The sequence below is a fragment of the Stutzerimonas stutzeri genome (genome assembly GCF_024448895.1).
In the GTDB taxonomy this organism is placed as follows: domain Bacteria; phylum Pseudomonadota; class Gammaproteobacteria; order Pseudomonadales; family Pseudomonadaceae; genus Stutzerimonas; species Stutzerimonas stutzeri_Q.
Genome location: NZ_JAMOIC010000003.1, coordinates 229,484 through 287,154, shown reverse-complemented (window position 1 = coordinate 287,154; position 57,671 = coordinate 229,484). Strand labels below are relative to the sequence as shown.

Genomic DNA, 57,671 nt, shown 5'->3' with positions numbered 1-57,671 from the left:
GCGGATCGCTGATGGTTGGCGACCGCGCAGAGCTATTCCTCGACACCGGTGAAGCGCAGGTCGAGAACGCCGAATATGTGGTTCACGAGGGCAAGGTCCGTGGCAGCGCGACTTATGCCAAGCGCACCGACGACGCCATTATCCGCCTCAAGGACGGGACCTACACGCGCTGCGAGCCGGGCAACAATGACTGGTATCTGCAGGGCAACAACGTCACCCTCGACCCCGCGACCGGTTTCGGCTCAGCGACCAATGTGACGCTACGGGTCAAGGGCGTACCCGTTTTCTACACGCCGTACATCTACTTCCCGATCGATGATCGTCGTCAGTCCGGATTCCTCGCTCCGAGCATCAGTTCTTCCAGCGATACCGGACTGTCGCTGGTGACGCCTTATTATTTCAATCTGGCGCCGAACTTCGATGCCACGCTCTATCCGAACTACATGACCGATCGCGGCTTGCTGATGGAAGGCGAATTTCGCTACCTGACGCGCAGCAGCGAAGGGCAGTTCGGTGCCGCCTACCTGAACGACAGCAACGACGACCGCAAGCTGCAGTCGGAGTCCGAAGACCAGCGCTGGATGTACAGCTGGCAACATCGGACCGGACTGGACAGCCGCTGGCTGGCCGAAGCGGACTACACCGATATCAGCGATCCTTACTACTTCCAGGACCTCGACACCAACCTGAGCATCGATCAGCCAGATCACCTGGATCAGCGCGGGACTCTCACCTATCGCGCGCCGTCCTACACCGCTCGCATCAACGTACATGCCTACGAGCGGGCCACCATTGCCGACGTCACTCCCTACGAGCGCCTGCCTCAGCTGACGCTGAATGGCGCCCTACCGTTTCAGCCGGGTGGGCTTCGCTTTGCCTATAACACCGAGTTCGTCAGTTTCCAGCGCAGTTTGCGCAGCGGTAACTTTCTTAATGATGACGGTAATCCGGAACGCTGGTACGACGACCGACTGAGCGGCCTGAGACGAGCAGAAGGCGAGCGGCTGCACCTCGAGCCTGGGGTCAGCCTGCCGATGAACTGGAGCTGGGGCTTCATTACACCGTCGGTGAAGTATGCGTACACCAAGTACGACCTGACGCTGGACAATACCGGCAGTAGCCAGGTGACCGACTTCAATGATTCCCCTGACCGCAGCGTGCCGATCTTCAGCGTCGACAGTGGCCTATATTTCGATCGCGATACTCAATGGTTCGGCAAGGACTATCGTCAGACGCTCGAACCACGGATGTTCTATTTGTACGTTCCCGAAGAAGACCAGGATGACATCCCGGTGTTCGATACGGGTGAGAACACCTTCAGCTACTCCTCACTCTGGCGCGATAACCGCTTTTCCGGCAAAGACCGTATTGGGGATGCCAATCAGCTGTCGCTTGGCGTGACCAATCGCTGGATCGAGCCGAACGGTTTGGAGCGTCAGCGCTTGAGCATTGGCCAGACGGCGTACTTCCGAGACCGCAAAGTGCAACTGCCAAATCTGGAAGACCGTCCGGGGGCCACGTCGGATGTATCCCCTTATGCGCTTGAGTACCTGTTCCGCTTCAACCGCGACTGGCACTTCAGCTCGACCTTCAACTGGGATCCGGATGAAGGCCGTACCCAGTCAGGCAGCGCGATGTTCCATTACCAACCGGCTAATGATCCGCGCAAGATCGTCAACCTCGGCTATCGCTACCGCAACGACACCGTGCGCTTCGATCAGGCCACCGGTCAGTGGACCTATGGCGGCGATTACGGCACACCCGGAACACCCGAGTACATAAAGGACTATTACAAGATCAACCAGCACGACATCTCCACTATCTGGCCAATCGTGCCGCAGTGGAGCGTGATCGCGCGCTGGCAGCATGACTACAGCCGCAACCGTACGCTGGAAGCCTTTGGTGGTTTCGAGTACGACAATTGCTGCTGGAAGCTGCGTTTGATCAACCGCTACTGGATCGATTACGACGAAACCAGTCTCAACCCATCGCAGAACGATGAACCGGACAACGGCATCTTCCTGCAAATCGTCCTTAAGGGACTCGGCGGCGTGTTCGGCAGCTCCACCGAGACATTCCTCGACGAAGGCATACAAGGCTACCGTGAACGTGAAGATCAAGCTTTCTGATTTCCTGCGCCCCCTGCTGGCGGGCGCGCTTCTTCTAGGCAGCGTGACCGCTGTCACTACCGCATCGGCCCAGGTTCGGCAGCTAGACCGCATCGTCGCCATTGTAGATAACGATGTGATCATGCAGAGCCAGCTGGACCAGCGCATCCGCGAAGTCCAGCATACTATCGAAAAGCGCGGGGCCAAAATGCCGCCCGTGGACGTGATGCAACAGCAGGTACTCGAGCGACTGATCACCGAGAATCTTCAGCTGCAGATCGGTGATCGCTCTGGCATCCGTATCGCCGACGAAGAACTCAATCAGGCCATGGGCACTATCGCCCAGCGCAACAACATGAACCTCGACCAGTTCCGCGCCGCGCTTGAGCGGGACGGTTTGAGCCTCGACACTGCTCGCGAGCAGATCCGCCGCGAGATGGTCATCAGCCGCGTGCGCCAGCGCCGAATCGCTGAGCGAGTTCAGGTTTCGAATCAAGAAGTGGAAAACTTCCTGGCATCCGATCTCGGCAAGTTGCAGTTATCCGAGGAATACCGTCTGGCCAACATCCTGATCCCGGTATCGGAGTCAGCTGACTCGGCTGCCATCCAGGCCGCAGAAAAGACGGCAAGGGATACTTACGAACAGCTGCAGAACGGCGCGGACTTCGCAAAGCTGGCGGTGTCTCGCTCGGCCAGCGAGAACGCCCTGGAAGGCGGCGATATGGGTTGGCGCAAAGCAGCTCAGCTGCCACCACCCTTCGATACCGAAGTCAGCTCCATGTCGGTCGGTGACGTTACCCAGCCTGTCCGCACCCCTCCGGGTTTCATTCTGCTCAAGGTGCTGGAAAAGCGCGGCGGCGATACTCAGGTGCGCGACGAGATCCATGTCCGTCACATCCTGATCAAGCCCAGCCAGATCCGCAGTGAAGAGGAAAGCCGCCGCCTGATCGAGCGGTTGCGTGATCGCATCCTCGCCGGCGAAAGCTTCTCCGAACTTGCACAAAGCTTCTCTGAAGACCCAGGTTCTGCACTTAACGGCGGCGACCTGAACTGGATCGACCCCAGCTCGCTGGTTCCGGAGTTCCGTGAAGTCATGGCCGCCACCCCGGGCGGACAATTGTCCGAACCCTTCAAGACCCCTTATGGCTGGCATATCCTGGAAGTGCTTGGGCGCCGTGCCTCGGATGCCAGTGACGACTTCCGCGAGCAGCAGGCGCTGACCTTGCTGCGCAACCGCAAGTACGAGGAAGAGCTGCAGAACTGGCTTCGCCAGATTCGCGACGAGGCCTACGTCGAAATCAAGATCTGATCGAGACGTTTCCCCCTGGTTCACGCATCAAGCAGTAGCCTCAGCGGGCCGGCCATTCGGCTGGCCCGTTTCATTTCACCAGCCTGAAGATCTCCCATGACCGCCAAACGCTTCGCCCTGACCCCCGGCGAACCCGCCGGAATCGGTCCCGATCTCTGTCTGTTGCTTTCGAGCGACAGCCATCCACACGTGCTGATCGCCATCGCCAGCAGCGAGCTCATGCACGCTCGCGCCACAGAGCTTGGCCTCGACATCGACCTGATCGAAGTGAGGCCTGACAACTGGCCGAAGCGCCCGGCGCCCGCCAGAAGCCTCTACGTCTGGGATACACCGCTTGGTGCGCCCGCGGCTAGCGGCCAGCTCACGCCGAGCAACGCGGAGTACGTCTTGCAGACGTTGAGACGCGCTGGCCAAGGCTGCCTCGATGGGACCTTCGCTGGCATGATCACCGCCCCGGTGCACAAGGGCGTAATCAACGAGGCCGGCATCCCGTTTTCCGGTCACACCGAGTTTCTCGCTGAGCTGACCGGCACCGAACAGGTGGTGATGATGTTGGCCACGCGCGGTCTGCGGGTTGCATTGGTGACCACTCACCTGCCGCTCAAGGACGTTGCGGCCGCAATCACCGCTGAACGCCTGCAGCGTGTGACGCGCATCCTGCACAAGGATCTAGTGGAAAAGTTCGGGATCGCCAAGCCTCGAATTCTGGTCTGCGGACTCAACCCGCATGCCGGCGAGGGCGGACATCTTGGGCGCGAGGAGATCGAGATCATCGAGCCGGCTCTGGATCAGCTTCGAAAGGAAGGCCTCGATCTTGTCGGACCGTTGCCCGCCGACACTCTCTTCACGCCCAAACACCTCGACAGCTGCGATGCAGTGCTCGCGATGTATCACGATCAGGGCTTGCCGGTTCTCAAATACAAGGGTTTCGGCGCGGCGGTCAATGTCACCCTCGGTCTGCCGATTGTGCGCACCTCGGTGGATCACGGCACGGCCCTTGATCTTGCAGGAACCGGCCGCATCGATACCGGCAGCCTGCAGGTGGCGCTGGAGACGGCTTATCAGATGGCGCGGTTCTAGAGCGGTTGGAGGTGACAGCGCGTGCCGCGCCCAGAGCCTGGCGGAGCAGATTGAAAATTTCCTGGCCACCCGTCCGCCCTGCTTGTTTTGATGCGGAGAGCATCTGAACCACCGTTGATGGGCTGGACGATGCCAAAAGCGACAACTACTCCAGCCTGTTAAACTGCGGACCTTTTCGCTTTCCGCCTCAAGCGCTGCGCTTCAGGCTGCACTCTGGGTATCGCTGTCCATGTCCGAGAACTATCAACACCGGGCGCGCAAGCGTTTCGGTCAGAACTTCCTTCACGATGCCGGTGTGATTCATCGCATCCTGCGGGCAATCAATGCCAAACCGGGCGAACGCATGGTCGAGATCGGGCCGGGCCAGGGCGCGCTGACTGAAGGCCTGCTGGACAGTGGCGCGCAACTCGATGTGGTCGAGCTGGACCTGGACCTGATCCCTATCCTTCAGGACAAATTCGCAGAGCGGGAGAATTTTGCGCTCAACCAGGGCGATGCCCTGAAGTTCGACTTCTCGAAGCTGAGCCAGGCACCTGGAAGCTTGCGGATCGTCGGAAACCTGCCCTACAACATATCCACGCCGCTCATCTTTCACCTGCTCGCACATGCATCCTTGATCCGAGACATGCATTTCATGTTGCAGAAGGAAGTGGTCGAGCGTCTCGCTGCCGAACCGGGCGGCGGTGACTGGGGCCGGCTTTCGATCATGGTGCAATACCACTGTCGGGTCGAGCACCTGTTCAACGTCGGGCCGGGCGCCTTCAACCCGGCCCCGAAGGTCGAATCAGCCATCGTCCGACTGGTGCCCCACGACGTGCTACCGCATCCGGCGCGCGACCATCGCCAACTGGAGAACGTGGTCCGCCAGGCCTTTAATCAGCGCCGCAAGACGTTACGCAACACGCTCAAGGGGCTTTTGGACGCCGACGCCATCGCGGCCGCCGAAGTGGATGGCAGCCTCCGTCCGGAACAGCTGGACCTGGCTGCGTTCGTAAGATTGTCAGATCAACTTTCCGCCCACAGCAGCGCCCGCGTCTGAAGGCGAAACAACCAGCAGGAGTCAACATGCCTGAAGACCTCCGCTACTGGATCGAAGTCAGCGTCAGCCCGACATATCTGGCCGACCAGTCGCAGCCGGAACAAAACCGTTATGCATTTGCCTACAGGGTGACCATCGAAAACAAGGGTCAGCTTATTGCGCAGCTGCTGTCTCGGCACTGGGTCATCACCGATGGTGACGGCCAGGTGCAGGAGGTACGAGGCGACGGCGTCGTAGGTGAGCAGCCGGTCATCGCGCCGGGCCAACGCCATGTCTATACCAGCGGCACCTTGATGGCATCCCGCGTTGGCACCATGCAGGGCAGCTATCAGATGCTTGCCGAAGATGGACACCGATTCGACGCCACCATCGCGCCCTTCCGGCTGGCCGTACCGGGAGCCTTGCATTGACTACCTACGCCGTCGGCGACCTGCAGGGTTGCCTCGAACCGCTGAAATGCCTGCTGGAACGAGTCGACTTCAGCCCTTCGCGGGACTGCCTGTGGCTCGCCGGGGATCTGGTCAACCGTGGCCCGCAGTCACTCGAGGCGCTGCGCTACGTGCGAGATCTGGGCAGTTCGGGAATCACTGTGCTCGGCAACCATGACCTCCATCTGCTGGCCGTTGCGCACAACATCGAGCGACTCAAGCGATCGGACACCCTCACGCCGATTCTGGAAGCCCCCGACCGCAACGATCTGATCGAATGGCTGCGTCGGCAAAAGCTGATCCACCATGACCCTGAGCGTTCGACGGCCATGGTCCATGCCGGTATCCCGCCCCAGTGGACATTGGCCAAGGCGCTCAAGCGCTCCGCCGAAGTCGAAGAAGCCTTGGGCGACGACGCGATGATGCAGCCCTTCCTTGATGGCATGTACGGCAACCAACCTGCCAAATGGAGCAAGGATCTGCATGGCGTACCACGGCTGCGCCTGATAACCAATTACCTGACGCGTATGCGTTTCTGCCAGGCCGACGGCACGCTTGACCTGCAAGCCAAAGAAGGGCTCGACTCAGCACCACCGGGCTTCGCGCCATGGTTCAGTCACGCCCATCGCAAGACCCGCGATTGCAAGATCATCTTTGGTCACTGGGCGGCACTGGAAGGTAAATGCGACGAGCCTAATGTTTACGCGCTGGACACCGGCTGCGTATGGGGCAACACCATGACCCTGATGAATCTTGACAGCGGCGAAATGCATAGCTGCGACTGTGAGGCCAGCAATGACTGAATTCAAACGCATCTCTCCGGAACAGGCCCAGGCACTGCGCGATAAAGGCGGGGTGGTGGTCGACATTCGGGACGCTCACAGTTACGCAAGTGGGCACATCACCGGGTCGACTCATCTCGATAACCAGTCGCTGCCGGATTTCATCGCAGCCGCCGATCTGGATCACCCGCTTATCGTGACCTGCTATCACGGCAACTCCAGCCAGAGCGCCGCCGCCTACCTGATCCATCAGGGTTTTTCGGACGTCTACAGCCTCGACGGCGGCTTCGAGCTGTGGCGGCAGACATATCCGAAGCACGTCGCGCAGGACGAACCGCAATAAAAAAAGCCTGACCCCAAATGCCGCGTATACCGCGGCCTTGCGCGCTTCATCCGACGAAACGCAGCGGTAAATACATCCCCCTTCCCTTGAATTTGCTGAATCCGAACTATCCTTCAGTTCAGGCCATACAAACAGGTGAACGCCGTGTATCGGCTACCGGCCTCAAATTGCGACCATCAGGTGTTCGGGGGGACTCCATAGGCCGAAAAGTCGGCCGTACCTGAATGCATGATGACAACACCGGCTCCGAGCATCGTCCGAGGTGAAGTCAATGAGCATTTTCAGCCATTTCCAGCAACGATTCGAAGCAACCCGCCAGGAGGAATATTCGCTTCAGGAATACCTCGATCTGTGCAAGGAAGACCGGGGAACCTACGCCACAGCATCCGAGCGCCTCTTGATGGCGATCGGCGAACCCGAGCTGATCGACACTTCAAACGATTCTCGCCTGTCGCGAATTTTTTCCAACAAGGTTATCCGCCGATATCCCGCGTTCGAAGACTTCCATGGCATGGAAGAATGCATCGATCAGATCGTGTCCTATTTCCGCCACGCCGCGCAGGGATTGGAAGAGAAGAAGCAGATCCTCTATCTCCTGGGCCCAGTGGGCGGCGGTAAGTCTTCTCTTGCTGAGAAGCTCAAGCAGCTTATGGAGCGAGTCCCGTTCTACGCGATCAAGGGCTCACCGGTATTCGAGTCGCCGCTGGGGCTGTTCAACCCTGCCGAAGATGCGCAGATCCTCGAAGAGGACTACGGCATACCCCGGCGCTACCTCAGCTCGATCATGTCGCCTTGGGCCACCAAGCGCCTGCAGGAATTCGGCGGCGATATCAGCCAGTTCCGAGTGGTCAAGCTGTACCCGTCGATCCTCAATCAGATCGCAGTCGCCAAGACCGAGCCGGGCGATGAGAACAATCAGGACATCTCTGCACTGGTCGGCAAGGTGGATATTCGCAAGCTGGAGGAATTCCCGCAAAACGACGCCGACGCCTACAGTTACTCAGGCGCGCTGTGCCGCGCCAACCAGGGCATGATGGAGTTCGTGGAAATGTTCAAGGCACCGATCAAGGTGCTGCACCCGCTGCTGACCGCCACTCAGGAAGGTAACTACAACAGCACCGAAGGGCTCGGCGCGATCCCGTATAACGGGATTTTGCTGGCTCACTCCAACGAGTCGGAATGGCACACTTTCCGCAACAACAAGAACAACGAAGCCTTCATCGACCGCATCTACATCGTCAAGGTGCCGTACTGCCTGCGGGTCACCGATGAAATCAAGATTTACGACAAGCTGCTGTTCAACAGCTCCCTGTCCAAGGCCCATTGCGCGCCCGATACGCTGAAGATGCTGGCGCAGTTCTCCGTGCTGAGCCGGCTGAAGGAGCCCGAAAATTCCAACATCTACTCGAAGATGCGGGTGTACGACGGCGAGAACCTCAAGGATACCGATCCCAAGGCCAAGTCGATTCAGGAGTACCGCGATACCGCTGGCGTCGACGAGGGCATGAACGGCCTTTCCACTCGCTTCGCCTTCAAGATCCTGTCCAAGGTATTCAACTTCGATCCACACGAGATCGCCGCCAACCCGGTGCACCTGCTCTACGTGCTGGAGCAGCAGATCGAGCAGGAGCAGTTCCCCGCCGAGGTGCGCGAGCGTTATCTGCGCTTCATCAAGGAGTACCTGGCGCCGCGCTACGTCGACTTCATCGGCAAGGAAATCCAGACCGCCTACCTCGAGTCTTACAGCGAGTATGGCCAGAACATCTTCGACCGCTATGTGCTCTACGCGGACTTCTGGATTCAGGATCAGGAATATCGCGACCCTGAAACCGGCGAAATCCTCAATCGCATGGCGCTGAACGAAGAGCTGGAGAAGATCGAGAAGCCGGCCGGCATCAGCAATCCAAAGGACTTCCGCAACGAGATCGTCAACTTCGTGCTGCGCGCTCGCGCCAATAACAACGGCAAGAATCCGTCCTGGTTGAGCTACGAGAAGTTGCGCGTGGTGATCGAGAAGAAGATGTTCTCCAACACCGAAGATCTGCTGCCGGTCATCAGCTTCAACGCCAAGGCAAGCAAGGAGGATCAGAAAAAGCACAACGACTTCGTCGTGCGGATGGTCGAGCGCGGCTATACCGAGAAGCAGGTTCGACTGCTTTCGGAATGGTACCTGCGGGTTCGCAAATCACAGTAACCGCAGCCATAAGCTGCAAGCTACAAGCGCATGAAATGGCAGAGCGCTAACCGGCTCGGCTGTTCACTTGCCGCTTGTGGCTAGCAGCTTAAAGCTGCCCCGGAGGGGCCTATGAGTTACGTGATAGACCGCCGTCTGAACGGCAAGAACAAGAGCACGGTCAATCGCCAGCGCTTCCTGCAGCGATACCGAGGACACATCAAGAAAGCCGTGGAGGAGGCCGTTGGACGCCGTTCCATTACCGATATGGAGCACGGTGAACAGATCAGTATTCCCGGTCGGGACACCGATGAGCCGATCCTTCACCACGGGCGTGGCGGTCGGCAGACCATCGTCCATCCCGGCAACAAGGATTTCATCGCAGGTGAGCGCATTCCTCGCCCGCAGGGCGGCGGCGGTGGGCAAGGCGCAGGCCAGGCCAGCAACAGCGGCGAGGGAATGGATGACTTTGTCTTCCAGATCACCCAGGAAGAGTTTCTCGACTTCATGTTCGAGGATCTGGAACTACCCAACCTGGTCAAACGCCATCTGACCGGCACCGACACCTTCAAGACGGTCCGTGCAGGGATCAGTAACGAAGGCAACCCTTCACGTATCAACATCGTTCGTACCCTGCGCTCGGCCCACGCTCGCCGGATTGCGCTGTCCGGCAGCAGCCGCGCGAAACTGCGGGAGATCAAAGCCGAGCTGGCACGGCTCAAGCTTGAGGAGCCTGCCAATTTCACCGACATCCAGGCAGCCGAGGAAGAAATCGAGCGGCTCAGCGCGCGCATCCACCGTGTGCCGTTTCTGGACACGTTCGATCTCAAGTACAACCTGCTGGTCAAGCATCCCAACCCGAGCTCGAAAGCGGTGATGTTCTGCCTGATGGACGTCTCCGGCTCCATGACCCAGGCAACCAAGGACATTGCCAAGCGCTTCTTCATCCTGCTGTACCTGTTCCTCAAGCGGAACTACGACAAGATCGAGGTGGTGTTCATCCGACATCACACCAGTGCCAAGGAAGTCGACGAAGAAGAGTTTTTCTACTCCCGGGAAACCGGCGGCACCATCGTCTCCAGCGCGCTGAAAATGATGCAGGAGATCATGGCCGAGCGGTATCCGGCCAACGAATGGAATATCTATGCCGCACAGGCCTCCGACGGTGACAACTGGAACGACGACTCGCCGGTATGCCGGGACATCCTGATCAACCAGATCATGCCGTTCGTCCAGTATTTCTCGTACGTCGAAATCACTCCGCGCGAACACCAGGCGCTGTGGTACGAATACAACCAGGTAGCCGAAGCCTTCGGTGACTCGTTCGCCCAGCAGCAACTGGTAACCGCAGGAGACATCTATCCGGTGTTCCGCGAGCTCTTCCAGCGGCGCATGGCTAGCTGAGGTACGCAGCATGAAACGACAGCCCATTTCCACCGGCTCGGAATGGACCTTCGAGCTGATCCGCACCTACGACCGCGAGATCGGCCGCATCGCCGAGCGCTATGCGCTGGACACCTACCCCAACCAGATCGAGGTCATCACCGCCGAGCAGATGATGGATGCCTACGCATCGGTCGGCATGCCGCTGGGCTATCACCACTGGTCCTACGGCAAGCATTTCCTCAGTACAGAAAAGTCCTACACCCGCGGACAGATGGGCCTGGCCTACGAGATCGTGATCAACTCCGATCCCTGCATCGCCTATCTGATGGAAGAGAACACCATCACCATGCAGGCGCTGGTGATCGCCCATGCCAGTTACGGCCATAACAGCTTTTTCAAAGGTAACTACCTGTTCCGCACCTGGACCGACGCCAGTTCGATCATCGATTACCTGGTATTTGCCAAGCAATACATCATGCAGTGCGAGGAGCGGCACGGGATCGACGCCGTGGAAGACCTCCTCGACTCCTGTCACGCGCTGATGAACTACGGTGTCGATCGTTACAAGCGCCCCTACCCCATCTCCGCGGAGGAAGAGCGCCGCCGGCAGAAGGATCGTGAAGAACACCTGCAAAAGCAGATCAACGATCTGTGGCGAACCATTCCCAAGCTTGGCGACAAAGGTGATGAACGCCAGCAGAACCAGCGTTTCCCGGCTGAGCCGCAGGAAAACATCCTCTACTTCATCGAGAAGCACGCGCCATTGCTGGAACCCTGGCAGCGCGAGGTGGTGCGCATCGTGCGCAAGATCGCGCAGTATTTCTATCCGCAACGCCAGACCCAGGTCATGAACGAAGGCTGGGCCACTTTTTGGCACTACACCTTGATAAACGACCTCTACGACGAAGGCCTGGTGACCGACGGATTCATGTTCGAGTTCTTGCAGTCCCATACCAGCGTCATCTACCAGCCCGGTTTCGACAGTCCTTACTACAGTGGCATCAACCCCTACACACTGGGGTTCGCCATGTATCAGGACATCAGGCGAATCTGCGAACACCCCACCGAGGAAGACAAACATTGGTTCCCGGACATTGCCGGCAGCGATTGGCTCACCACGGTCAAGTTCGCGATGAACAACTTCAAGGACGAGAGCTTCATCCTGCAGTTCCTTTCGCCCAAGGTGATCCGCGACCTCAAGCTGTTCAGCATTCTCGACGATGACCACAAGGATGAGCTGCTGGTCCCGGCCATCCACGACGAGAACGGCTACCGCGCGATTCGGGAGTTGCTGGCCGCACAGTACAACCTGGGAAACCGGGAACCTAATGTGCAGGTCTGGAGCGTCGACCGCCGTGGTGATCGTTCGCTGACCTTGCGTCACCAGCAGCACGATCGCAAGCCACTGGGCGGCTCCACGGATGAAGTGCTCAAACACCTGCATCGGCTCTGGGGCTTCGACGTGCACCTGCAATCGATGCAGGACGACAAGCTCGTTGCCACGCACCATATGCCGCCGCGTGTCGAGCCGGATGCCGAAGCCAAGTTTCCGGGCATGAACCTGTCCCTTCCACCAATCTGAACCACCCCCGCCCCGCTTGTCTCCAGGCTTCGTGGCTTGCCGCCACGGGGCTATGGTTTATCCTCCGCCGCAACGGAGGACTACATGCAAATTTATAAAGTTGGCGGAGCGGTGCGTGACCGGTTGTTAGGGCGACCCGTGACCGAAGTGGACTGGGTCGTGGTGGGCTCCAGTGCTGAAGACATGCAGGCCAAGGGGTTTCGCCCGGTAGGCGCTGATTTTCCCGTGTTTCTGCATCCCACCACTGGCGAGGAATATGCGCTTGCCCGCACGGAGCGCAAGAGCGGCCGCGGTTACGGCGGGTTCACCTTCTACGCCAGCCCCGACGTCACGCTCGAAGAAGACCTCACCCGTCGCGACCTGACTATCAATGCCATGGCGGAGGATTCGGATGGCCACGTCATCGATCCGTACGGGGGCCAGGCAGATCTTGCCGCCCGCCAGCTCAGACATGTCTCCCCTGCGTTCGCCGAAGATCCGCTGAGGGTGCTGCGTGTGGCTCGCTTTGCCGCGCGCTACGCGGAGCTCGGCTTTAACGTCGCACCTGAAACGCAGGTGCTGATGCGCCAGCTCGCCGAGTCTGCCGAGCTGGACGCGCTGACACCGGAACGAAGCTGGAAAGAGATTTCACGCGCGCTGATGGAGCCTCGCCCGGATGTTTTCCTGCAAGTACTACGCGATTGCGGCGCTTTGCAGGTGCTGTTTCCCGAGGTCGAACAGCTGTTCAAAGGGTCAGCCACACAGGCAGATTCCGAAATGTCTGCCGGGCACCATGTACTTCGTACGTTGCGCCAATGCGCAAATCAGCAGCAGCCACTCCCCGTCCGCTGGGCCTGCCTGCTCCAGCCGCTTGGCAAGGAGGAACAACCGGGTCACCAACCGTCCACTCGCGACGCTCAGTGCCTGCAGATGATCGAAGCCCTAAACACCCGATTCAAGGTGCCGCGGGACTGCCAGGAGCTGGCCCTGCTCACGGGCGAATTTCATAGCCAGGCGCAGGACTGCCTGCAGCTACCCGCCAATATCCTTCTCAACATGCTTCAGCATTTCGACATCTACCGCCGCCCTGAACGTTTCGAGCAGTTCATCGCTACCTTGGAGATGGATGCAACGGGCCGCCCAGGCCAGGGATCACGCGATTACCCGCAGGCCCGGCACCTGCGCGGCGCCGCCGACGCAGCACGCGCCGTGCAAGCAAAACCGCTGATCGATCAAGGCCACAAGGGAGCGGAGCTGGGCGAAGCGCTCAAGCGTGAGCGATTGGCCGCGGTTGAAAAGTATCAGCAGCAAAGCAGCGCCTGGAAAACACTGAACTGCTGACGAGCGCGCAAGCGGTGGCTCTAGCTTTTGCTGCTTTGGATAAGGGCGAGCGGGGTCAGCTCCCTGCCTTTCCAGTTGAACGGCACTGGCCAGAGCTGTTGTTCAATAGCCGCCGCTCGCCAGAGTTCAGCAAAACTAAGCGCCGCCTGGGGATGGACTGTGTCTGGCGCAAGTAGCGCTAGCGGCCAGAGCACAAATGCGTTCTTCAATGTCTCTGGCCGCGGCAACTCCAGACCATGAAAGTTGCCCACTAGATCGCCATACATCAGTACATCGATATCGAGAGGCAAGCCTTTGCGGTCCGGCGCATAGCGGCCATTGTCGGCCTCAATGAACTTGAGCCGGCGGTCCAGCTCCATCAACGGCAGCGCTGTTGTGCCAGAGACGACAAGGTTAAAAAAGTTGTCGCCCTTGTAGCCGACGGCCAGGCTTTCAAAAACCGGAGAGCATTCCATGCCGCCGAGCATAAGCTCCAGTGCGTCCAGGCCAGCGGTCAGGTTTTGTTCGCGGCGCACATTGCTGCCGAGCCCCAACAGTACGTGAGTCAGCGACATCCGCGTTCGATCTCCACACCCAGGGCCCTGGCACGAGTATTGACGCCCGGCTTGGTCACTCGCAGCCGCAGCCAGGGAATACCAAATTGGCTCATGAGCGCGCTTGCCAGGCGCTCGGCAAAGGTTTCGACGAGTTCAAAGCGCGACGCCTGGGCGAACTCATCGATGGCGACCGTCACCTGAGCATAGTCCAGAGCCTTGTCGAGCTCGTCGTTGACCGCAGCGGGACGAATATCCCAGCCCAAGGTCAGGTCCAGATGCAGGCACTGACGAATTCCGCGCTCCCAATCATAGGCACCGATCAGGGTATCCACTTCCAGCCCTTCGATGAAAACTGTGTCCACGCTACGCTCTCCCACGGCACGACAACTTCACGGCTGGCCGTTAGACTCAGGAGCTCCCTGCCCCGGATGGATGCCATGTTCTGGCAATTAATACTGCTCGCCTATCTGACCGGCTCGCTGTCTTTCGCCATTCTACTCAGTCGCCTGACTGGCGCACCCGACCCGAGGGTCAGCGGGTCGGGCAATCCCGGTGCTACCAACATGCTGCGCTTGGCCGGCAAGGGCCTGGCCATCAGCACCCTGCTCGGTGATTTGTTCAAGGGGCTGTTGCCCGTCCTGCTCGCCGCAACGCTTGGCCTGACGATCGAACAACAAGCCTGGATCGGACTGGCGGCAGTTATTGGGCATCTTTATCCACTTTATTTTCGCTTCCGGGGCGGCAAAGGCGTCGCTACAACAGCCGGCGCCCTGCTCGGCCTGCATCCGCCCACCGCGGCTTTGGCGCTGATCATTTGGTTGGTCGTCTTCAAATTCAAGCGCACCAGCTCACTGGCCGCACTGGCCGCCTTACCGCTGTGCCTCCCACTGCTTGCCTGGCAACAGCCTGAGGCAATATGGCCTATGGCCCTGCTAGCTGCGCTCATCGTCTGGCGCCACCGGAATAATTTGCGCGACCTGTCGGTTGGCAAGGAGCGACACTTCTAGCCTCCCGGCATTCATATCGCCGGCAGCGTCTCCATTGGCCAACGCGCCTGTACCGAAATTTCAGGGCCATCACGCTGCCCAGCCAGCAACCGCTGGCAACCGGCATAAGCAATCATCGCCCCGTTATCCGTACAGAAACGGGGCCGGGCATAAAACACCTGTCCTTTCACTTCATGCAGCATCGCTTCAAGGCTGCTGCGCAGCGCGGTGTTGGCGCTCACGCCTCCGGCAATAACCAGGTTTTTCAGTCCCGTCTGCTTCAGCGCACGGCGACACTTGATCGTCAGGGTGTCGACCACCGCCTGTTGAAACGCCAAGGCGACATCACAGCGGGTCTGCTCGCCATCGTCCCCAGCGTTACGGCAGTTTTGCCAGGTTGTCAGGGTGGAGGTCTTGAGCCCGCTGAAACTGAAGTCCAGACCTGGCCGGTCGGTCATGGGTCGTGGAAAGACGAAACGCCCGGGCGTACCTTGCTCGGCGAGCAGAGCGATCTCGGGACCACCGGGATATCGCAGACCCATCAGTTTGGCCGTCTTGTCGAACGCCTCACCGGCCGCGTCGTCAACCGACTCCCCCAGCAGCTCGTAACGACCGATCCCATCGACCCGGACCAGCTGCGTATGCCCGCCGGAAACCAGCAGCGCCACAAACGGAAATGCCGGCGGCTGCGCTTCTAGCATAGGGGCCAACAGATGACCTTCCATATGATGTACACCGACTGCTGGAACGCCCCAGGCAAATGCCATCGCCTGCGCACAGGAAGCGCCGACCAGCAAGGCACCAACCAGACCGGGGCCGGCGGTATACGCAACGGCATCAATGTCGCTGGATTCGCGTCCAGCCTCGGCGAGCACCTGACGGATCAGCGGTAGCATTCGTTTGACGTGATCGCGCGAGGCCAGCTCAGGCACGACGCCGCCATAGACACGGTGCAGGTCGATCTGACTGAACAATGCATCAGCCAGCAGCCCCTGCCCGCTGTCATAGAGCGCGACGCCAGTTTCATCACATGAAGTTTCCAGCCCCAGCACCAGCATGGGCACGACCCTTTCGAAGAAGCGAATGAAGCCGCGCATATTAATCGTCGGGGCCGGCGACCGACCAGCGCTTTTCGATCAGGGGGCTTTGCATTCCAAGCGGCAAGGCGTTAACATCCGCAACCCTTAAAACCAGCGTGCTCGCGATATTTGCCGAAGCGCGTTGTAACCGGTAAACAAGTGAAGGTACGTCCTGGATGCCCAACGTTAAAGTCAAAGAGAACGAACCATTCGACGTAGCTCTGCGTCGCTTCAAGCGTTCTTGCGAAAAGGCCGGTGTTCTGGCCGAAGTCCGCAGCCGTGAGTTCTACGAAAAGCCTACTGCCGAGCGCAAGCGTAAAGCCGCTGCCGCAGTTAAGCGTCACGCCAAGAAAGTGCAGCGCGAACAGCGCCGTAGCGTTCGCCTGTACTGATCCAGTACAGCTGACGCTGCATCAAGCCCGGCCAATGCCGGGCTTTGCATTTGAAGGAGACTCCGCTTCGCCAGCCGGCGAATGGTCGGAGTTTTTTTCATTCCGGCCCGAACACTGCGAGCGTATTCTCATACCCCTATGGCCGGCTTGATCCCGCAATCTTTCATTGATGACCTGCTCAACCGCTCCGACATCGTCGAGGTGGTGAGTTCGCGCATTCAATTGAAAAAAGCAGGCAAGAACTACACCGCGTGCTGCCCCTTCCACAAGGAAAAGACCCCGTCCTTCAGCGTCAGCCCGGACAAGCAGTTCTACTATTGCTTCGGCTGTGGCGCTGGCGGCAATGCGCTCGGCTTCATCATGGATCACGACAGCCTGGAGTTCCCCAAGGCTGTTGAAGAGCTGGCAAAACGCGCCGGGATGGAAGTACCGCGCGAAGAAAGCGGACCGGGCCGCAAGCCCCGTCAGCCCGTGGACTCCCCGCTATACCCGCTGCTTGAGTCCGCAGCCGAATACTACCGACATGCACTCAAAGGTCACCCGGCGCGCAAGGCTGCCGTGGAATACCTCAAAGGTCGCGGACTATCGGGCGTAATCGCCAGAGATTTCGGCCTTGGCTTTGCGCCGCCCGGCTGGGATAACCTGATGAAGCACCTGGGCGGCGACACGCTTCAACACAAAGCAATGATCGATGCCGGCCTGTTGATCGAGAATGCCGAGACCGGTAGAAGCTACGACCGTTTCCGCGATCGGGTCATGTTCCCTATTCGTGATAGCCGCGGACGGGTCATAGCCTTCGGCGGCCGCGTACTGGGCGACGACAAACCTAAATATCTGAACTCACCCGAGACACCCGTCTTTCACAAGGGACAGGAACTCTATGGGCTTTTCGAGGCACGCAAAGCCAACCGCGACCTGGATGAGATCATAGTCGTCGAGGGCTACATGGACGTAATCGCGCTGGCCCAGCAGGGGCTGCGCAACGCTGTTGCCACACTGGGCACAGCCACCAGCGATGAACACCTCAAACGCCTTTTTCGCATCGTTCCCAGCGTGCTGTTCTGCTTCGATGGAGATGGAGCAGGCCGCAAGGCGGCGTGGCGCGCACTGGAGTCGACACTGCCGAATCTGCAGGACGGCCGCCGTGCACGCTTTCTCTTTCTACCCGACGGAGAAGACCCGGACAGCCTGGTTCGCCGCGAAGGAACCGACGCGTTTCTGGCCCGCACCCAGCAACAAGCTCAACCGCTGGCCGACTACTTTTTTCAGCAGCTCAGTGAAGAAGCTGACCCTCGCTCGCTGGAGGGCAAGGCTCACCTGGCCACGCTGGCTGCGCCGCTCATCGAAAAGATTCCAGGTACCAATCTGCGCGCATTGATGCGACAGCGACTGGGCGAAATAACCGGCCTGCATAGCGAAGCGCTTCAGCAGATGAGCGCTTCACCGTCGAGCGCCGCGCCGGAATACGACGACAGTATTTACTACGGTGCAGGATCCGGGCACGACGAAGGCGACTACTACGCACCCGCGGAACCAGCTCAGCCGAAACGTAACGGCAATAAAGAATGGAAAAAAGACTGGAAAAAGCCTGGTCAGCGTCCAGACTTCAAACCACGCGGACCACGAACGCCGGCCACGGTGGAACCACCAGCCCTGACCACGCTGCGCACACTATTGCATCATCCGGAGCTCGCCCAGAAAGTAGAAGACGCCAGCCACTTTGCAGCTGAAGACGACACCTACGCACAACTGCTCGTGGCGTTGCTCGGCACGCTTCAGAAGAATCCCAAGCTGCGCAGCCTGCAACTGATCGCGCGCTGGCATGGAACCGACCAAGGGCGTCTATTACGCGCGCTTGCCGAGAAAGAATGGCTAATCTCGGCCGATAACCTTGAACAACAGTTTTTCGACACCATAACTACCCTGGCCGCCAGACAACGCGAACGCAGCCTCGAGACGCTGCTGCGTAAAGCACGCCAGGGTGAACTCAGCGCAGAGGAGAAAGATCAGCTGCGCAACTTGCTAAATCGCAACTCAGCACCCGCAATATCGACCTCAACTGGCGCGTGAGGTCCTTGCTCAGCTATAATGCTCAGCTTGTTTTCAGCCCGCCAGAACCGTCAGTGGATAGGGTTATATGTCCGGAAAAGCGCAACAGCAGTCCCGCCTCAAAGAATTGATCCAGCGTGGCCGTGAGCAGGGTTACCTGACTTACGCCGAGGTCAATGACCACCTACCGGAGGATATTTCCGACCCGGAACAGGTGGAAGACATCATTCGCATGATCAACGACATGGGTATCAATGTATTCGAGGTTGCCCCGGATGCCGATGCCCTGTTGCTGGCCGAAGCCGATACCGATGAAGCTGCAGCAGAAGAGGCCGCTGCGGCGCTCGCCGCTGTAGAAACCGACATCGGCCGCACCACCGACCCAGTGCGCATGTACATGCGTGAAATGGGCACCGTCGAATTGCTGACCCGCGAAGGCGAGATTGAAATCGCTAAACGCATTGAGGAAGGCATTCGCGAGGTGATGAGCGCAATTGCCCACTTCCCGGGCACAGTCGATGGCATTCTTGCCGACTACGAGCGCGTCACCACCGAAGGCGGCCGCCTATCTGACATCCTTAGTGGCTACATTGATCCTGACGACGACGGCGCTGCCGGCCCGCAGGTAGAGGTCGAGCCCGTCGCTCCGCAAGCGGCTGCCAAAGCGGCCGGTGACGACAAGGACGACGAAGAAGAAGACGATTCCGACAGCGACGAAGAAGAAGGTGACGGCGGTCCGGATCCGGAAGTCGCTCGCGTTCGCTTTGGTGCCGTTGCAGAACAGCTGGACGTCGCCAAGAAAGCGCTGAAGAAACACGGCCGCGGCAGCCAGCAGGCAACCGATGCCCTGCAAGAGCTGGCAACGCTGTTTATGCCGATCAAGCTCATCCCCAAGCAATACGATGCGCTGGTAGACCGCGTACGCAATGCCCTGAGCCAGGTTCGCGCTCAGGAACGCGCCATCATGCAGATTTGCGTGCGCGATGCACGCATGCCTCGCGCTGACTTCCTGCGCCAGTTCCCCAGCAACGAGACCGATCTCGGCTGGGCAGACAAGCTAGCCGGCGGCAAAGGCAAATACGCCGAAGCCATCGCCGAGCGCAAGGACGAGATTCAACGCTGCCAGGAGAAGCTGCTGGCGCTGGAAGCAGAATGCGAACTGCTGATTACCGACATCAAGGACATCAACCGTCGCATGTCGATCGGTGAGGCCAAGGCCCGCCGCGCGAAGAAAGAAATGGTTGAAGCGAACCTTCGACTGGTTATTTCGATCGCCAAGAAGTACACCAACCGAGGCCTGCAATTCCTCGACCTGATCCAGGAAGGCAACATCGGCCTGATGAAGGCGGTGGACAAGTTCGAATACCGTCGCGGCTACAAGTTCTCGACTTACGCCACCTGGTGGATTCGCCAGGCGATTACTCGCTCCATTGCTGACCAGGCGCGGACCATCCGTATCCCTGTGCACATGATCGAGACAATCAACAAGCTCAACCGCATCTCCCGTCAGATGCTGCAGGAAATGGGCCGCGAGCCCACGCCCGAAGAGCTTGGCGAGCGCATGGAAATGCCTGAGGACAAGATCCGCAAGGTCTTGAAGATCGCCAAAGAGCCAATCTCCATGGAGACGCCGATTGGTGACGATGAAGACTCGCACCTGGGCGACTTCATTGAAGACTCCGCCATGCAATCGCCAATCGACGTGGCGACTGTGGAGAGCCTCAAGGAAGCCACTCGCGAAGTCCTCTCCGGCCTCACTGCCCGTGAAGCCAAGGTACTGCGCATGCGCTTCGGCATCGACATGAACACCGACCACACCCTCGAGGAAGTCGGCAAGCAGTTCGATGTCACCCGTGAGCGGATTCGTCAGATAGAAGCCAAGGCGCTGCGTAAGCTGCGCCACCCGACGAGAAGCGAGCATCTGCGCTCCTTCCTCGACGAGTGAACCAAAACCCCCGGCCCAGGCCGGGGGTTTTGCTTTCAGCCAGATAAAACAACGACGTACACAAGCTGCCCTTGGCGCACGCCCAACACCACCGGTATAATCCGCCGGCCTCTGAGGGCCTATAGCTCAGTTGGTTAGAGCAGAGGACTCATAATCCTTTGGTCCACGGTTCGAGTCCGTGTGGGCCCACCAACTCCAAAGCCGCGCACTGCGCGGCTTTTTCATTTTTATCAGCTCGTAAGGGCGGGCGACACCCATGACGACAAGCGCGCTAATCGTTAATAACTAAAGCGCATATAAACAACATAAAACGATTCTAGACTCTCTAAGCAACGCCCTCTATCGTGCGCGCAAAGCCGCTGTCTGCAGGCGCTCGCTGCGCCACGTTAAGGACGTTCATGCTCTTCGAATCGCTGCCGCTTCTGTTTGTCTGCGCCTTGCTGCTCTGGGTGCTGGTGTCGTTCGTGCGAGAGACGTGGAGCCCGGATATCGTTGTGGCGATCGCAGTGGCTGTGCTGATTGCAAGTCAGTTGCTGACGCCCGCCGAAGTGCTTGGCGTGCTGTCGAACTCTGCCCCCGTCACCATTGCCTGCATGTTCGTGATTTCCGCAGCCCTCGAGCGCACCGGCTGTATCGATGCGCTGGGCAATTGGCTCGGCGGCTTGGTGGGCACCAGCCCGACGCGTGTACTCGGCGGCCTGACAATAACGGCGCTGGTCATATCAGCCTTTCTCAACAACACGCCAGTGGTGGCTATCCTGACGCCGGTAGCGATTTCGCTGGCCAAGCGCGCCGGCACCACGCCGTCAAAGCTGCTGATCCCTCTTTCCTACGCCACCATCCTGGGCGGCACGCTGACGATGATCGGCACCTCGACCAACATTCTGGTCGACGGTGTGGCGCGCAAGGCCGGGCTTCCGCCGTTCGGCATGTTCGAAATCACCGGCGCCGCGCTGATTCTGGCCGCCGCTGGCATGCTTTACATGCTGACCATCGGCAAGCATCTGCTGCCGGAGCGCGACACCCTGTCCAAGCTACTCGGCCCTCGTCTGGACCGCACCTTCATGAGTGAGCTGCGGGTACCACAGGGCTCCCCGGTCATCGGCAAGAGTATCGCCGAGGCGAACCTCAACGGGGGTAGCGGGCTGCAGGTTCTGCAAGTGAGCCGCGGCGTGCACCTGCACAGCCGGCCCGAGCATGACTTCAGCTTGCAGGCAGGCGATGTGCTGGTGATTCACGGGCAGGTCAAGGACGTGGTCGAGCTGCGTGGCAGCGGTCATCTCACGTTCAATCGTGACGATGCCTTCGAGACGATCAGCAGCGATGACGAAGTGCTCGCCGAAGCCATCGTAGGGCGCAATTCGCGTTACAGCCACAGACCGATGCGCGACCTCGACCTCCGGGCGCGCTACGGAATCAACGTGCTAGCGGTGCACCGCCAGGATGAAAATATCCAGGGAAACCTCGACGATTTTCAGCTGCAGTTTGGCGACGTGATGCTGGTGGAAGGCACACCTGCGCAGATCAAGCGTTTTGCCGACAACGGTGAGCTGATCAGCCTGAACGCTGTGCAGGAACGTTCGTTTCGCCGGGACAAGGCGCCGATCGCCATCGGCGCCACGCTGGCGGTCATGCTCCTGGCCGCGTTAGGCGTGATGCCGATCGAGGGGCTGGCAATCATGGGGGCCGCCGCGGTGCTGGCGACACGCTGCCTGGATGTCGAAGACGCCTATAAAGCAGTGGACTGGAAGATTCTCAGCCTGATCTTCGGCATGCTCGCCATCAGCGTAGCGATGAACAAGGTCGGGCTGGTCGAACTGATCGTCTCCAACGTCGTGGGGCTGACGCCCTGGGCTGGGCCGCTGTTCATGCTGAGCTTCATCTACCTGTTTACTTCGGTGCTGACCGAAATTCTGTCGAATAACGCTGTTGCCGTACTTGTCACTCCGATCGCCATCGGCCTCGCTCAGCAGCTCGGCATTGATCCCCGTGCGTTCGTCGTCGCGGTTATGTTCGCGGCAAGCGCCAGCTTTGCGACGCCCATCGGTTACCAGACAAACACGTTCGTCTACAACGCCGGCGGTTACCGCTTCACCGACTTTCTCAAGGTTGGCATTCCGCTGAACCTGCTGCTGTGGGTCGTTGCAACGCTGGTGATTCCGCTGTTCTGGCCGCTGACGCCTTTGTAGCTGAAGCGTCGGACGCGCGGCCGAGCATGACTGGTTGCGCTGGCGCCAGCTTGATATTTGCTCGGGCTGCCTCAAATTAAGCAACGATACGCCATCGCGGAGACTCTCATGAGCGCCCTCATCGTCCCCTGTGCGCACTGCGCCGGGCTCAACCGCATCCCTACCGAGCGATTGGCCGAAGATCCACGCTGCGGTCGCTGCAAATCAAACGTGTTGACCGGCACACCTTTCGACGTGAACCAGGCGAGCTTCGCCAATCAGATCAAGGGCGATTTGCCGTTGCTTGTGGACGTGTGGGCCAGCTGGTGCGGGCCTTGCCGGAGTTTCGCACCTACTTTCGCCCAAGCCGCCAGCCAATTGAAGGGACGTTGCAGGCTGGCGAAGCTGGATAGCGAGGCAACCCCGCAGCTGTCAACACAGCTCGGCATCCGTTCGATCCCAAGCCTGATTCTCTTCAAGAATGGACGTGAACTTGCCCGCCAGAGCGGCGCACTGCCATTGCCGCAGCTGCTGGCATGGCTCAAGCAGCAGGGTGTTGACTAGCTTCAGCGTAGGCGCCTTTACCGCGGCTAATCTGTCTGCGGCATGACAGCCTTCCATCCGAGAGCCCCTTACAGGAGAGGCAGGCGTTCGAACGCTCGATGCAATACGGGCGCAGGCTGCACCATTGACGATCACACGATACGCACGCGACGCAACCTTTTACAGACCGTGCGCTAAGTCTCCGGTTCCGCCGAACGGCCGTACCTTTTATCCGGATAGCTGAAGCAACGTTTGCCTCGGTCCAGGCACGATTGGATAATGCCGCCATTTTCACGGCAGACATTTACCGATAGTCGCTGCACAGGGACGTCGACACGCCAATAACAAGGCTTCGGATGAGCCGGTGAGTTCTCGCGTGATTCAATTCGATATAGATCAATGGCAGGCCTGGGCGCCGGGTTTAGCCTGCGCTGATGACTGGGCGACCTGGGCTCGGGATCCGTTCGACCCGCAATCCGTGGATGCTCAACCTGATGTAAGTTTTTTGCCGGCGATGCAACGGCGACGGCTGAGTCGACTGGCACGCATGGTCTTTGCCGTGGCCACTCCGCTGGCGACGGGTCGGCCACCGATGCCACTGGTTTATGCCTCACGCCATGGTGAAACCGCACGCACCTTCGCCATTCTCAACGATCTTGCCAATGGCGAGCCGATGTCGCCGACCCAGTTCAGCCTATCAGTGCATAACGCAATCATTGGGCTCTGGTCGATTCAGCAACAGGACACGAGCGAGATGACGTCCCTGGCTGCCGAAGGTGATGGCCTCGAACATGCAGTTCTCGAAGCGTCGCTGCTGCTCGCCGAAGGCGCGCCAGCCGTGCTGGTGGTAATTGCCGAGGACGAGACGCCGGGGGTCTATGCTCCATGGATCAGCGATGTTCCTTTCCCCTACGCCGTCGCATTACTGCTCAAGCCGGGTTGCACCTGGCAATTGAGTCTTGAAACCGCTGATCAACAAAGGCCCCGGACACAGCGACCGCATGCCATCGAGCTGCTCGGTGCGCTGTTGAACGGCCAAACCACTTTTCAGCATCAATGGGAGAGACGCCAATGGAACTGGCAGCAGACTCATTGAACAACCGCCCCAATGCGCCGTGGCTATGGCGTCTGATTGCGACGGGACTGTCGTTCACCTTGTTCGGGCTGGGCGGGCTCTGCCTGCGCGTTGTGGTGTTCCCATTGCTGGCACTGCTACCCGGCGACGCCGCAGCCCATCGTTGCCGCGCGCGCAAAACGATCAGCCGGTTGTTCTGGCTGTTCGTCCAGTTCATGTACCGCAGCGGCGTGCTGACCTATGAGGTCGAGGGCGCGGAACGCCTTGGGCGACCAGGTCAGCTGGTGATCGCCAACCACCCTTCGCTGATCGACGTAGTAGTGCTGATTGCCCTGATCCGAGATGCCAACTGCGTGGTCAAGCAAAGCCTTTGGGAGAACCCCTTCACCCGCGGTCCGATTCGCGCGGCGCAATACATCAGCAACAATGGCAGCGCCGAGATGCTCGATGAGGCCGCTGACGCATTGCAACAGGGCCAGACACTGATCATTTTTCCCGAAGGCACCCGAACCACACCCGGCCAGGCGCCGCAGTTTCACCGAGGCGCGGCATCGATTGCGTTACGCGGCGCCCGCCTGGTGACGCCGGTGGTCATCACGGTGTCACCGACCACCCTGACCAAGGCCGAGCCCTGGTACCGCATTCCGGCAAGACGTTTTCATTTCCATCTGCGAGTCGGTGAGGATATCGACCCGCAGGTGTTCGCCGCACGGGGAGCGGCGCCCATCGCTTCACGGCGACTCAATGACCATCTGCATCGACACTTCATAAAGGAGCTCGCACTCGATGAGCCAACTACAGCTTGAAATCAAGCAACTGATCATCGACGCCCTGGGTCTGGAAGACCTCGGCCCGGACGACATCGGAGCCGATCAGCCATTGTTCGGCGAGGGGCTGGGGCTCGATTCGGTCGATGCACTGGAGCTGGGTCTGGCAATCCAGAAGCGCTTCGGCATCAAGATCGACGCTGACGCCAAGGACACCCGCAAACACTTCGCCAGCGTCGACAGCCTGGCCGCCTACGTTAGCGCCCATCGCGCCGTCGCCTGAGGAGGCCTCCATGAACAGCCGTACAGAAATATTCCAGACCCTTCGCGATGCGCTGGTCGAACTTTTCGAGCTCGACCCCGAGCGCATCAGCCTCGAAGCCAACCTTTATCAGGACCTTGAGATCGACAGCATCGACGCGGTCGACCTGATTGATCACATCAAGCGCCAGACCGGCAAGAAGATCGCCGCAGAAGAATTCAAGTCGGTGCGCACCGTCGGCGATGTCGTGGAAGCGGTGTATCGCCTGGTCAATCCGGAAACCGCTTGAGCCACCTTTAGAACGGCCCTGCCGCTGCCCTGACGACTGATCGGGCGACGCCAGGGTCGCATCGCAAACGGACACCACCCGCATGCAATCATCCGCACGCACAGGCAAGGCGAATGCCGGCCGGCTGATAGGTCTCGGCCTGCTGCTGGCCGGCCTCGCCTACCCGTTTGTCGTGTATCTGGGCCTGGAGCACTTGTCGCCCCGGCTGTTTGCCCTGCTGCTCGGTGCGCTGTGGCTGGCCAGATTGCTCAGCGGCAGGCAGACGCCGATCAACCGCACACTGGCGATCGTAGCGCTGCTGTTCTGCCTGCTTTTGGGGCTGGCCGGCGAGCCTGCGCTGCTGCGCTGGTACCCGGTGCTGATCAGTCTGGCCCTGCTCGGGCTCTTCGCCGGCAGCCTCGTTTACGGTATGCCGATCATCGAGCGACTCGCGCGGATTAGCGAACCGGAGCTTCCCGCCGCTGCCGTGCGCTACACACGGCAGGTGACGTGGGTCTGGGTGGGTTATTTCATCATCAACGCCAGCATTGCCAGCGGTCTCGCGCTGTGGGCACCGCTGAGCTGGTGGACGTTGTACACCGGGCTGATTGCCTATCTGCTGATGGGGCTGCTGTTTGCCGGTGAGTGGCTGGTGCGCCAGCGAGTCAGGAAGGATAAATGAACTGGATTTCCCTGGAACACCTGCTCGTTCAGGCCCCCAAGTCGCGTCTGATCGCGCTGGAACCTGCGCTTGAGCACGCCGAATTACGCCAGCAGGCACTGCGCCTGGCGGCCGGGCTGCGCAATCGCGGTATCGCCCGGCTCGCCATACACCTGGAGGATGCAGGCGAACTGGCCGTCGCACTGCTTGGTGCCTGGCGTGCAGGGGTGACCGTACTGCTGCCGGCTGACCTGCAACCGGCGAGCCGCTCACGACTGGCTCATCAGGCCGATCTCTGGCTGACCGATCATGACGGCGACGCCAAGATTGCCGAGCTGCTGAGCGAGCCGTTGGACGCGGCGAAGCTGGATCTTGACCAGTGCCGCCTGCTGCTCTGCACCTCAGGCTCCAGTGGCGAGCCAAAACTGATCGACAAACGCCTGCGCCAGCTGGCCAATGAAGTGGAAATTCTCGAAGCCTGCTGGGGCGCCGATCTCGGCGAGGCCTGCGTGATATCCAGTGTCGCTGCGCAGCATATCTACGGCTTACTGTTTCGCGTGCTCTGGCCACTGTGCGCCGGGCGCCCCTTTCTGCGCCGCGCCCAGCCTTTCTCCGAAGACATCCAGCTCGCCAGTCGTCAGCATCCGAGCTTCTGCTGGGTCGCCAGCCCGGCGTTGCTCAAGCGCATGGGTGACAACCTCGATTGGCCAGCCTTGCGCAGCGTACGGAGGGTGTTCTCATCGGGTGGGCCGCTCGATGGTGATGCCGCGCTGCGGCTGCATGAACGTCTCGGGCAGCTGCCGACCGAGATCTACGGCAGTTCCGAGACCGGCGGCATCGCCTGGCGTCAGGGTGGCAGTCTGTGGCAGCCCTTCCCTGGCGTGCAGCTGAGTCAGGATGAACAGGGGGCGCTGCGCATCGCCTCACCTTGCCTGCCGCCTGGGCATGTCGAGCAGACGGCAGATGCGGCACGAATCGAGGAGGATGGACGCTTCGAGCTGCTTGGCCGGCTGGATCGTATCGTCAAGCTGGAAGAGAAACGTATCTCGCTGCCGATGCTGGAAAGCGCACTGGCCGCGCACCCCTTCGTCAGCGAAGCCCGGCTGGGCGTAGTCACTGACAACCGCGCCTACCTCGCCGCACTGGTGGCACTAAGCGAGGCTGGGCTGCATGCCTTGCGCAATGGCGGTCGCCGCGCACTGACCGAAACCCTGCGCAAACACTTGGCCGACCACTGCGAAGCGCTGGCCCTGCCGCGACGCTGGCGATTGCTGACGCGGTTGCCCAGCAACACCCAGGGCAAGCTGCCACAGGCGCAACTCGACGCACTGCTGCAAGCGCCGCGCCCGCTGCATCCCGAGCGGCTCGGCAGCACCGAGGAAGATGGCCAGTGGCGGCTCGAACTGGCGATTCCGCCGGACCTGGCCCATTTCACCGGGCACTTTCCGCGCACGCCGGTTCTGCCCGGCGTGGTGCAGATCGACTGGGCCATTGGTCTTGCTCGCGAGCTGATCGACGATCTGCCGCCATGCTTCAAAGGCATGGAGGTGCTGAAGTTCCAGCAGCTCGCCCGACCGGGTGACCACCTGAGCCTGACGCTGCGCTTCGACCGCGAACGCAACAAACTGCACTTCGCATACCGTAACGGCGAGGCGTCTTGCTCGTCCGGCCGCATTCTGCTGGGAGAACACCCGTGACTACCCTCGCCTCCAACGCACCCGCTGTACTCCCCGCATCCGCCGAGGCCGACGTTCATCAGCAGCTGTCGCTGCTTATCGATGATGACTGGTTCAAGCCCTGCGCCGTAGTGCCCGTGTACAACCATGAACTGAGCCTGCCTGCAGTCATCGCTGCGCTGCTGGCCGAAGACCTGCACTGCGTGCTCGTCGATGACGGTTCCAGCCCAGCCGCAGCGCAGGTTATGGACGAGCTGGCGCGACATCCCTCTGTCCACCTGCTGCGTCATGCTCATAATCAGGGCAAGGGCGCAGCGGTGGCTTCCGGACTGCGCGAAGCGCATCGCCTGGGTTTCAGCCATGCGCTGCAGGTCGACGCGGACGGCCAGCATGATCTGAACACCGTGCCCTTGTTTCTCGACCGTGCGAGCCAGGCACCGGACGCCATCATCTGCGGTTATCCCGAATACGACTCAAGCGTGCCAAAGGGCCGGCTCTATGCCCGTTACCTGACTCACGTGTGGGTCTGGATCAACACGCTGTCGATGTCGATTCGAGATTCGATGTGCGGCTTCCGCGTTTACCCGCTGCCTCAGACGCTGGCATTGCTCGACTCGACCGCGCTGGGCAAACGGATGGACTTCGATACCGAGATCCTGGTGCGCATGCATTGGCGCCAGCAACCAATGGTCTGGTTGCCTACTGGTGTTCACTATCCAGCCGACGGGATCTCCCACTTTCGCCTATGGCGCGACAACGTCCTGATCTCGTCCATGCACGCGCGACTGTTCGGCGGCATGTTATTGCGTGCACCAAAGCTGCTCTGGTGCCGGTGGCGCAGATGAGCCAGAAGGCTGCAGCTGACTCCCACTGGGCCGGACACCGTGAGCGCGGCAGCTTTGCGCTGATGAGGCTCACCGCATGGGCCGTGCGCGTACTGGGGCGAAAGCCCATGGTGCCGCTGCTCTACCTCATCGTGTTGTACTTCTATCTGTTTGGTCGCAGTGCGCGAAACAGCGCCTGGACCTATCAGCGCAACCTTGCCAGCTGGAGCGGGCGAGCTGATCTGACGCCCAGTGCAGGGTCGGTGTATCGCCAGTTCATGGCCTTTGCCGACACTCTGCTGGACAAGCTCGATGTCTGGGGTGGGCGGTTGTCGCTGGATCGGCTCGTCCTGCATGACGATGCGGACCTGCATTCCGTACTCAAGGCACCACGCGGCCAACTGCTGGTCGGCTCGCACTTGGGCAATCTCGAGATCTGCCGAGCACTGGCAGAACTGGGCCGCAAGGTCGAAATGAACGTACTGGTCCACACTCGCCATGCTGAACACTTCAATCGGCTGCTGAGCGAATCGGGGGCTAACAACTTGCGACTGATTCAGGTCAGCGAACTCGACCCCGCAACCATGATGGAGCTGTCGCAGCGGCTTGACGCGGGCGAATGGCTGGCAATTGCCGGTGATCGGGTCCCGCTTCACGGCGCACGCATTGCGACTGCGGATTTCCTGGGCCAGCCGGCCTACTTCCCACAGGGACCATGGCTGCTGGCGGGCTTGTTGCAATGCCCGGCGAATCTATTGTTTTGCCTGAAGCACGGCCAAAAATTCCATGTACACCTCGAACCCTTCGCAGAATGCATACAATGGCGCCGCGGCGAGCGCGATGCGATCGTGCAGCAATGGGTGCAGCGCTACGCGGACCGCCTGGCGGCGCGCTGCCTGGAAGCGCCCTTGCAATGGTTCAACTTCTACCCTTTCTGGAACACCCATGAACAACGCTGAGCCTGTGATCTTTGGTGAACTCCATCTGCGCATCGAAGATCTGCTAGCGGTCGCCCAGGGCCGGGCGCCGGCGCACCTACAGTCGGATACCGCCTTTCGCGAGCGGATCGCCCGTGGTGCCCAGTTTCTCGACACCCTGCTCGACCGTGAAGGGGTGATCTACGGCGTCACCACCGGCTACGGCGATTCATGCGTGGTGGCGGTGCCGCTGCATCAGGTCGAAGCGTTGCCGCAGCACCTGTTCACCTTTCACGGTTGCGGCCTGGGCAAGCTGCTCGACGCCGAAGCCACGCGGGCGGTGCTGGCTGCACGCCTGCGCTCGCTGACCCATGGCATGTCCGGGGTGCGTATCGAATTGCTTGAACGCATGCAGGCGTTCCTCGAACACGACGTGCTGCCGCTGATTCCAGAAGAAGGCTCAGTGGGCGCCAGCGGTGATCTGACGCCGCTCTCCTATGTGGCCGCTACCCTGGCCGGCGAGCGTGAAGTGATGTATCGCGGCGAGCGTCTCAGCGCTGCAGATGTGCATAGACAGCTCGGATGGACGACGCTGACCCTGCGTCCCAAGGAAGCCCTGGCGCTGATGAATGGCACCGCCGTGATGACAGGCCTGGCCTGCCTCGCCTATGCCCGCGCGGACTACCTGCTGAAACTGGCGACCCGTATCACCGCGCTCAATATCGTCGCGCTGGAAGGCAATCCTGAGCATTTCGATGAGCGCCTGTTTGCCGCCAAACCGCACCCGGGACAGATGCAGGTAGCCGCCTGGATTCGTCAGGACCTGGCCATCGAGGCGCCCACCGCACCCTTGCATCGCCTTCAGGATCGCTACTCGCTGCGCTGTGCTCCGCATGTGCTCGGGGTGCTCGCCGACAGCCTCGGCCTGCTGCGGCAGTTCATCGAAACCGAACTGAACAGCGCCAACGACAACCCGATCATTGACGCCGAGAACGAGCGCGTACTGCACGGCGGCCATTTCTACGGCGGTCACATCGCCTTCGCCATGGACAGCCTGAAGAACCTGGTCGCCAACGTCGCCGACCTGCTCGACCGGCAACTCGCGCTGCTCGTCGACACCCGCTACAACCACGGCTTGCCGAGCAATCTGTCCGGCGCGCCAGCAGCCACGGCCATGATCAATCATGGCTTCAAGGCCGTGCAGATCGGCGCCAGTGCCTGGACCGCCGAAGCGCTGAAAAACAGCATGCCGGCCAGTGTCTTCTCGCGCTCGACCGAGTGCCACAACCAGGACAAGGTAAGCATGGGCACCATTGCTGCGCGCGATGCGCTTCGCAGCCTGGAGCTGACCGAGCAGGTCGCGGCGGCCACCCTGATCGCCGCGAATCAGGGCGTCTGGCTGCGTCAGCGCCAACCCGATGCGCGCGCGCTGCCGGCACCGCTCGCGCCGATGCACAACGCGCTGGGCGAAGACTTTCCACCACTGATCGAAGACCGTGCGCTGGAAAGCGAACTGCGCCTGTGCCTCGAACGAATTCGTGCCCAGCATTGGGGGCTTTATGCGTAAGGAAGGTGTATTGCAGGCCGAGGCGGAAATCCTCGTACCGTTCTTTGATGTCGACTCTATGGATGTCGTCTGGCACGGGCATTACGTCAAGTATTTCGAGATTGCGCGCTGCGCCCTGCTCGACCGCATAGGCCATAACTATGTGCAGATGAGGGAAGCCGGCTACGCCTGGCCCATCATCGACATTCAGCTGCGCTACGTACGCGGCGCCCGCTTCAACCAGCGCATCATCGTCCGCGCCGATCTGGTGGAGTGGGAAAACCGTCTGAAGATCAACTACCTCATCACCGACGCCGAAACCGGCGAACGCATGACCCGCGGCAGCAGCGTACAGGTCGCTGTAGAGATCTCCAGCCGCGAGATGCTGCTGGCTTCGCCGAACGTCTTCGTCGACGCCGTGGAACGGGCACTTCAATGATCAAACTGAGAGTCCGGATCCTGCTGTCGCTGGGCCTGCTGTTCGCAATGACAGCGGCTCACGCCGATGCCTTCGATCTGAATCAGCTCCGCCGCCAGCTCAGCGAGCCGGAAGTTGTGCGCGGTAGCTTCACTCAGGAAAAGCACCTGCGCGCCCTGCCCCAGCCGCTGGTCAGCACCGGCACCTTCGTCCTGGCCCGGGACCTCGGCCTGCTCTGGTTGCTGCGCGAGCCGGTGCGGCAAGACTATCGCATCAGCGCCTCGGGCATCTCGCGACGCGACGACAGTGGTTGGCAGCAAAGTGATCAGCAGGGTCCCGCGGCTCGTCAGAATGATCTGTTTCTTGCCGTGCTGCATGGCGATACCGAAGCGCTGCAGCGCGACTTCGACCTGGAGCTGAGCGGCAGCGCCCAAGCCTGGGCGCTTACGTTGACGCCACGTTCGAAGCTGCTCGGGCAGATTTTCACCCGCATTCTGATCCAGGGCAGCATCACCGCCGAGCGCGTTGAACTGCTCGAAACCCAGGGCGACAGCACCGTGATGGTGATGAGCGACATTCAGATCGACGATCAGCTGGACCCCAGCGACCTTCATGACCTCGCCAACTGACAAAGCGCTCAGACTACCGTCCTGGCTGACCTCGCTGTTCTTCCTCGCGTTGCTCGGGCTTGTGGGGCTGACGGCCTGGCAATGGCGAGACGGCCCGCCGGTCAGCGCCAATCTCCTGCAACTGCTGCCCAGTGGCGCACCGGGCGAACTGGAGCAGTTGGCCGAGAAACGGGTTCAGGAACCGTTGAACCGCGACCTGATGCTGCTGATCCATCATCCGGATGAAGAATTGGCCCTCTCGCTGGCAGCCGAAGTCTCGGACAGGCTCCGTGCCAGCGGCTTGTTTGCCGATATCCGCCGCTCCGTGCAGGCCGATCTGCCAGCGTTGCGTCAGCAATTGCTCGACCAGCGCCTGGCACTGCTCGGTCGCGCCAGCCGTGAATCCCTGATCGCCGCCCCCGAGGATTTCATCGAGCAGCGACTGCAGCGCCTGTACAGCCCATTCGAAGGCACCAGCCTGATTCCCGCGGAGCAGGACTGGTTCGGCCTTGCCGATCTGGCGCAGCGCCAGCTGCCGCAACCCGGTCACGTCCAACCGCGGGTCGACGGGTTGCTGGTAGCCGAACATGAAGGTCAGCGCTGGGCGGTGATTCATGCGCAAACGCACGGCAATGCGTTCGATGATCAGCTGCCGCTTCTGGTCGACGATGAAGTCAAAGCAGCCCGACACCTGGTTGAGGCGCAGCACGGTGAGCTGCTAGCCGCGGGCGGAATGCTGCACGCGGCGTATGGGCAACGCCAGGCACGCGAGGAGGCAAGCCTGATCGGGAGCATTTCGCTGGTCGCCACGCTCGCATTGCTGCATCTGTTGTTTCGAACCCCGCGCGTGCTGCTGGTGGTGCTACCGGTGCTGGTGGGGGCCCTAAGCGGTGCCGCTGCCTGCGTCGCGATGTTCGGCCAGATCCACGTACTGACACTGGTACTCGGTGCGAGCTTGGTCGGCGTAAGCATCGACTTCCCTCTGCACTACCTCTCCAAGAGTTGGACACTGCAGCCCTGGCAGGCTTACCGGGCCCTGCGCTTGACACTTCCAGGCCTGGCCTTGGCGCTGGCAACCAATATCATCGGCTATCTGGCCATGGCATTTACCCCATTTCCGGCGCTGGGCCAGGTTGCGGTGTTTTCCGCTGCCGGGTTGCTCGGCGCCTTTGCATGCGCAACCTGTCTGTTACCCGCACTGCTAACTGCCCCACTGCAGCCCTGGGCGGCACCGCTTGGCTGGGCCCGACGGGGGCTCGACATTCGCCAGACGCTGCTGCGGTGGGTTCCGTCGCCCTGGCTGCTGGCCGTGTTCGTGGTGTTCTGCATCGCGGGAATCAGTCAGGTGTCGTTTACCGATGACCTGCGCCAGTGGGTCAGTCGCGCCCCAGTGCTGCAGCAGCAGGCACAGCGGATTGGCCAGATCACCGGCTTTGAGCCCACCAGCCAGTACTTCCTGGTGCATGCGGACAATCCTGACGAGCTGCTGACACGTCAGGAGGAACTTAGCATGCGTCTCGATGAGCTGGTTGCTGATCAGCAGCTGCATGGTTATCTCGCGCTGAGCCAACTGGTCGCACCGGCCGCCTCCCAGGAAACCCTGCATCTGGCACTGCCGCGCTTGCTGGAAGTGAGCCAGCCCCTGCTGGATCTCGGTGTCACCGCAGCCATGCTGCAGGCTGAACTTGCCGAGCTGCTGACTGAGCCGGTAACCAGCCTTGATCAGGTGCTGGCAGGGCCAATCGCCGAGCCCTGGCGTCCGTTATGGCTGGGCACGCTACCCGACGGATCGGTTGCCGGTCTGATCACCTTGCAGGGTCTGCGCGACAGTTCGGCCCTGCATGGGTTGGCTGAAGGTATCGCCGAAGCCAGACTCATAGACCGGCCTGCCGAACTCAATCGCTTGTTTGCAGAAACCCAGCGTCACGCTGCTTTACTCAAGCTGCTCGCTGCAGCGCTGATTTTTGCCCTGCTGTGCATGCCGTTCGGCTGGCGCGGCGCGGCGCGTTGTCTTGCAGTTCCGCTGCTGGCAGCCCTTGGCAGCCTGGCGTGTCTGGGCTGGTTGGGTCAGCCATTGACCCTGTTCGGCCTCTTCGGCCTGTTGCTTGTCACCGCGATCGGGGTGGACTACGCCATCCTCATGCGCGAGCGCATCGGCGGCACTGCGGTGAGCTTGGTTGGCACCCTGCTGGCCGCCGTTACCACATGGTTGTCGTTTGGCCTGCTGGCCTTGTCGAGTACGCCCGCTGTAAGCAATTTTGGTCTCGCGGTGGGGCTCGGGCTGGTGTTCGCGTTTCTGCTGGCGCCCTGGGCGGCAGAGCCCGAAGAGAAGGCCGCATGCTGAGTCGCACCAAGTTGCCCGCGCGCTTTACTGCCGGCGCTAGCCGCGCGGCTGCCCGCTCAGTGCTTCAATGAATGAAAGGCTTTCTTCCCGCCGGCAATAGCCGGATTCTGTCACCTGTCGAGTCGAATACATGAAGGCGTTCTCGCATCTGGAAAACCGTAGCGTCGTAGTCATCGGAGCGGGCCCTTCCGGGGCCATCGCCGCCGCCCTGCTCAAGCGCAAGGGCCACGATGTGCTGATCATCGAACGACAGCGATTCCCACGCTTTTCGATTGGCGAAAGCCTGCTGTCGCACTGCCTGGACTTCATCGAGGAAGCCGGCATGCTCGAAGCAGTCCAGGCCGCCGGTTTCCAGACCAAGCACGGCGCCGCGTTCGGCTGGGGTGACCGCTACACCGAGTTCGACTTTCGCGACAAATTCACTGAAGGCCACGGCAGCACCTATCAGGTTCAACGCGCTGACTTCGACAAACTGCTGGCCGATCAGGCCGAACTGCAGGGTGTTGAAATCCGTTACGAGGAGGAAATCATCGCCGCTGATTTTTCCATCGCACGCCCGCAGCTCCAGGTCCGCTGCGAGAACGGTCGAGAATATGCCGTCGAGGCGGATTTCGTTCTCGACGCCAGCGGCTACGGTCGCGTGCTGCCACGCCTGCTGGAACTGGAGGCGCCATCGAACTTTCCGCTGCGCCGCGCCGTGTTCACCCACATCGAAGACAAAATCGTGGATGCGCATTTCGACCGCGAGAAGATCCTCATCACCACCCATCCCGAGCTGCGCGACGTCTGGTACTGGACGATTCCGTTCAGCAATGGACGCTGCTCGCTAGGTGTAGTCGCCAGCGCTGAACGCTTTGAGGATCGCCCTCTGGACCTGGACGTCTGCCTCAAAGAGTTCGTCCTGGAGGCGCCGAATCTCAAGCGCATTCTCAAGCACGCCGAATGGGACACACCGGCGCGCCTGATCGGTGGCTACTCGGCTAACGTCAAGACACTGCATGGCCAGGGCTTCGCGCTGCTGGGCAACGCCGCCGAATTTCTCGACCCGGTGTTCTCTTCCGGCGTGACCATCGCCATGCGCTCGGCGAGCATGGCAGCCTCGGTGTTGCACCGTCAGCTGACGGGCGAAGTTGTGGACTGGGAAAGCGAGTTCGCTGCACCGCTCAAGCGCGGTGTGGATACTTTCCGGACCTACGTCGAAGGCTGGTACGACGGTAGCTTTCAGGACGTGATCTATTACGAACGCGCCCAGCCAGAGATCCGCCGGATGATCAGTTCGATCCTCGCGGGCTATGCCTGGGATGCCCGCAACCCCTACGTCGCCGAACCCAAACGTCGCCTGCGCGTGCTGGCCGAACTATGTGCGTCCGTAGAGCCGACATGAGGACTCTGGCGTGACGCGGCTGCGACGCCATGTTCTCAGGCTGGCCTGGGTCTGCCTGGCGCTCATGCTTGGCGCCTGTGCCCGGCAATTGCCATTGCCCGAGCAACCGCCGCAGCTGCAATTGCCGATGCAGCTGCATATTCAGCGGCGCAGCGCAGAAGCGACTCAGGACTGGCTACTGGTGATCCAGCAGGAAGGGGACGCCTTGCGCTGGTCGCTGCTCAACCCGCTGGGCATTCCGCTGGCGCGCCAGCTGTTAACAGATGGTCACTGGGCGGCCGACGGACTACTGCCCCCCAATGCCGAGGCGCGTGAGTTGTTTGCCGCGCTGATGTTCGCGCTGAGTCCTGCCGAGCAGCTAGGCGAACTTTATGAAGGTCGTCGCTGGACCACTGAGGGCACCGGTCGCTCCTTGAAGGACGGTGCGTCGGACTGGCGTGTACGGTATGGAAAAAACGACCGCTTCGATCTCGACGTCGGAGCAACGCTGACCTATGGTGTCGCCCCCATCGCGACAGCCGGAGCCCTCCACTGATGACCGCCTACCTGAATGCTCTCGGGCTGATATGCGCGCTCGGTCGTGGCAAGGCAGAGGTTGCTCAGCGCCTGTTGGAAGGTGACGGTTCAGGCATGCAGCTCTACCCTCAACCGGTAGCCGGACGCCAGTTGACGGTCGGTGCCGTAACCGGCGAGCTGCCTGCCTTAGGGGACGACACGCTGCGTCACCTCACCCGCAACAATCAGCTGTTACTCGCGGCTGTCGAGGAAATTGATGTCGAGCTGCAGGATGCGATCGGCCGCTTTGGCCCAGCCCGCGTTGGCGTGGTGCTGGGCACCAGCACCACAGGCATCCAGGAAGCAACCCAGGGCATCACCGGACTGGTACGCGATGGACGCCTGCCGCCTAGCTACCATTACGGCCATCAGGAGCTTTGCGCGCCTGCCAGTTTTCTGAGCGAGCGATTGCAACTCAGCGGGCCCAGCTATTCGATCTCCACGGCCTGCACATCCAGCGCACGTGCACTGCTCAGCGCCAAGCGGCTGCTGGAGGCAGGCATCTGCGATGCGGTGATCTGTGGCGGCGTCGATACCCTGTGCGACTTGACGTTGCAGGGATTCAGCTCGCTTGAAGCCACCAGCGAGCGGATCTGCAATCCATTCTCGGCCAACCGTGACGGCATCAACATCGGCGAGGCTGCAGCGGTCTTCCTGATGACCCGCCAATACAGCCCCATTGCCCTGCTTGGCGGGGGCGCCAGCTCCGATGCCCATCACATATCAGCCCCCGATCCGCAGGGCCAGGGCGCCATGGACGCCATGCGCAAGGCGCTGCACAGCGCAGCGACACAGCCTGAACAGATCACCTACTTGAATCTGCATGGCACCGCGACCCGGCACAATGATGCGATGGAAAGTCTGGCAGTCACCGCGGTGTTCCAGCATCCGGTGGCCTGCTCATCGAGCAAGCCGCTCACTGGCCATACGCTGGGCGCTGCCGGCGCGCTGGAGGCTGCCTTCTGCTGGCTGGCGCTGTCCGAGCACAACCCCGCGCAACTTCTACCGCCGCATCGCTGGGACGGCCAGCAGGACGCCGAGCTGCCCATGCTGAACCTGATCACGCCCGGGACCAGGATGGCAGCGACGGGCTCACGGCGAATGATGAGCAACTCCTTTGCCTTTGGCGGTAACAACATCAGCCTGATTCTGGGGGACATGCCGTGATCGATTGGCCAATAGCCGGGCTGCTGCCCCATGCCGGAGACATGATTCTCCTCGATGCTGTCGAAGCATTCGACGCTGAGAGCATCAAGGCACGCCTTCAGGTCAAGCCCAAAGGCCTATTCAACCTGCCCGATGGCAGCCTGCCGGCGTGGGTCGGTGTCGAAATCATGGCACAGACGGTGGCCGCGTTCGCCGGCTGTCAGGCGCGCCAGGCCGGTCTACCTGTGGAGCTAGGCTTTCTACTTGGCACCCGCAGTTTCCAGTGCAATGTCGCGCACATCCCCGCCGGCAGCCTGCTGCGTGTACGCGCACTGCGCTCACTTCAGGATGACAACGGCATGGGCGTGTTCGAATGCCATCTCGACGGGCCCGGCATCCATGCCGAGGCGCGCCTCAATGTGTTCCGCCCGCCCGAAGTGGCGAGCTATCTGCAAGAGCCCACTCCATGAGCAACAGTTCTCGTCACTGGCTCCAGCCGCGGTATCGGTCGCGCCATCGCCTTGCGCCTGGCCAGGAGCGGACATGACATCGTTCTGCATTGCCGCGCACGTCTCGATGAAGCGCAGGCCGTACAGTCGCAGATTCTGGCGGTTGGGCGCGAAGCACGAATCCTGCAGTTCGACGTTGCTGACCGTGACGCCTGTCGCGCGGCGCTGGAAGCCGATATCGAATTGCATGGCGCTTACTATGGCGTGGTGTGCAATGCCGGCCTCACCCGTGACGGAGCCTTTCCAGCCCTGACCGAGGATGACTGGGATCTGGTGATGCGCACCAACCTCGATGGCTTCTACAATGTTCTGCATCCGCTGACCATGCCCATGATCCGCCGTCGCCAGCCGGGACGCATCGTTTGCATCACCTCGGTCTCCGGGATGATCGGCAATCGCGGTCAGGTCAATTACAGTGCTTCGAAGGCGGGTGTGATCGGCGCAGCGAAAGCGCTTGCGGTTGAGTTGGGAAAACGCCGCATCACGGTCAATTGCGTCGCGCCCGGCCTGATCGATACCGACATGCTCGATGACGACCTGCCTATCGAGGAGATGCTGAAGATGATCCCTGCGCAGCGCATGGGCACGCCGGAGGAAGTTGCCGGTGCGGTCAACTTCCTGATGTCGGAAGAAGCCAGTTACATCACCCGCCAGGTGCTGGCGGTCAACGGCGGGCTGTGCTGATGAAACGCGTCGTCGTCACCGGCATGGCCGGCATCACTTCGCTCGGCAGTGACTGGGCGACCATCGAAGCCAACTTCAGCGGTAACCGCAGCGGCATCCGCTATATGCATGAGTGGGATCGCTTCACCGAACTCAATACGCGCCTGGCCGGCCCGGCGGATGACTTCACAGTGCCGGGGCATTGGACTCGCAAGCAGCTGCGCAGCATGGGCCGGGTATCGCGCCTGTCGGTCAAAGCCGCTGAGCAAGCACTGGCTCACGCCGGCCTGCTGGGTGACGCCTCGATTCGGGACGGCCGCATGGGTGTCGCCTGCGGGTCATCCACTGGCAGCACGGAAGAGATCAAGGCGTTTGGCAACATGCTGCTCAATTCGGTGGCTGACGGACTGAACGCCAACTCCTACATCCGCATGATGCCGCACACTACTGCAGCCAATATCAGCATCTTCTTCGGCCTGACCGGACGGGTTATTCCTACTTCCAGTGCCTGTACGAGCGGCAGCCAGGGTATCGGCTACGCCTACGAAGCAATCAAGTTCGGCCGCCTCCCCATGATGCTCGCCGGCGGCGCCGAGGAGCTCTGTGCCACCGAGGCCATGGTGTTCGACGCGCTCTACGCCACCAGCCTGAAAAATGATGCGCCGCAAACCTCACCGCGCCCATACGATGCGGCGCGTGATGGGCTGGTGATCGGAGAAGGAGCCGGCATGCTGGTGCTCGAAGAACTGGAGCATGCCTTGTCCCGAGGGGCCACCATCTACGCGGAGCTGGTCGGCTTTGGCAGCAACGCCGATGGCCAGCATGCGACCAAGCCGGAGCAAGTCACCATGCGTCGCGCCATGGAGCTGGCGTTGGAAGATGCAGGGCTCGCAGCGGAGGCGATCGGTTACGTCAACGGTCACGGCACCGCCACCGAGCAAGGCGACATTGCCGAAACCCAGGCAACGCTTTCCCTCTTCGGGTCAGGGATGCCAATCAGCTCGCAAAAGAGTTTTTTGGGCCACACCCTTGGCGCCTGTGGCGCACTCGAATCCTGGTTCAGCATCGAAATGATGAATCAGGACCGCTACATCCACACGATGAACCTCGAAGCGATCGATCCGCGCTGCGGCCAGCTCGACTACCTCGTCGGCGCCCCTCGCGCGATGCAGCATGAGTTCGTCATGAATAACAATTTCGCCTTTGGCGGTATCAACACCTCATTGATCTTCCGCCGCTGGTCTTGACCTGACTTCCCCACAACACCGCAAGGAGAACGCAATGAAGAAAAACACATGGATTGGCGCTGCATTGGTGCTCTGCGCGCTACCCGGGATCAGCCAGGCCCGCGACACAACGCATTACCTGCCGTTCGAGCAGGTCGTGGCCGAGGCCAGCGCTTCCGGCAAGCTGGATGGCACCGTCAAGTTCTACCTGGCCGGCAAAACACCCAAAGTTGCGGAAGTCATACGCCGTGACGTCTCCACCAGCAAGAAAACCAACGCATTCAATAAGACCGACGAAGGCGCCTGCAGCTGGGCTTTGCAATCGGCATTGATCAGCATGCAGCAAGCTGCCAAGGCAGCCGGTGCCAATGCGGTGGTGGATATCGCCAGCAACTACAAGCACGTCGAATACAAAGACAGCGAGAAGTACGAATGCCACGCTGGCGCAATCATGGCTGGCGTCGCTATCAAGGGCAACCTGGCAAAGGTCAAGTGAATCAGTGGCGCTCGGCCTGCCGGGCGCCAAGGCTCATAAGCTGCATTCCGACTGTCGCCACGCACCAGCACCCCCGAACGAACAACTGGACTCGCGAGTCAACATAGGACCCGCCACCTGATCAGGAGTCGTCATGTTCGGAAAGTCGTCGTACAAATTCGAAATCAACTACATCTTCAAGAATGACCCGAGGCACCACATCATCGAGTCAGACGAAGAAGGCATGTCCCAGAGTAGCGCTGCCCGGCATCTGCTCGAACTGCACAACGGAGATGCCGAGAACAGTCTGGTGATGCCAGACGCAGATGCTGACGAGGCCAAGATTCTGGAGCAGGCCGAAGTCATCGGCATAACGGACATCCGCGTGACCAAGCTGGTCCACGACCATGAACCGGGTACAACACCTGGCCATTATCAACAGCCATGAATGAAAAGAGCCGCTCGAAGCGGCTCTTTTCATTCATGCGAGTCAGGCGTGATATTGCGCCGACAACTCATGGACCGACTCAATAAAGGCGCCAGCGTGCGCCGGGTCGACCTCCGGCGTAATGCCGTGCCCGAGGTTGAAAATGTGACCATCGCCGCGACCATAGCTGGCAAGGATGCGCCCCACTTCGGCACGGATTGCGTCCGGCTTGGCGAACAGGACGCTCGGGTCCATGTTGCCCTGCAGCGCGACCTTGTCGCCCACACGCGCTCGCGCGTTGCCGATGTCACAGGTCCAGTCGAGACCCAGCGCTTCGGCTCCGGTATCGGCCATGGACTCCAGCCACAGTCCGCCGCCTTTGGTGAAGAGGATCACCGGTACACGGCGACCATCGTGTTCGCGGATAAGCCCGTCGATAATCTTCTGCATATACGCCAGGGAGAACTCTTGGTACGCCGCCGCTGACAGACTGCCACCCCACGAATCGAAGATTTGCACCGCCTGCGCACCGGCGAGAATCTGGCCGTTAAGGTAGCTGGTTACCGACTGCGCCAGCTTATCCAGAAGCGCGTGCATCGCAGCAGGATTTTCGTAAAGCATGGCCTTGGATTTGCGGAAGTCCTTCGACGAGCCGCCCTCGACCATATAGGTCGCCAGGGTCCAGGGACTGCCGGAAAAGCCGATCAGCGGGACACGCCCGTTGAGTTCGCGACGGATGGTGCGCACCGCCTCCATCACGTAGCCCAGGTCCTTCTCTGGATCCGGGATCGGCAGCGCCTCGATGTCAGCCATGCTGCTGACCACTTTCTTGAAACGCGGACCTTCGCCTGTTTCGAAGTACAAGCCCAGGCCCATGGCGTCGGGCACCGTGAGGATGTCCGAAAACAGGATCGCAGCATCCAGCGGATAACGATCCAATGGCTGCAAGGTGACCTCACAGGCCAACTCCGGATTCATGCACAGGCTCATGAAGTCGCCGGCCTTGCTACGACTTGCCCGGTACTCCGGCAAGTAGCGTCCGGCCTGACGCATCATCCACACCGGGGTGACGTCGACAGGTTGCTTGAGCAGTGCGCGGAGGAAGCGGTCATTCTTCAAGGCAGTCATGTCTGGGTTCCAGCTGAAAAGTGGCGGCATTGTCGCAAAGCGGAAAACAAAAGGCACGGCGAGCGCCGTGCCTTTTATCTATAGGCTTGATTCTGGTCAGGCTGGAGTGGCATGTGCAAGCGAAGCGCAGGGTGGCGTCGCTTTTCTCATCCACCTTGCCTTCGTCGGTGGGCCGCAGAAGCCCGACCCACCCTACGCATCAGACTTCCAGGTAATCGAGGATACCTTCGGCGGCCTGACGGCCTTCGAAAATCGCCGTCACCACCAGATCGGAGCCGCGTACCATGTCGCCACCGGCAAAGATCTTGGGATTGCTGGTCTGGTGCTTGTACTGGCCCATCTCCGGCGCGACGACACGACCCTGGTTATCGACCTGAACTCGCTGACCTTCGAACCAGTCAGCCGGGCTCGGACGGAATCCGAAGGCAATGACCACGGCATCTGCCGGGAGCACTTCTTCAGAACCCGGAATAGGCTCGGGACTGCGACGGCCGCGCGCATCCGGTGCACCGAGACGGGTCTCGACCACTTTCACGCCCTCGACCTTGCCTTCGCCGACAATGGCGATGGGCTGGCGGTTGAAGAGGAACTTGACGCCCTCTTCCTTGGCATTTTTTACTTCCTTGCGTGAGCCTGGCATGTTGGCCGCATCACGGCGGTAAGCGCAGGTCACGCTCTTGGCACCCTGGCGGATGGACGTGCGGTTGCAATCCATCGCAGTGTCGCCGCCGCCGAGCACCACGACCTTCTTACCCTTCATATCGACGAAATCTTCCGGAGATTTCTCGAATCCGAGGTTGCGATTGACGTTGGCGATGAGGAAATCCAGTGCATCGTGCACACCGGGAAGATCCTCGCCAGGGAAGCCGCCCTTCATGTAGGTGTAGGTGCCCATGCCCATGAACACGGCATCGTATTCGGCGAGCAGCTGATCGATGGTTACGTCCTTGCCCACCTCAGTGTTTAGGCGGAACTCGATGCCCATGCCGGTGAATATCTCGCGGCGCCGGCTCAGCACCGTCTTTTCCAGTTTGAATTCGGGAATGCCGAAGGTCAGCAGGCCGCCGATCTCTGGGTTCTTATCGAATACCACCGGTGTGACACCGCTGCGCACGAGCACGTCAGCGCAACCGAGACCGGCCGGGCCAGCTCCGATGATCGCGACCTTCTTGCCGGTCGGCTTGACCTTGGACATGTCGGGGCGCCAGCCCATGGCGAAGGCGGTGTCGGCAATGTATTTCTCCACCGAACCGATGGTCACTGCACCGAAGCCATCGTTCAGGGTGCAGGCGCCCTCACAAAGGCGATCCTGCGGGCAGACACGACCACAGACTTCCGGAAGGGTATTGGTCTGATGCGCCAGTTCAGCGGCGGCAAGAATGTTGCCTTCCGAGACCAGCTTCAGCCAGTTGGGAATATAGTTGTGGACCGGGCACTTCCACTCGCAATAGGGGTTACCACAACCCAGGCAGCGATGAGCCTGCTCACAAGCCTGCTGAGGCTTGAAGGGTTCGTAAATCTCGACGAACTCTTTCTTGCGCTGGCGCAGCAGCTTTTTCTTTGGATCCTTGCGCCCGACTTCGATGAACTGGAAGTCGTTATTCAGACGTTCAGTCATTTCAAAACCTCTTAGCGGCAGCCGCAAGCTCAAAGCTGCTAACTGCGTGACAATCACGGAGCGGGGCCGGCCTCGGGCTGAAAGCCGAGGCACACCGCTTGAATCTGCTTTTTATTGGGGGTTGGCCCGAGTGGTCGACAGCAGCGTTGCCAGGTTGGCCGCTTTTGGCTTGACCAACCAGAAGCGACGCAGGTAATCGTCGAGATTGTCCAGGAGCGTCTCGCCCCACGCGCTGCCGGTTTCTGCCACATACTCGCGCAGAACCTCTTGCAGATGGCTCCGGTGAGCCTCCATCGACTCTCCCGTGATGCGCTGCAGGTTCACCAGCTCGTTGTTCACCCGATCGACGAAGCTGTTGTCCATGTCCAGCACATAGGCGAAACCACCGGTCATGCCTGAACCGAAGTTGTAGCCGGTCTTGCCGAGAACGCAGACGAAACCGCCGGTCATGTACTCGCAGCAATGGTCGCCAGTGCCTTCCACGACAGCGTGCGCGCCGGAGTTACGTACGGCAAAACGCTCGCCTGCGGTACCGCTGGCAAACAGTTTTCCGCCGGTGGCGCCGTACAGGCAGGTGTTGCCGACGATGGCCGAATGCTGGGACTCGTACACACTGCCCTTCGGCTGAGTAACGACCAGTTTGCCACCCGTCATGCCTTTGCCGACGTAGTCGTTGGCGTCGCCTTCCAGGTACAGATGCAGGCCACCGGCGTTCCATACACCAAAGCTCTGACCTGCGGTGCCCTTGAAGCGGAAGGTGATCGGCGCATCCTTCATGCCCTGGTTGCCATGCAACTGAGCGATTTCGCCGGATACGCGCGCCCCGATGGAGCGGTCGCAGTTGCAGATATCCATTTCGAAATCGCCACCGCTCTTGGAGTCGATAGCCGAGCGTGAAAGCTTGACCATTTCCTCTGCCAGCAGCCCCTGATCGAACGGAGGGTTCCTCTCGACTTCGCAAAACTGCGGTTTATCGGCCGGAATGTGGTCGCTGCCGAGCAGCGGCGACAGGTCGAGATGGTTCTGCTTCGCTGTTTCGCCGGGCAGCAACTCAAGTAGATCGGTACGCCCGATCAGCTCCTCCAGGCTGCGTACGCCAAGCCTTGCCAGCCACTCGCGGGTTTCCTCGGCAACGAAGGTGAAGAAGTTGACCACCATGTCGACCGTGCCGATGTAATGGTCCTTGCGCAGCTGTTCATTCTGGGTAGCTATGCCAGTCGCGCAGTTGTTGAGGTGGCAGATCCGCAAATATTTGCAGCCCAGTGCGATCATTGGCGCAGTGCCGAAGCCGAAGCTCTCAGCACCCAGAATTGCAGCCTTGACCACGTCGAGTCCGGTCTTTAGACCGCCGTCGGTTTGCACCCGAACCTTGCCGCGCAGATCGTTGCCACGCAGGGTCTGATGGGTCTCGGCCAAGCCAAGCTCCCACGGCGAACCGGCATAACGGATCGACGTCAGCGGCGAAGCGCCCGTACCGCCGTCGTAGCCAGAAATGGTGATCAGGTCGGCGTAGGCCTTGGCGACACCCGCAGCAATGGTGCCAACGCCAGGCTCGGCCACAAGCTTGACCGAGACCAGGGCCTTGGGGTTGACCTGCTTGAGGTCGAAGATCAGCTGGGCGAGGTCTTCGATCGAATAGATGTCATGGTGAGGTGGTGGCGAAATCAGGGTGACGCCGGGCACCGCATAACGCAGCTTGGCGATCAGGCCGTTGACCTTGCCGCCAGGCAGCTGACCACCTTCGCCGGGCTTGGCGCCCTGAGCGACTTTGATCTGCAGCACTTCGGCGTTGACCAGATACTCAGGCGTGACGCCAAATCGACCCGTAGCCACCTGTTTGATCTTCGAGCTGCGCTCGGTGCGATAGCGCGACGGATCTTCGCCACCCTCACCCGAATTGGAACGCGCGCCGATGCGGTTCATCGCCGTAGCAATCGCTTCGTGAGCTTCCGGCGACAGCGCACCGAGCGAGATACCCGCAGAGTCGAAGCGCTTAAGGATCTTCTCGAGCGGCTCGACTTCTTCAAGCGCCAGCGGCTGATCAGACACCTTCAACTTGAGCAAGTCGCGCAGCATTGCAGCCGGACGCTGGTCGACGAGCGCCGTGTATTCCTTGAAGCGATGGTAGTCGCTTTCCTGCACTGCTACCTGAAGCGCGGCAACCACGTCGGGGTTGTAGGCGTGGTATTCACCGCCGTAAACGAACTTCAACAGACCGCCCTGCTGGATCGGCTTGCGCGCGCTCCAGGCCTCTGCTGCCAACGCTTTCTGCTCGGCTTCGAGATCAACGAAACGGGCGCCCTTGATGCGGCTCGCAACACCACGGAAACTGAGATCGACAACCTCGTCGGCAAGGCCGATCGCTTCGAAGAGCTGAGCACCCCGGTACGACGTGATGGTGGATATCCCCATCTTCGAGATGATCTTCAGCAGCCCTTTGGAGATCCCTTTACGGTAATGCTTGAAGACCTCATAGAGATCGCCCAGCACTTCACCCGTACGGATCAGGTCGCCGAGCACTTCAAATGCAAGGAACGGATACACGGCTGTGGCACCGAAACCAAGCAGCACGGCGAAGTGATGCGGATCACGCGCCGTCGCGGTTTCAGCCAGAATGTTGCAGTCGCTGCGTAGGCCGGTTTCGATCAGACGGTGATGAACCGCACCGACCGCCAAGGCGGCGTGGACGGGTAGCTTGCCAGGCATGATGTTCCGATCGCTGAGGATCAGCATGACCTTGCCGCCGCGAACGGCCTCCTCAGCCTGATCGGCGATGTTGCGCACCGCAGCCTCGAGGCCGATGGACTCATCGTAGTTGAGATCGATCAGCTGGCGCTCGAAACCTGGGCGGTCGAGCTCCATGATCGTCCGCCACTTGGCAGGCGAAATCACTGGCGTAGTCAGAATTGCGCGGTTGGCGTGATCGGCCGTCTCTTCGAAGACATTTCGCTCGGCGCCCAAGCAGGTTTCGAGCGACATGACGATGGATTCGCGCAACGGATCGATCGGCGGGTTCGTGACCTGCGCGAACTGCTGGCGGAAGTAATCATAAGGCGAGCGCACGCGCCGCGACAGCACGGCCATTGGCGTGTCGTCACCCATGGATCCGACGGCTTCCTGCCCCTGCTCGGCAAGCGGACGCAGGACTTGATCACGCTCCTCGAAGGTGACCTGGAACATCTTCATGTATTGCTTGAGCTGGTCCGCGTCATAGAACGCCGAACCATGATCGTTATCATCGAGGGTCGACTGAATACGCAGTGCGTTCTGGCGCAGCCACTTCTTGTAGGGATGCTGAGACTTCAAGCGGTTGTCGATGTCATCGGTGTGTAGCACCTGACCGGTCTGCGTATCGACCGCCAGAATCTGACCAGGGCCTACGCGTCCCTTGGCGATAACGTCCTCAGGCTTGTAATCCCATACACCGACCTCTGACGCGAGGGTGATGTACCCGTTGGTGGTGGTCACCCAGCGCGCCGGACGAAGACCATTGCGATCAAGCAGGCAGATCGCATGGCGGCCGTCGGTAAGCACCACACCTGCAGGGCCGTCCCACGGCTCCATGTGCATGGAGTTGAATTCATAGAATGCGCGCAGATCCGGGTCCATGGTTTCGACGTTCTGCCAAGCAGGCGGAATGATCATGCGCAGACCACGGAACAAATCCATCCCGCCGGTGACCAACAGCTCCAACATGTTATCCATGCTCGAGGAATCGGAACCGGTGCGGTTGACCAGCGGATCCAGGCTCTCCAGATCTGGAAGCAACTCATTGGCGAATTTCAGCCGCCGCGCCTGCGCCCAATTACGGTTACCGGTGATGGTATTGATCTCGCCGTTATGGGCGAGAAAACGGAACGGCTGGGCCAACGGCCATTGCGGCATCGTATTAGTGGAGAAGCGCTGGTGGAACACGCAGATGGCAGTCGCCAGACGCTCGTCGCCAAGATCGGGATAGAACTGCGCCAGGTCTGCCGGCATCATCAGACCTTTGTAGATGATGTCCTTGTCGGAGAAGCTGCAAACGTAGAACTCTTTGTCACCAGCCAGCGCGACCTCAGCACGACGGCGGGCAAAGAACAGCTTGATGCCGAAATCACGCTCCGACAGCCCTTCGGCCGAGACGAATACCTGTTCGATACGTGGCAGACGCTCGAGGGCCAACCGGCCGAGGACGGTGGTATCGATCGGCACTTCGCGCCAGCCGACAAGAGTCAGGCCCTGGGCAGCGATCTGCTCGTTGAGGCTGGCACGCGCCGCGTCCGCTTTGGCTGCGTCCTGGCTAAGGAACACCATGCCAACCGCGTAGAGCTCAGGCAGCTCGGCATTGAAGTGCTGGCGAGCCATAGCGCGCAGGAAGGCGTCGGGCTTCTGCATCAGCAGGCCGCAACCATCGCCGGTTTTCCCGTCAGCGTTGATGCCGCCACGGTGAGTCATGCAGGTGAGGGATTGAATGGCAGTCTGAAGCAGGTGATGGCTTGCCTCGCCCTGCATGTGGGCGATCAGACCGAAGCCGCAGTTATCCTTGAACTCTTCAGGACGAAACAGACCTGCTCTCATAGGCACTCCACCAGCTAAATGCGTTGTAAATCAACCCCTTATTGACGGCGCACAAAATCGCCCCGTCATACACGTGGGCAAAAGGGGGAGCAGTTTACAAAGCCCGGTAGAACGACACAATTTTATTTTTGCAAGCCCCATAACAGTGCATCACGCACCTTTATGGGGCGTATTTTAGCGGGAACTCGTCATTTCCTGCTGTACGCTCGCAAAAGTCCGCGCCCAGGGCTTGCCTTGTTTCAACGCGGCAGGCAGTGAGCCTATCGCCTGCATGGCAGCTTGTCGGGTGGAAAAGCTTCCGTATGTCACCACATACAGTGGCTTGCCTTGATGCTGCTTGACGAAATAACGGTATCCATCGCCATGCTGCTTTATCAAAGCCTCAGCGTTGCCTTGAGTCCGGGTGCCCAGAATCTGGACCAGATAATGATTCTTAGGCTGAGCGGCATACCAATTGGCGGGTTGCTTGACAGCATCCGGCTTGACCTCGACCGGCTTCGCCACTGGCTCCGGCGCTTTCGGAAGTGGAGCCGAGGCTGCAGGTTTTGTTTGCGGCAAAGCCGACTCCGATTCCGGTGCCGGATCCGAAACGGGCGGCCGGACAGTAACAGGCGGCGGCTCGTCAGCAATTGTTGGCATATCTGCATCAGGCGCGACCCCATCATCCGACTCGGCGCTGCCGGCGGCTGCCAGCGGCTCACGAATTACCGGCTGATCCGGCTGAATAGCAGATTGCTCTGGCGATGCGACTTCAGATTGCGATGCAACAGACCCTCCGCCGTCCAGCGGCAGTTGTGTAGTCGCCGGCGCTACCGGCTCATCGGCAGTATCACGCATCAACAACGCAACCACGACGACCAAAACCACCGCAGCCAACGCCAGCAAATGCTTCATCGGCAGGGGAAGGGCCAAACCAGCCGTTTTCCGCTTTCCCTTTGATTGCTGCATCGCGTCGAGGAGCTCATCCCGCGCCGCCTGATTGATCGCACCAGGCCAGCCGCCTGAGACCTCATGGATCCGCACCAGCTGATCTTCGGAAAGGCAGTCGAGACCCGCACCGGCACCCTCCAGGCGTAGCGCCAGGTATTCCCGGGTTTCATCCTCCTCATAGGGCTGCAGCGCGATCACGTGAAAACGCTCTTCACCTTCGACCAGCGCCTCCAGCCGGGCAACCAGAGCATGCTCACCGAACAGGAAGACATGCGGCCGCCCCTCGGGACTGCCCTGGGCTAGTCGCAACAGCGTCTCTACTGCCGCGCCGGTGAGCCGCTCGGCATCGTCGACCAGCAGATATACCTCCTGCCCGGTGAGCGCGAGCTGGATGATCTGCCCCATGATCGAGTCGAAGTCTGCACGCTGAATACCGAGCGCCTGCGCAATCTGCTGCAACAGGACGTTGGAATCTAGCGTCTCTACAGGGGATATAACGACACTCTGGACGGACTGCTTGTTGCTGCTCGCTACAAGGGCTTGGCGTACGAGCGTTTTACCGCTTCCTTCAGGCCCGGTAACGACAAGCAACAGCTGACTGTAGCGGGCAAGGTGATGCAACTGCCCCAGCACTGGCTTGCGCTGTGCTGGGAAGAACTTGAAGCCGGGCACGCGTGCAGCGAAAGGGTCATGACTGAACCCATAGTGGTTCAGGAACGAATCGTCAGCAGACAAACTGGTCATGGAAATCTCTTAGGTTCTGACTCTCGCGCAAGCGCGTCGTAATTGACGTTCAACGTGGCCTCCAATAGCCCTCGAGGAAAGTCGCTGGTTACCGTCGCTTCACCCAGCCGCTTGAGCAGCACCAATCGCAACTGCCCGTCCAATACCTTCTTGTCGACTGCCATGTGGCGGAGAAAATCCTCGACGGACATGTTCGCCGGGGGCACGACGGGCAATCCGGCACGCGACAGTAAACGAATACCGCGATCTCGATCGGCCGCCGTGATCCAGCCCAATTGCCGAGACATTTCCATTGCCATGACAGTTCCAGCTGAAACAGCCTCGCCATGCAACCACGTCCCGTAACCCTGGTGGGTCTCAATGGCGTGGCCAAAGGTATGCCCGAGGTTGAGAGTGGCGCGAACCCCCGCCTCTCGTTCGTCCGCTCCCACTACGCGAGCTTTCGCCTCGCAGGACCGCCTTATCGCCTCGGTGAGGGCCGACTGATCCAAACTCCGCAGCCTCTCCATATGGTCTTCGAGCCATCCTAGAAACGGCTCATCACAGATTAGGCCGTACTTGATGACCTCGGCCAGGCCCGCCGACAGCTCCCTTGGTGGCAGGGTTAGGAGCGTCGTGGTGTCGATCAGCACTGCCTGAGGCTGATAAAAAGCGCCGATCATGTTCTTGCCAAGAGGGTGGTTGATGCCCGTCTTGCCGCCGACGGAGGAATCGACCTGCGAAAGAAGGGTCGTGGGTATTTGAATGAAATTTACGCCACGCTGATAGCTGGCGGCCGCAAAGCCAGCCATATCCCCGATAACGCCTCCACCCAGCGCGATGATCGTAGTCTTGCGATCATGCCTGGCGGTCAATAACGCATCGAAGATGAGCTGCAATGTCTGCCAGTTCTTGTGGGCTTCTCCGTCAGGAAGCACGATGGGAGTGACATTGAATCCGGCCAAGCCCTGGATAAGTCGTTCAAGATAGAGCGGTGAAACGGTCTCATTAGTGACGATTGCGATCTGCCTGCCATGGACATACTGGGCCAACAGCTCACCGCGACCAAGCAGCTGCTCGCCAATAAGAATCGGATAGCTGCGCTCACCGAGATCGACATGAAGAGTCTGCATAGGGCCCCCACGGCTAAAAGTGGGCTAGGATAGCGCAGATCGGGTCAGGCTTTCACGAGGCGCCAACGATTGGAGTTGGCTGAGAATTTCCTGCACGACCAGTCGCGGAGGGCGCTCGTCGGTCTGGATGATGACATCCGCGATCTCCCGATATAACGGGTCTCGCACTGCCATCAATCCAGTAAGAATTTCGCGAGGGTTAGGCGTTTGCAAGAGCGGGCGGTTACGGTCCCGCGAGGTGCGATCGAGCTGCTGCTCGACGGATGTACAAAGGTAGATCACTCGTCCGCCGGCTCGTAAGACTTCGCGATTATCTTGCCTCAGTACTGCACCGCCCCCAGTCGCCAAGACCACGCCGCGCATCAAGCACAACTCCTTGATCGCGACGTGCTCTCTTTCTCGAAAACCCTGCTCACCCTCGACATCGAATATCAGCGGAATGCTGGCACCGGTCCGCTGCTCGATTTCCTTATCAGAATCCCGAAACGGAAGCCGAAGCTCCTTAGCAAGCAAACGTCCGATGGTGCTTTTACCAGCGCCCATCGGACCTACGAGGATGACATTGGACATCAAATTGCTTAGCGGCTGGCCTGGACAGCCTGATTATTCATGATCCGAGGAGTTATGAATACCAGCAGCTCAGACTTTCTATCCTGTACCAAGTCGCGACGGAACACTCGCCCCACGAATGGTAGGTCACCCAAAAACGGGACCTTGTCGACGGACTTGCTCTGAGTATTTGAAAAGACCCCACCGATTACGATCGTCTCGCCATCGGTAACAAGAACCTTCGCATTGACTTCATTCTTACGAATGGCCGGAATGCCTCCAGTACTTGCTGCTTGGGAAAAGTCCGGCTCATCCTTTGTAACCTTGACTTCCATAATGATGCGGTTGTCAGGCGTAATCTGTGGAGTGACCTCAAGAGAAAGCGCGGCCTCCTTAAACGAGGTGCTAGTTGCGCCGCTGGAGCTCGCCTCTTGATAAGGAACCTCAGAGCCCTTGAGGATCTTAGCGGTCTCTTTATCAGCAGTAACTACTTTTGGCTGGGACACAACCTCGCCGTTGCCAGTCTTCTCCATTGCAGAGAGCTGCAGATCCAGGATGGCGTTATTCGTAACAAAACCTAAGCCAATGCCAGAAGTAGCACCAACAGCCCCTAAATCGACGAAAGGCAGATTTACCGGAGTTTCCCGAATTCCAGGAAAACGACCAACTTGACCTTCATCACCATCCTCTACGCCAAGGTTGCCACCTTTGCCCCATGCGTTCCATTTATCACCAGCCCACAGGTTACCCCCCCAGCGCACACCTAGGCTCTTGTCATAATCAACGTTTGCTTCGACGATCCGCGCTTCGATCATTACTTGGCGCACCGGAATGTCGAGCTGAGCAACAATGCGACGGAGCTCATCAAGGCGCTCCTGCGTTTGATAAGCGATGATGTTATTTGTACGGTCATCAACAGCGATTGACCCTCGATCCTCGCTTTCTCCGCCCTTATCGGTGACCGACTGAAATAGCCGAGCAATATCCGAAGCTTTAGCATAGTTCACCTGTACAACCTCGCGCCGCAAAGGAGCGAGGTCAGCGATTTGACGCTGCGACTCAAGCTCTTGCCGCTCACGAGCAGCGATCTCGTCGGCGGGCGCCACTAGCAGCACATTCCCGATCTGCCGCTTGTCGAGCCCCTTGGTCTTCAATACCAAATCCAGCGCCTGATCCCAAGGCACGTTCTGCAAGCGCAGCGTGATATTGCCCTGCACGGTGTCACTGGCTACCAAATTGAGATCAGTGAAGTCGGCAATCAGCTGCAGGACTGAACGCACATCGATGTCTTGGAAGTTTAATGAAAGCTTTTCACCCGAATAAGTGAAATGCTCAGCCTTTCGCTTTTCCGCATCCGCTTCGCTCAGCGGCTTCACGCTGATGGTTAACTTGTCGTCGGTCTGATACGCCAGATAGTCGTATCTCCCAGTTGGCTCGATGGCGATGCTAGCCCCATCAGCCTTGCTGCTTGAATCGACGAATTTGACCGGGGTGGCGAAATCTTGCACATCCAGCCGGACACGAAGCGACTCAGGTAATTGGGTCTTCGCGAAGGAGACACGGATCTTCCCCCCCTGCTCCTCAATATTCGGACTGATCGAGGGATCCGAAAGCGTAATCACCACGTCGCCAGAACCATCCTCCCCACGGCGGAAATCGATATTGTTGATCGACTTACCCTGAGGGATGGCTGCTACAGGCGATACCTTCGGCGACTGCGCGGCCGGCGTCGCTACGGCGGCCGTAGCGGGCGCGCCCGCCTCACCAAGAACCACGAACAGGTTATTCCCATCCACTCGGGTTGAGTAAGGAACGAGCGAAGTGAGGTTAACAATGAGACGTGTACGCCCCTGAGCCTCGACAACGGTCACGCTTCGGGCATTGCCTACACCGAGTTCCTGATTCTTGGACGCAAGCTTACTTGTGACACCGGGCAGGTCGAGAGCGATACGAGCAGGCTGGTCAAGGGTATACCCGCGCGGAGTGGGTACGGGCTCGTCGAAGGCCAGCTTCAGCTCTACGCGATCACCTGGAAGCGATGCGACATCAAGTGAGTTCAGATTTGCCGCCAAAAGCGCAGGCGAAATGAATGCTGCCAGCAAAGACAAACCGAGGCGAGACAGAGAGGTATTCATAAAAGGCTTCCGTTGTGCAGACCGGTAAAGGTTTTCCATATTTGCCATGACTCAAGAGCGCTCTTTCAAGGTCAGGCTGCGCGGGCGCTCAAGCCACCCACCCTCTCCGTCCGGAACGATTTCAAGCACATCCACCTCGGCCTCGCTGATTTCAACGATTCGGCCGTGGTTGCGCCCCAGATAGTCACCGATCTTCACTCGGTGAACCCCATCGCCACCTTTGATCAAGGCGTATTTGCCAGCGCCATTGGTCAATGTCCCGACCATGACGAAATTCTCTATATTGAATTCTTCGAGGAACTGTTTGATGCGAGCCTCGTCAGGACGAATATCTTTCGAACCTTTTTGTCGCTGAGTCAGATCTATCTTCATCGGCGGCTGAAACGGATGGCGCAGCGACGCAGCGCTATAGGTAAAAGCCTCGTAAGGTAGAAATGCCGGAAGCGGCTCGATTGAACCCTTCGGCTTGGCTCGGACCTCATCCATGTAAGCGCGCAGATCGTCGAAATCAGCACTTCCGCCGCACCCTGAAAGAACCGCCAAGCCTAGGCCAAGCGTAACGAGTCGGGCTCTTTTCATTTCTGCAGTCCCTTGTCGTTGTAGCGATAGGTCTTGGCCAGGATGTTCATGTGAAGCTTGGACGAGGAGTCCTTGCTCTGCGGCTTTATTTCGAAATCATGCAATGTCACGATTCGCGGCAGACTCGATACACCGCTCACGAAGGTCGCCAGGTCGTGATATGCACCCACAACCTTGATCTGTATCGGCAGCTCGATATAGAACTGCTGGGTTACTTCCGGCTGCAGCTTGATTTCCTCGAACTCTAGCCCGCTCCCTAAACCGGTACGTGTGATGTCTTCGAGCAGACCAGGCACCTCGGTGTCGCTGGGTAACTGACGCAGCAGCGCGCCAAAGGATGCTTCCATTTCAACCATCTGCGCCTTGTACGACTCGAGGTTCGCAGCCTGAAATGCCTTGGACGAGAATTGCTGCTTCAGGCTGGCTTCCTCGGCCGCCTGCTGGTCAAGACTTGCCTGCAGGTCGCTGAGATAAAAGTAGTATCCCCCCCCGAGCAAGAGAGCCATTAACAGCATGCCCGCAACGACTTTCACCGCTGCCGGCCATGAGCCAAGGTTGTTCATGTCCAGATCGGACAAATCGATGCTACGGAGGCTCTCCATCGAGCTTGCCAAACTCATGGCTTATCTCCCTCGGTGGCAACAACCGGTTGCGTCTGCTGCACGGTCAGCTGAAAAACGTTCTCCTGATCAATCGCGCCAGCAGTCACCGCCTTAACCTCGTTCAGGTTTGGCGCATCAAGCCACTCCGACCCGTCCAGATTACGCATGAGGTTCGAAACCCGGTTATTGGATTCAGCACCGCCAATAATTGCGATGTTTTTGCCAGTCATTTTCAGCTCTGTGAAATACACACCATCAGGGAGCGTCCGCACCAACTGGTCGAAAATCCGCCCGATGATTGGTCGGTTGCCCTGCAGGTCTTGAATGATCTTCATCCGTTCCAGCAATTGCTGCCGACGCTCTCTCAATTCCTTGATCTCAACGATCCGCGCATCGAGAACAGCGATTTCCTTTCGAATGAAATCATTACGTGCGTTTTGACGCTCGATCGCATGAGTGAAGTACTGGTCTGCGAAAAACAACAGCCCTACCGCCACGACCGCCACACCTGCAAGCGATACGAGAAAACGCTGCTTACGCTCTTCTCTTAACTGCTCGCGCCAGGGTAATAGGTTGATCCGCGCCATTAATCGAAACTCCTCAAGGCCAACCCACAGGCAATCATGAGGGACGGCGCATCACTGGCAAGCGCACCAGCATTGACTTTGCTGCTTAGAGCCATATCGGCAAATGGGTTGGCCACTAGGGTCTGAGTTCCGATTTTCTGCTGAATAAGGCGATCCAACCCTGGAATTGACGCTGTACCACCAGCCAGCAGAATGTAATCGACATCGTGGAACTGACCGGCCGCGAAGAAGAATTGCAGGGAACGAGAAACCTGCTGAACGACTGCCTCTTTGAACGGCTGCAACACTTCGCTGTCGTAGTCATCTGGGAGGCCTCCCTGCTTTTTAGCAAGGCCGGCTTCTTCCATGGATAAGCCGTACCGGCGCTGAATCTCTTCTGTCAGCTGGCGACCCCCGAACAACTGTTCGCGCGTATATATGGTGCGACCGTTGTGCAGAACACTCAGCGTGGTCATGGTTGCCCCGATATCGACTAGCGCGACGGTCAGCTCGTCATGGCCAGCACCCAACTGCGGCGCTAGCAACCCGTATGAGCGCTCAAGGGCATAAGCTTCCACATCGACGACTTTTGCTGTTAGCCCTGCCAAGGCGAGCGCTGCCTCTCGGATCTCGACGTTTTCCTTACGGCACGCCGCCAGCAGCACCTCGACCCGGCCCGGGGCGCGAGCAGCTTCACCCTGCACTTCGAAGTCGATCGCGACCTCCTCGAGCGGATAAGGAATGTACTGGTCCGCTTCGATCTTGAGCTGGTTTTCAAGCTCGTCGTCACTGAGCCCGCCATCCATCTCGATGCTTTTAGTGATTACGGCCGAACCGGATACCGCTACGGCAGCTGACTTCACGCCCGTTTTCGCCTTGGCTAGCAACCGAGTCAGAGCCTGGCCAACGCCCTCCAGCTCCGCAATATTCTTTTCCACCACGGCATTAGCCGGAAGCGGCTCGACCGCATAGGATTCAACCCGATACCGGGAGCCTGAACGGCTTAATTCGAGTAGCTTGACGGACGTCGAACTAATGTCGATCCCAAGCAGCGTGTTCGCTTTCTTAGTGAAGAGCCCTAGCACGGCCGAATTCCTTCTTTATCCGCTACTTACGGATTAATTATGTATGTCCGCATTAGATAACAGCCTTGACAGAAGCGCAAATGGCTCCCCAGCAAAAAAACCGCTTATAATGTGAACCGTTTTTCCTTTCAGCATCGTCTGCCGCGTCAACCTCATTTCCCACCCTGGATATAACGAACCCCGATGCGTTTTCTGAAGTTTTTTTTGTGGTCGTGCCTGACTATTTTCTGCGGACTTGCGCTCAGTCTCAGTGGGGCCTATCTCTATCTAAGCCCCAACCTGCCATCGGTGGATTCGCTGCGCAGCATTCAGCTTCAGATTCCACTGCGCATATACAGCAACGATGACAAGCTCATTGCCGAGTACGGCGAAATGCGCCGGAACCCGATCAGCTTCGATGAAATACCCGAGGATTTCATCGCTGCGTTACTGGCAGCCGAGGACGACAACTTCGCGAATCATTATGGCGTCGATGTTTCCAGCCTGATGCGTGCTGCCACGCAAATATTGAAAAGCGGGCACATTCAGACCGGCGGCAGCACCATCACCATGCAGGTCGCAAAGAATTACTTCCTCACCAGCGAGCGAAGCTTTTCCCGCAAGATCAACGAAATCCTTCTCGCGCTTCAGATCGAGAGAGAACTGAGCAAGAACGAGATTCTAGAGCTGTACGTCAACAAGATTTATCTGGGCAACCGCGCCTACGGTATCGAGGCAGCCGCACACGTCTATTACGGCAAATCCATACGCGATTTGAATCTTGCGCAAATGGCGATGATCGCGGGATTGCCGAAAGCACCCTCGGCGTTCAATCCACTGGCCAATCCGCAACGCGCCAAGGAGCGGCGCGACTGGATCCTCGGGCGCATGTATCGCCTTGGCAAGATTGACGAGTCGCGCTATCAGCAAGGGCTGGCCGAAGCCGTCGACGCGTCCTATCACGGCTCATCTCCGGAACTCGATGCGCCTTACATCGCAGAGATGGCACGTGCCGAAATGGTCGGCCGCTTCGGCAGCGCAGCGTACACCGATGGGTTCCGGGTCTACACCACTGTAACCCTCGA

At 59.8% G+C, this 57,671-nt stretch carries 51 protein-coding genes, 1 tRNA gene and 1 pseudogene (2 of these 53 running past the window's edge); 39 read left to right on the top strand and 14 right to left on the bottom strand.

All coding sequences use genetic code 11. The features are described from left to right. The 11 genes from NA619_RS05355 to NA619_RS05305 all read left to right on the top strand — a co-directional run. Positions 1-2,129, top strand: the 3' portion of a protein-coding gene (locus NA619_RS05355) for an LPS-assembly protein LptD (RefSeq protein WP_255960697.1). The gene continues 625 nt to the left of window position 1, outside the view; 2,129 of the gene's 2,754 nt are visible here — the last part of the coding sequence; its start codon lies beyond the left edge, outside the window; it ends in the stop codon at positions 2,127-2,129. Beyond that, on the top strand, positions 2,110-3,417 hold the full coding sequence (locus NA619_RS05350) for a peptidylprolyl isomerase (RefSeq protein ID WP_255960695.1): 1,308 nt from the start codon (positions 2,110-2,112) through the stop codon (positions 3,415-3,417). The genes NA619_RS05355 and NA619_RS05350 overlap by 20 nt, the downstream gene beginning before the upstream one ends. 96 nt (positions 3,418-3,513) lie before the next feature. After that, complete coding sequence (pdxA, locus tag NA619_RS05345; protein ID WP_255960693.1) at positions 3,514-4,497, top strand: 4-hydroxythreonine-4-phosphate dehydrogenase PdxA; 984 nt, start codon at positions 3,514-3,516, stop codon at positions 4,495-4,497. 229 nt (positions 4,498-4,726) lie between these two features. Beyond that, positions 4,727-5,536, top strand: coding sequence for a 16S rRNA (adenine(1518)-N(6)/adenine(1519)-N(6))-dimethyltransferase RsmA (gene rsmA, locus NA619_RS05340; RefSeq protein ID WP_255960691.1), 810 nt, complete (start codon positions 4,727-4,729; stop codon positions 5,534-5,536). Positions 5,537-5,562: 26 nt separating this feature from the next. Continuing rightward, on the top strand, positions 5,563-5,946 hold the full coding sequence (gene apaG, locus NA619_RS05335; RefSeq protein WP_255960689.1) for a Co2+/Mg2+ efflux protein ApaG: 384 nt from the start codon (positions 5,563-5,565) through the stop codon (positions 5,944-5,946). Beyond that, on the top strand, positions 5,943-6,767 hold the full coding sequence (locus NA619_RS05330) for a symmetrical bis(5'-nucleosyl)-tetraphosphatase (RefSeq protein WP_255960687.1): 825 nt from the start codon (positions 5,943-5,945) through the stop codon (positions 6,765-6,767). The genes apaG and NA619_RS05330 overlap by 4 nt, the downstream gene beginning before the upstream one ends. Continuing rightward, complete coding sequence (gene glpE, locus NA619_RS05325) at positions 6,760-7,089, top strand: thiosulfate sulfurtransferase GlpE (RefSeq protein WP_255960685.1); 330 nt, start codon at positions 6,760-6,762, stop codon at positions 7,087-7,089. Before NA619_RS05330 ends, glpE begins: the two co-directional genes overlap by 8 nt. Before the next feature lie 271 nt (positions 7,090-7,360). Beyond that, a complete protein-coding gene (locus NA619_RS05320) occupies positions 7,361-9,283 on the top strand; it encodes a PrkA family serine protein kinase (RefSeq protein WP_255960683.1) in 1,923 nt (640 codons plus the stop codon). 111 nt (positions 9,284-9,394) lie between these two features. After that, entirely contained in the window at positions 9,395-10,666 is a 1,272-nt protein-coding gene (locus tag NA619_RS05315) for a YeaH/YhbH family protein (protein WP_255960681.1), read from the top strand. Positions 10,667-10,676: 10 nt separating this feature from the next. Further along, positions 10,677-12,230, top strand: a complete 1,554-nt coding sequence (locus NA619_RS05310; protein ID WP_255960680.1) for a SpoVR family protein — start codon at positions 10,677-10,679, stop codon at positions 12,228-12,230. A gap of 84 nt (positions 12,231-12,314) precedes the next feature. After that, on the top strand, positions 12,315-13,550 hold the full coding sequence (locus tag NA619_RS05305; protein ID WP_255960678.1) for a multifunctional CCA addition/repair protein: 1,236 nt from the start codon (positions 12,315-12,317) through the stop codon (positions 13,548-13,550). A gap of 20 nt (positions 13,551-13,570) precedes the next feature. Here NA619_RS05305 and folK read toward each other — a convergent pair whose 3' ends face one another. Then, the gene (folK, locus tag NA619_RS05300; RefSeq protein WP_255960677.1) at positions 13,571-14,104 is read right to left on the bottom strand and encodes a 2-amino-4-hydroxy-6-hydroxymethyldihydropteridine diphosphokinase; all 534 of its coding nucleotides are present in this window, start codon (positions 14,102-14,104) and stop codon (positions 13,571-13,573) included. Beyond that, positions 14,095-14,448, bottom strand: a complete 354-nt coding sequence (gene folB / locus NA619_RS05295) for a dihydroneopterin aldolase (protein ID WP_255960676.1) — start codon at positions 14,446-14,448, stop codon at positions 14,095-14,097. The genes folK and folB overlap by 10 nt, the downstream gene beginning before the upstream one ends. Before the next feature lie 75 nt (positions 14,449-14,523). Between folB and plsY the strand changes: the two genes are divergently transcribed. Further along, positions 14,524-15,093: a glycerol-3-phosphate 1-O-acyltransferase PlsY gene (gene plsY / locus NA619_RS05290; RefSeq protein ID WP_255960674.1), complete on the top strand. Its 570-nt coding sequence runs from the start codon at positions 14,524-14,526 to the stop codon at positions 15,091-15,093. Between the two features lie 11 nt (positions 15,094-15,104). Here the strand turns inward: plsY and tsaD are convergent, their stop codons facing one another. Beyond that, on the bottom strand, positions 15,105-16,130 hold the full coding sequence (tsaD, locus tag NA619_RS05285; RefSeq protein ID WP_255960836.1) for a tRNA (adenosine(37)-N6)-threonylcarbamoyltransferase complex transferase subunit TsaD: 1,026 nt from the start codon (positions 16,128-16,130) through the stop codon (positions 15,105-15,107). Between the two features lie 197 nt (positions 16,131-16,327). Between tsaD and rpsU the strand changes: the two genes are divergently transcribed. From rpsU to NA619_RS05155, 26 genes and pseudogenes are all read left to right on the top strand, one after another. Beyond that, positions 16,328-16,543 (top strand): 30S ribosomal protein S21, encoded by a 216-nt coding sequence (rpsU, locus tag NA619_RS05280; protein ID WP_003283508.1) that lies wholly within the window; start codon positions 16,328-16,330, stop codon positions 16,541-16,543. 138 nt (positions 16,544-16,681) lie between these two features. Then, on the top strand, positions 16,682-18,613 hold the full coding sequence (dnaG, locus tag NA619_RS05275; RefSeq protein ID WP_255960672.1) for a DNA primase: 1,932 nt from the start codon (positions 16,682-16,684) through the stop codon (positions 18,611-18,613). Between the two features lie 67 nt (positions 18,614-18,680). After that, the gene (rpoD, locus tag NA619_RS05270; protein WP_255960670.1) at positions 18,681-20,537 is read left to right on the top strand and encodes an RNA polymerase sigma factor RpoD; all 1,857 of its coding nucleotides are present in this window, start codon (positions 18,681-18,683) and stop codon (positions 20,535-20,537) included. Positions 20,538-20,652: 115 nt separating this feature from the next. Further along, positions 20,653-20,729 (top strand) — tRNA-Ile (locus NA619_RS05265). A gap of 206 nt (positions 20,730-20,935) precedes the next feature. Beyond that, positions 20,936-22,726: an SLC13 family permease gene (locus NA619_RS05260; RefSeq protein ID WP_255960669.1), complete on the top strand. Its 1,791-nt coding sequence runs from the start codon at positions 20,936-20,938 to the stop codon at positions 22,724-22,726. A 108-nt stretch (positions 22,727-22,834) separates the two neighbouring features. Then, a complete protein-coding gene (gene trxC, locus NA619_RS05255; protein ID WP_255960668.1) occupies positions 22,835-23,269 on the top strand; it encodes a thioredoxin TrxC in 435 nt (144 codons plus the stop codon). Between the two features lie 355 nt (positions 23,270-23,624). Beyond that, the gene (locus NA619_RS05250; protein ID WP_423836804.1) at positions 23,625-24,344 is read left to right on the top strand and encodes a beta-ketoacyl synthase chain length factor; all 720 of its coding nucleotides are present in this window, start codon (positions 23,625-23,627) and stop codon (positions 24,342-24,344) included. After that, a complete protein-coding gene (locus NA619_RS05245) occupies positions 24,320-25,129 on the top strand; it encodes a lysophospholipid acyltransferase family protein (RefSeq protein ID WP_255960666.1) in 810 nt (269 codons plus the stop codon). Before NA619_RS05250 ends, NA619_RS05245 begins: the two co-directional genes overlap by 25 nt. Next, positions 25,110-25,373 (top strand): phosphopantetheine-binding protein, encoded by a 264-nt coding sequence (locus tag NA619_RS05240; protein ID WP_255960664.1) that lies wholly within the window; start codon positions 25,110-25,112, stop codon positions 25,371-25,373. The genes NA619_RS05245 and NA619_RS05240 overlap by 20 nt, the downstream gene beginning before the upstream one ends. Before the next feature lie 10 nt (positions 25,374-25,383). Further along, entirely contained in the window at positions 25,384-25,641 is a 258-nt protein-coding gene (locus tag NA619_RS05235) for an acyl carrier protein (RefSeq protein WP_255960662.1), read from the top strand. 82 nt (positions 25,642-25,723) lie between these two features. Then, entirely contained in the window at positions 25,724-26,302 is a 579-nt protein-coding gene (locus NA619_RS05230; RefSeq protein ID WP_255960660.1) for a hypothetical protein, read from the top strand. Continuing rightward, positions 26,299-27,978 carry an acyl-CoA synthetase family protein gene (locus NA619_RS05225; RefSeq protein ID WP_255960658.1) on the top strand — a complete coding sequence of 560 codons (1,680 nt, stop codon included), beginning with the start codon at positions 26,299-26,301 and terminating at the stop codon, positions 27,976-27,978. The genes NA619_RS05230 and NA619_RS05225 overlap by 4 nt, the downstream gene beginning before the upstream one ends. A 77-nt stretch (positions 27,979-28,055) precedes the next feature. Further along, complete coding sequence (locus tag NA619_RS05220) at positions 28,056-28,802, top strand: glycosyltransferase family 2 protein (RefSeq protein ID WP_255960835.1); 747 nt, start codon at positions 28,056-28,058, stop codon at positions 28,800-28,802. Then, positions 28,799-29,740 (top strand): glycosyl transferase, encoded by a 942-nt coding sequence (locus tag NA619_RS05215; protein WP_255960657.1) that lies wholly within the window; start codon positions 28,799-28,801, stop codon positions 29,738-29,740. Before NA619_RS05220 ends, NA619_RS05215 begins: the two co-directional genes overlap by 4 nt. Next, complete coding sequence (locus tag NA619_RS05210) at positions 29,727-31,265, top strand: HAL/PAL/TAL family ammonia-lyase (protein ID WP_255960656.1); 1,539 nt, start codon at positions 29,727-29,729, stop codon at positions 31,263-31,265. The genes NA619_RS05215 and NA619_RS05210 overlap by 14 nt, the downstream gene beginning before the upstream one ends. Continuing rightward, entirely contained in the window at positions 31,258-31,683 is a 426-nt protein-coding gene (locus NA619_RS05205; RefSeq protein WP_255960654.1) for an acyl-CoA thioesterase, read from the top strand. Before NA619_RS05210 ends, NA619_RS05205 begins: the two co-directional genes overlap by 8 nt. Further along, the gene (locus NA619_RS05200) at positions 31,680-32,291 is read left to right on the top strand and encodes an outer membrane lipoprotein carrier protein LolA (protein ID WP_255960652.1); all 612 of its coding nucleotides are present in this window, start codon (positions 31,680-31,682) and stop codon (positions 32,289-32,291) included. The genes NA619_RS05205 and NA619_RS05200 overlap by 4 nt, the downstream gene beginning before the upstream one ends. Next, positions 32,275-34,614, top strand: coding sequence for an MMPL family transporter (locus tag NA619_RS05195; protein WP_255960650.1), 2,340 nt, complete (start codon positions 32,275-32,277; stop codon positions 34,612-34,614). The genes NA619_RS05200 and NA619_RS05195 overlap by 17 nt, the downstream gene beginning before the upstream one ends. Positions 34,615-34,744: 130 nt before the next feature. Then, a complete protein-coding gene (locus tag NA619_RS05190; RefSeq protein WP_255960648.1) occupies positions 34,745-35,998 on the top strand; it encodes an NAD(P)/FAD-dependent oxidoreductase in 1,254 nt (417 codons plus the stop codon). A gap of 19 nt (positions 35,999-36,017) precedes the next feature. After that, positions 36,018-36,533 carry a DUF3261 domain-containing protein gene (locus NA619_RS05185; RefSeq protein ID WP_423836803.1) on the top strand — a complete coding sequence of 172 codons (516 nt, stop codon included), beginning with the start codon at positions 36,018-36,020 and terminating at the stop codon, positions 36,531-36,533. Beyond that, on the top strand, positions 36,533-37,720 hold the full coding sequence (locus tag NA619_RS05180; protein WP_255960646.1) for a beta-ketoacyl-[acyl-carrier-protein] synthase family protein: 1,188 nt from the start codon (positions 36,533-36,535) through the stop codon (positions 37,718-37,720). Before NA619_RS05185 ends, NA619_RS05180 begins: the two co-directional genes overlap by 1 nt. Then, positions 37,717-38,169: a hotdog family protein gene (locus NA619_RS05175; protein ID WP_255960644.1), complete on the top strand. Its 453-nt coding sequence runs from the start codon at positions 37,717-37,719 to the stop codon at positions 38,167-38,169. The genes NA619_RS05180 and NA619_RS05175 overlap by 4 nt, the downstream gene beginning before the upstream one ends. A gap of 3 nt (positions 38,170-38,172) precedes the next feature. After that, positions 38,173-38,892: pseudogene (gene fabG, locus NA619_RS05170) on the top strand (3-oxoacyl-ACP reductase FabG); the annotation flags it as partial. Beyond that, a complete protein-coding gene (locus tag NA619_RS05165; protein ID WP_255960642.1) occupies positions 38,892-40,118 on the top strand; it encodes a beta-ketoacyl-ACP synthase in 1,227 nt (408 codons plus the stop codon). The pseudogene fabG and the gene NA619_RS05165, both read left to right, overlap by 1 nt. Before the next feature lie 34 nt (positions 40,119-40,152). Next, positions 40,153-40,593, top strand: a complete 441-nt coding sequence (locus NA619_RS05160; RefSeq protein WP_255960640.1) for an excinuclease — start codon at positions 40,153-40,155, stop codon at positions 40,591-40,593. Between the two features lie 133 nt (positions 40,594-40,726). Beyond that, positions 40,727-41,020: a hypothetical protein gene (locus tag NA619_RS05155; RefSeq protein ID WP_255960638.1), complete on the top strand. Its 294-nt coding sequence runs from the start codon at positions 40,727-40,729 to the stop codon at positions 41,018-41,020. A gap of 42 nt (positions 41,021-41,062) precedes the next feature. Here the strand turns inward: NA619_RS05155 and hemE are convergent, their stop codons facing one another. The 11 genes from hemE to NA619_RS05100 form a co-directional block, all read right to left on the bottom strand. Next, entirely contained in the window at positions 41,063-42,127 is a 1,065-nt protein-coding gene (gene hemE / locus NA619_RS05150; protein WP_255960636.1) for a uroporphyrinogen decarboxylase, read from the bottom strand. A gap of 199 nt (positions 42,128-42,326) precedes the next feature. Beyond that, on the bottom strand, positions 42,327-43,745 hold the full coding sequence (locus NA619_RS05145; RefSeq protein ID WP_255960634.1) for an FAD-dependent oxidoreductase: 1,419 nt from the start codon (positions 43,743-43,745) through the stop codon (positions 42,327-42,329). 111 nt (positions 43,746-43,856) lie between these two features. Next, positions 43,857-48,305 carry a glutamate synthase large subunit gene (gltB, locus tag NA619_RS05140; protein WP_255960632.1) on the bottom strand — a complete coding sequence of 1,483 codons (4,449 nt, stop codon included), beginning with the start codon at positions 48,303-48,305 and terminating at the stop codon, positions 43,857-43,859. A gap of 174 nt (positions 48,306-48,479) precedes the next feature. Continuing rightward, positions 48,480-49,979, bottom strand: coding sequence for an SPOR domain-containing protein (locus tag NA619_RS05135; protein WP_255960630.1), 1,500 nt, complete (start codon positions 49,977-49,979; stop codon positions 48,480-48,482). Further along, positions 49,976-51,091, bottom strand: a complete 1,116-nt coding sequence (gene aroB, locus NA619_RS05130) for a 3-dehydroquinate synthase (RefSeq protein ID WP_255960628.1) — start codon at positions 51,089-51,091, stop codon at positions 49,976-49,978. Before aroB ends, NA619_RS05135 begins: the two co-directional genes overlap by 4 nt. A gap of 24 nt (positions 51,092-51,115) precedes the next feature. Next, the gene (gene aroK / locus NA619_RS05125) at positions 51,116-51,661 is read right to left on the bottom strand and encodes a shikimate kinase AroK (RefSeq protein WP_255960626.1); all 546 of its coding nucleotides are present in this window, start codon (positions 51,659-51,661) and stop codon (positions 51,116-51,118) included. A gap of 8 nt (positions 51,662-51,669) precedes the next feature. Then, positions 51,670-53,775, bottom strand: a complete 2,106-nt coding sequence (gene pilQ / locus NA619_RS05120; protein ID WP_255960624.1) for a type IV pilus secretin PilQ — start codon at positions 53,773-53,775, stop codon at positions 51,670-51,672. A 51-nt stretch (positions 53,776-53,826) separates the two neighbouring features. Then, on the bottom strand, positions 53,827-54,354 hold the full coding sequence (gene pilP / locus NA619_RS05115; protein WP_255960622.1) for a type 4a pilus biogenesis lipoprotein PilP: 528 nt from the start codon (positions 54,352-54,354) through the stop codon (positions 53,827-53,829). After that, positions 54,351-54,974: a type 4a pilus biogenesis protein PilO gene (gene pilO, locus NA619_RS05110; RefSeq protein ID WP_255960620.1), complete on the bottom strand. Its 624-nt coding sequence runs from the start codon at positions 54,972-54,974 to the stop codon at positions 54,351-54,353. The genes pilP and pilO overlap by 4 nt, the downstream gene beginning before the upstream one ends. After that, positions 54,971-55,543 (bottom strand): type 4a pilus biogenesis protein PilN, encoded by a 573-nt coding sequence (gene pilN / locus NA619_RS05105; protein WP_255960618.1) that lies wholly within the window; start codon positions 55,541-55,543, stop codon positions 54,971-54,973. The genes pilO and pilN overlap by 4 nt, the downstream gene beginning before the upstream one ends. Next, entirely contained in the window at positions 55,543-56,607 is a 1,065-nt protein-coding gene (locus NA619_RS05100; RefSeq protein WP_255960616.1) for a type IV pilus assembly protein PilM, read from the bottom strand. The genes pilN and NA619_RS05100 overlap by 1 nt, the downstream gene beginning before the upstream one ends. Positions 56,608-56,790: 183 nt before the next feature. Here NA619_RS05100 and NA619_RS05095 point away from each other — a divergent pair, with 183 nt between their 5' ends. After that, a protein-coding gene (locus NA619_RS05095; RefSeq protein WP_255960614.1) for a penicillin-binding protein 1A crosses the window boundary here: on the top strand, positions 56,791-57,671 show its beginning. 1,567 nt of this gene lie beyond the right edge of the window; 881 of the gene's 2,448 nt are visible here — the first part of the coding sequence; the start codon lies at positions 56,791-56,793; its stop codon lies beyond the right edge, outside the window.

Bases quoted from the DNA above. Each gene is read 5' to 3' on its own strand.
- pdxA (WP_255960693.1), top strand. From the start codon at position 3,514: ATGACCGCCAAACGCTTCGCCCTGACCCCCGGCGAACCCGCCGGAATC.
- rsmA (WP_255960691.1), top strand. From the start codon at position 4,727: ATGTCCGAGAACTATCAACACCGGGCGCGCAAGCGTTTCGGTCAGAAC.
- apaG (WP_255960689.1), top strand. From the start codon at position 5,563: ATGCCTGAAGACCTCCGCTACTGGATCGAAGTCAGCGTCAGCCCGACA.
- glpE (WP_255960685.1), top strand. From the start codon at position 6,760: ATGACTGAATTCAAACGCATCTCTCCGGAACAGGCCCAGGCACTGCGC.
- NA619_RS05320 (WP_255960683.1), top strand. From the start codon at position 7,361: ATGAGCATTTTCAGCCATTTCCAGCAACGATTCGAAGCAACCCGCCAG.
- NA619_RS05315 (WP_255960681.1), top strand. From the start codon at position 9,395: ATGAGTTACGTGATAGACCGCCGTCTGAACGGCAAGAACAAGAGCACG.
- NA619_RS05310 (WP_255960680.1), top strand. From the start codon at position 10,677: ATGAAACGACAGCCCATTTCCACCGGCTCGGAATGGACCTTCGAGCTG.
- NA619_RS05305 (WP_255960678.1), top strand. From the start codon at position 12,315: ATGCAAATTTATAAAGTTGGCGGAGCGGTGCGTGACCGGTTGTTAGGG.
- folK (WP_255960677.1), bottom strand. From the start codon at position 14,104: ATGTCGCTGACTCACGTACTGTTGGGGCTCGGCAGCAATGTGCGCCGC.
- plsY (WP_255960674.1), top strand. From the start codon at position 14,524: ATGTTCTGGCAATTAATACTGCTCGCCTATCTGACCGGCTCGCTGTCT.
- tsaD (WP_255960836.1), bottom strand. From the start codon at position 16,130: ATGCTGGTGCTGGGGCTGGAAACTTCATGTGATGAAACTGGCGTCGCG.
- rpsU (WP_003283508.1), top strand. From the start codon at position 16,328: ATGCCCAACGTTAAAGTCAAAGAGAACGAACCATTCGACGTAGCTCTG.
- dnaG (WP_255960672.1), top strand. From the start codon at position 16,682: ATGGCCGGCTTGATCCCGCAATCTTTCATTGATGACCTGCTCAACCGC.
- rpoD (WP_255960670.1), top strand. From the start codon at position 18,681: ATGTCCGGAAAAGCGCAACAGCAGTCCCGCCTCAAAGAATTGATCCAG.
- NA619_RS05260 (WP_255960669.1), top strand. From the start codon at position 20,936: ATGCTCTTCGAATCGCTGCCGCTTCTGTTTGTCTGCGCCTTGCTGCTC.
- trxC (WP_255960668.1), top strand. From the start codon at position 22,835: ATGAGCGCCCTCATCGTCCCCTGTGCGCACTGCGCCGGGCTCAACCGC.
- NA619_RS05245 (WP_255960666.1), top strand. From the start codon at position 24,320: ATGGAACTGGCAGCAGACTCATTGAACAACCGCCCCAATGCGCCGTGG.
- NA619_RS05240 (WP_255960664.1), top strand. From the start codon at position 25,110: ATGAGCCAACTACAGCTTGAAATCAAGCAACTGATCATCGACGCCCTG.
- NA619_RS05235 (WP_255960662.1), top strand. From the start codon at position 25,384: ATGAACAGCCGTACAGAAATATTCCAGACCCTTCGCGATGCGCTGGTC.
- NA619_RS05230 (WP_255960660.1), top strand. From the start codon at position 25,724: ATGCAATCATCCGCACGCACAGGCAAGGCGAATGCCGGCCGGCTGATA.
- NA619_RS05225 (WP_255960658.1), top strand. From the start codon at position 26,299: ATGAACTGGATTTCCCTGGAACACCTGCTCGTTCAGGCCCCCAAGTCG.
- NA619_RS05215 (WP_255960657.1), top strand. From the start codon at position 28,799: ATGAGCCAGAAGGCTGCAGCTGACTCCCACTGGGCCGGACACCGTGAG.
- NA619_RS05210 (WP_255960656.1), top strand. From the start codon at position 29,727: ATGAACAACGCTGAGCCTGTGATCTTTGGTGAACTCCATCTGCGCATC.
- NA619_RS05205 (WP_255960654.1), top strand. From the start codon at position 31,258: ATGCGTAAGGAAGGTGTATTGCAGGCCGAGGCGGAAATCCTCGTACCG.
- NA619_RS05200 (WP_255960652.1), top strand. From the start codon at position 31,680: ATGATCAAACTGAGAGTCCGGATCCTGCTGTCGCTGGGCCTGCTGTTC.
- NA619_RS05195 (WP_255960650.1), top strand. From the start codon at position 32,275: ATGACCTCGCCAACTGACAAAGCGCTCAGACTACCGTCCTGGCTGACC.
- NA619_RS05190 (WP_255960648.1), top strand. From the start codon at position 34,745: ATGAAGGCGTTCTCGCATCTGGAAAACCGTAGCGTCGTAGTCATCGGA.
- NA619_RS05180 (WP_255960646.1), top strand. From the start codon at position 36,533: ATGACCGCCTACCTGAATGCTCTCGGGCTGATATGCGCGCTCGGTCGT.
- NA619_RS05165 (WP_255960642.1), top strand. From the start codon at position 38,892: ATGAAACGCGTCGTCGTCACCGGCATGGCCGGCATCACTTCGCTCGGC.
- NA619_RS05160 (WP_255960640.1), top strand. From the start codon at position 40,153: ATGAAGAAAAACACATGGATTGGCGCTGCATTGGTGCTCTGCGCGCTA.
- NA619_RS05155 (WP_255960638.1), top strand. From the start codon at position 40,727: ATGTTCGGAAAGTCGTCGTACAAATTCGAAATCAACTACATCTTCAAG.
- hemE (WP_255960636.1), bottom strand. From the start codon at position 42,127: ATGACTGCCTTGAAGAATGACCGCTTCCTCCGCGCACTGCTCAAGCAA.
- NA619_RS05145 (WP_255960634.1), bottom strand. From the start codon at position 43,745: ATGACTGAACGTCTGAATAACGACTTCCAGTTCATCGAAGTCGGGCGC.
- gltB (WP_255960632.1), bottom strand. From the start codon at position 48,305: ATGAGAGCAGGTCTGTTTCGTCCTGAAGAGTTCAAGGATAACTGCGGC.
- NA619_RS05135 (WP_255960630.1), bottom strand. From the start codon at position 49,979: ATGACCAGTTTGTCTGCTGACGATTCGTTCCTGAACCACTATGGGTTC.
- aroB (WP_255960628.1), bottom strand. From the start codon at position 51,091: ATGCAGACTCTTCATGTCGATCTCGGTGAGCGCAGCTATCCGATTCTT.
- aroK (WP_255960626.1), bottom strand. From the start codon at position 51,661: ATGTCCAATGTCATCCTCGTAGGTCCGATGGGCGCTGGTAAAAGCACC.
- pilQ (WP_255960624.1), bottom strand. From the start codon at position 53,775: ATGAATACCTCTCTGTCTCGCCTCGGTTTGTCTTTGCTGGCAGCATTC.
- pilP (WP_255960622.1), bottom strand. From the start codon at position 54,354: ATGAAAAGAGCCCGACTCGTTACGCTTGGCCTAGGCTTGGCGGTTCTT.
- pilO (WP_255960620.1), bottom strand. From the start codon at position 54,974: ATGAGTTTGGCAAGCTCGATGGAGAGCCTCCGTAGCATCGATTTGTCC.
- pilN (WP_255960618.1), bottom strand. From the start codon at position 55,543: ATGGCGCGGATCAACCTATTACCCTGGCGCGAGCAGTTAAGAGAAGAG.